The organism is Alicyclobacillus fructus (assembly GCF_017329605.1).
GTDB lineage: Bacteria > Bacillota > Bacilli > Alicyclobacillales > Alicyclobacillaceae > Alicyclobacillus > Alicyclobacillus fructus.
In genome coordinates this window covers 1-57,671 of sequence record NZ_JAFMTY010000017.1, presented here as the reverse complement: position 1 = coordinate 57,671, position 57,671 = coordinate 1, and the positions used below count along the sequence as shown (strand labels likewise).

Genomic DNA, 57,671 nt, shown 5'->3' with positions numbered 1-57,671 from the left:
TCAACGAACTCGCCGCGAAGCGCATCCCCGGTCAGCGCTGGATCAAGCGGTTCATCGCCGAGATGGGCGGCAAGGATGCCATCGTCGTGGACGAGGGCTACGACGTGGAAAGCGCCGCGAAGATTATCGTTCAATCGGCCTTCGGCTTCTCCGGCCAGAAGTGCTCGGCGTGCTCGCGAGTCATCGCGCACGAATCGCTCTACGACCAGCTCGTCGATCGCGTCGCGGTGCTCGCGAAGGCGTTCAAGGTGGGCGACGTGCGCGATGCGAGCGTGGGCACGGGGCCGGTGATCGACCAGAAGGCGTTTGAAAAGATCACGACCTACATCGAGATTGGCCGCGGCGAGGGCCGTCTGGTCGCGGGCGGCACGGCGTCGAACGAGACGGGCTTCTTCGTCCACCCGACGGTGTTTGCGGATGTGAAGCCGGACGCGCGAATCATGCAGGAGGAGATCTTCGGCCCGGTGGTCGCGTTCACGAAGGTGGGATCGTTCGAGGAGGCCATCGACGTGGCCAACAGTACGGAGTTCGGCCTCACCGGATCGGTGCTGTCGACGAACCGCGAGCACCTGGCGTATGCGCGCCACCACTTCCACGTCGGCAACCTGTACTTCAACCGCAAGTGCACAGGGGCCATCGTCGGCGTGCATCCGTTCGGCGGCTTCAACATGTCCGGCACGGATTCGAAGGCAGGCGGCCCGGACTACCTGCTCCTCTTCACGCAGATGAAGAGCGTGTCGGAACTGTTGTGACGGAATTTGGCGGGCGAGATCGCCCGCCTGTTGAGGTGAATCCCATGACGACACAGGTGACGAGCCGCGAGGCGCTTCAGCTTGAGGAACAGTATGGCGCCAAGAACTACCACCCCCTGCCCGTCGTGCTCGTGAAGGGCGAGGGCGTCTGGGTGTGGGACGCGGAGGGCAACCGGTACCTCGACATGCTGAGCGCCTACTCGGCGCTCAACCAGGGGCACCGCCACCCGCGCATCATCCAGGCGCTGAAGGAGCAGGCGGACGCCATCACGCTGACGTCGCGCGCGTTTTACAACGACAAGCTCGGTCAGATGTACGAGCGGATCGCGAAGCTCACCCATAAGGACATGGTGCTGCCGATGAACACGGGCGCCGAAGCGGTGGAGACGGCCATCAAGGCGGTCAGGCGCTACGCGTACGACGTGAAGGGCGTGCCGAACGACCAGGCCGAGATCATCGTGGCCGAGCACAACTTCCACGGCCGCACCACCACCATCATCTCGTTTTCGAGCGATCCGGAGTACCGGCGCGGCTTCGGCCCGCTCACGCCCGGCTTCCGCATCATTCCGTACGGGGACATCGAGGCGCTGAGGCAGGCCATTACGGAGAACACCGCGGCGTTCCTCGTCGAGCCCATCCAGGGTGAGGCGGGCATCATCGTGCCGCCGGAAGGCTACCTGCGCGAGGCGTACGCGTTGTGCCGCGATCGCGGCGTGCTGTTTGTGGCCGACGAGATTCAGACGGGACTCGGCCGCACGGGACAGATGTTCGCCTGCGACTGGGAGGGCGTCGTGCCCGACGTCTACATCCTCGGCAAGGCGCTCGGCGGCGGCGTGTTCCCCGTGTCCGCCGTGGCGGCCAACCGGGACATTCTCGGCGTGTTCGAGCCCGGATCGCACGGCTCGACGTTTGGCGGCAACCCGCTCGGGGCGGCGGTGGCCATCGCGGCGCTCGACGTCATTGTCGAGGAGAAGCTGCCGGAGCGTTCGCGCGAACTCGGGGAGAAGTTCATCGGCTGGCTGCGCGAACTCAAGCACCCGGCCATCAAGGAAGTGCGCGGCAGAGGCCTCTTCATCGGCATGGAGCTCCACGAGAAGGCGCGGCCGTACTGCGAGCGCCTGAAAGATCTCGGGCTTCTGTGCAAGGAAACGCACGAGAACACCATTCGCTTCGCGCCCCCGCTCGTCATCACGGAAGACGAGCTCGCGTGGGCGTTCGACAAGATCCGGAGCGTCTTCGCGGAAGGCGCTCGCTAGAAAGCAGGGAACGGCATGAAGGACATTCACATCATCGGCGTCCCGTCCGACTACGGCCAGAACCGGCGCGGCGTGGACATGGGCCCGAGCGCCATCCGCTACGCGGGGCTGAAGGAGAAGCTCGAGCGGCTCGGCTACGAGGTGGCCGATCTCGGCGACGTGCCGGTGCCGACGCCGGAGACGAGGCGAATTGAGCACCAGAAGCTGAAGTACCTGCGCGAGGTCGTCTCGGTCTGCGAAGCGCTCTGCGAGAAGGTCGAGGGCGTGCTGAAGGGCGGCCACACGCCCGTCATCCTGGGCGGCGATCACTCGATTGCCATTGGGAGCCTTGCCGGCATTGCGCGCGCGGGTCAGCCGTTCGGCGTGATTTGGTTTGACGCGCACGGCGACATGAACACGGATGAGACCACACCTTCGGGCAACATCCACGGCATGCCGCTCGCGGCAAGCCTCGGGCTCGGCCACGACGCGCTCACCGGCATCGGGGGGATTCGCCCGAAAGTGCGGCCCGAAAACGTGGTACTGGTCGGCGCGCGGTCCATCGATCCGGAGGAGCGCGAACTCATTCGCCAGTCAGGCATTCACGTGTTCACCATGCAGGACGTCGATCGGCGCGGCATGGACGCGGTCATGCAGGAGGCCATAAGCATCGCTTCGGCCGGCACGCGCGGCATCCATTTGAGCCTCGATCTCGACGCGCTGGATCCCATGTTCGCCCCGGGCGTCGGCACGCCGGTCAACGGCGGCTTCACCTACCGCGAGGGCCATCTCGCCATGGAGCTGTTGGCGGCGAGCGGAAAGCTCCTCTCGGTCGACGTCGTCGAGGTGAACCCCATTTTGGATCACCGGAATCAGACGGGCCGCATGGCCGTGGAACTGTTGGAATCGCTGTTCGGCAAACGCGTGATGTAAAAGCACAGGGTGCCTCCGCATTCGGGAGGCACCCTGTTTCGTTTCGCCGCGAGCTTCAGCCCTTCGTCTCCACGTAGCGCACATCGCCCAAGCCGGCGACATCCTTCTGCACTTCGATCCGCCCGCGGTCGTTCTCGCCGAGGACAATCCAGCGGCACTCGGGCAGTTCGCGCAGAGGGCGATCGGCGAGATCGCCGAGATCGCGAAGTTGAAAGAGCTCGCGCACCTGTTCGGCCACCTCGCCGAGCGTCGCCTCGGGATGCTGGCGAAGCCAGCGGCGGGCTTTGCGCGCGAGGTCCTTGCCGGATCGCGTCAAATACAAGAGTTCTTGGTCCAAACTGCATTCCACCACCTATCGCTTGTTAAAGATCAATATACAAGAAAAAGACGGCCACAACATCAAAAATTCTCTAAACAAACGGTTGCTGCGCGAGGCGGGTCGTCGGGCGAAAAGCCGGGCGCGCCCGCCGGCGCCTCAGGCGAGGCTGTCCAGGATGTCGCGCAGGGACAGGTCTGCGCCCGCCAGCGACTCGTCGGCGACGCCGTAATACATGTGGATCACGTCGCCTTCAACCCACGCCCCGCAGGAGAACACGACGCCGCGGAAAAAGCCCGCCAGCTCGTACGGCGCCTCGGGCTTCAGGATGGGCTCGGCGGATCGCGCCAGGACGCGGGACGGGTCGGCGAGATCGACCAGACAGGCGCCCATGGCGTACTCGTTCTTCGCGTTGGCGCCGTGGTACAGGATGAGCCATCCCTTCTCGGTGCGGATGGGCACGGCGCCTCCGCCCACGCGCAGGCTGTCCCAGCTGTCCTTGCGCGGCGCGAGCAAAAACCGGTGATTCCCCCAGGCGCGCAGGTTCGGCGACTCCGCAATCCAGATGTCAAGCTCCCCGAGTCCGCGGGGCGCCGGGCGATGGAGAAGGTAGTAATGTGAGCCGATGCGCTCGGGAAACAGCACCACGTCCTTATTCTCCGGCGGAAGAATCAGACCGAGCCGCCAGACGTGGTGAAAATCGCGCGTCGCGGCCAGTCCTACCGCCACGCCGTGATCGGACACCGCCGTGTACGTGATGTAGTGGACGCCGCCGATCTCGGCCACCCGCGGATCCTCCACGCCGAAGGCCTCGTACGGCGTCTCCGGGGCGAGAAACGGCTTCTCGTCCACGGTGAAGTGGCGGCCGTCGCGGCTTCGCGCGAGGCGCAGATGGGACATGGACGTGAGCCACACCGTTTCGCCGGTGTCCTTGCGGCGCACGGCGCGCGGATCGGAGAAATCGTAGTGCGGATCCGAGCGCTTGAACCAGTGGACCTCGACCGTTCGGTGCGCGGGATTGTACACGGGCACGCCGACGGCGTCCTCGTCCGCGCTCGCCTGCTCAGCCACGCGCAGGACGAGCACGGTCTCGCCGCCCACGCGGGCCACGCCCGCGTTGAAGGCACCAATGACCTTCATGTCGGGATGAGATGGGGGCACGTCCTTCGGGGTGATGAGCGGATTCTCGGAATAGCGCCGGACCTCCATGAGCTCTTCCTCCTCACCAATTCGCAATTTGGCCGCCGCGGTGGTTTTGCGCAAACACGCTCGGAGGCGGATCGAAATCCTTGTGCGAGACCGAGACAGGCGGCCCGATGCCCGTGCTCGACGTATAGACGGCATCGAACGTCGGATCGAACACCAGCCAGCGCTGCCCGTCCCAAGCCTCGTCCCACTGGTGACTTCCCCAACCCAAAAGCCCCAGCGCCTGTCCCTGCACCACGAGCGCAGGGATACCCAGGGCGCGAAGCAGCCCGGCCGCTACGCCGGAAATGTCTTGGCACACGCCGTGCCCGAGAGAGAGCGTGGTGGTCATCTGCTGCCAGGGCACCTGGCCCGACTTGTACGCCGGCCAGTTGTACCAGATATGTCGAGATGCCCAGTCGGACACGGCCTCGATCTCGGCATCGACGGCGCTCGGCGATGGATGGGCGGCTGAATCCGGAAGACCTGCGGCGCGCACCACCGACACCGCCAAGTCGCGAATGCCCGCCGATTCGTTGTCGTTGATGAGCCAACTCTGAAGAAGGCCGAGGCGCGTTTGCGGGAGGCTTTGCGCCGCACATTCGATGGCGCGGCTGAAGGCAATGGGCTTGAGCGCGAGTGACGCTTCGTTTTGGACCTCGTCGACTTGGACATCGAGGCGCCCGGAGAACGGAAGCAGAACGGTGGCCTGAAGTCGGCCGTCGTACATGCGGGCGCTGTACTGGTGCACTTCCCCAGGCACATCGTGCGATTTGACTTCGATGAGCACCTCGCCCGAAAACCCGTCCTGCGTCACGAGGCGGATAGGAAGTGCCGGGCTGAGCGGGTTGTACAGCGCGAGCGAGGTCACCCCCGCTTCCCCGTAAAACCAGGGCTCGGGCCAGCTATCGCCCTCGACCTGCACAGCGCTCGACATCACACCGGACGGCGGCAGCGCGACTTGCGGCACCGGATCGCGCACGACAAACGCGGATCCCTGCCATGACGTCTGCACGTGAAACGCCGTCAACAGCGACTGGAACGCATCCATCGCAATCCAGAATTGCCCGTTTCGTTCGACCGCATGCGCATCCACGGGCCCCGCGTACGTCACGGTGTCGCCGTGGGCCGGCTGCCAAAACCAGATGTCGAGCGGCCCCGCGGTCGGCGGCGTCTGGGATCCGTCGGGCAGATCCCCCACCACCCACCCGTCCGGCGTGAAGGACTGCGGGATATGCATGAGGCGAAACGCCTGCACACAGGCGGTCAGCGGCGCGTACACCGCGCCGGATTGCCTCCACCACGAGACGGGCACACGGCCGGCGCCCGAGACGGATATGGAGCCTGACGCGGCCGCCTCGGCCGTGGCGGGAACGCTGCCTGCGCTGGCACAGGCGGAAAGCGCGATCGCGGCACAGAGGGGGCGGAATGAGGACACGAACGGCACCTCCAGCAACTGCATGCTGGAACAATACGCCACAGGTCGACAAATTCCTGCGTTCCACGGCCATATCCCATCGAGATTTCCCGAGAAATATCGGGGCGTGTCGAACGGAAGCACGGACAGGAAATCGGCACCTGATGTCGAAGTGTATGGGCGTAAGGCGGGATGGTCCGCGCTGCCGGGCGATGGGCCCCTGGCGGCCAACACGGGGAGGAACTTACATGTCGAGGATGCGAAAGGTTGGATACGTCCTTTTCGCGCTGGCGGGCAGCCTCTGGGTCGTGACCGGATGCGGCGGCGGGTCGTCCGGTGGCGGCGGCACGGTGCCGTTGAACAACACCACCAACACGTCCACGTCCAACGAGTCGCAGAACGAGACCAACAGCACGCCGACGCAGAACAGCTCAGCGCAGAATGGCACGCAGGCGAACACGAGCTCGAGCAACGGCTCGACGGGATCGTCCTCGGGCGGCGGCTCGCAACCTGCGGGCGCAAGCGCGTTTCCTTCGATTGTGCAGCAGGCCATGACGAGCCTGGGTGAAAACGGGTTCCAGGGCGCCGATGCGCCGACCTTCGTCCCCCAGCCTGCGGGGAACGGAGCCACGTCATACGACGCGCACAACACCCAGCCGACGTCCAATGGCCCGCAGTTTTTGACCGGCTATCACGTGGATTTGCTGACGGGGGGACAGCCGTACGCCTCGTACGAGGTCGACCACTTCGCCTCGTCGAGCCAGGCGGCTACAAGCATGTCTGCCTTTGCGCGCGCCGCGCACGGCGGTTTGACCGCGTCGGGCGGCACGGGCATCGTTCTGCCGAACAACCACGCGGCCCAAATGGCGACGGTGGGCAACTCCACCGTCGTGTACTGGTCGGATTCCGGTTGGAACTTCCAGGTCGTGAACGAGAACACGTCGGTCCCGCCGACCCCGATTGTGGACAAGCTCGTGAACGCACTCTCGAACGCGTCTCTGCCCTCGACGGACGGCGTCGGGCGGGTGATTGTGGACAACCAGGACCCGTCGGGATCGGACGTCACGGTGACCGTCATCTGGAGCCAGAACGGAAACGTGTACGAGGTGCAGACGACGAGCAGCGCGCAGTCGCCCATCTCCTCCGCGCTGCAGATGGCGGGATCGATGCGGCCGTACTGGTCGTGACGGCTGGAGAAGAAGGGCGCACCGCCAAAGCCTGACGGTGCGCCCTTGTCGTCAGTTGTTGTCGATCTGAGCGCGCTGCAGCCTGCCGCTGTAATCGACGTACACGGTTTTCCATTCGGTGAAGACGTCGAGAGCGGCCTGACCGGAGTCGCGGTGTCCGTTGCCGGTGGCCTTGGTGCCGCCGAACGGCAGGTGAATTTCGGCGCCCGTGGTGCCTGCGTTGACGTAGACGATGCCCGTGTCGAGATCGCGCATGGCCCGAAAGACCCGATTCACGTCGCGGGTGAAGACACTGGCGGACAGCCCGTAGCGCACGCCGTTGTTGACCTGGATGGCCTCTTCGAACGAGTCGACGGCGATGACGCTGAGCACCGGGCCAAAGATCTCCTCCTGGGCGATGCGCATGTCGGGTTGGACGCCCGCGAACACGGTGGGCGCGTAGTAGAAGCCTCGGGCGAGAGGTCCTTCCGTCAGCCTGCGCCCGCCGGTGACGAGGCGAGCGCCCTCGTCCACGCCGATGCGGACGTAGCCATCGATCTTGTTCAGCGCCTCCTCGTGGATCACCGGTCCCACGTCGATGGACGGATCCAGTCCGTCGCCGACGCGGAGCGCCTCGACCCGCGGCACGAGGCGCGCGAGCAGTTCCGCCTCCGCCGCACGCTCCACAATCACCCGGCTGGCGGCGGTGCAGCGCTGGCCGCTCGTACCGTAGGCGCTCCAGAGGATGGCGTCCACGGCGAGATCGAGATCGGCGTCGGCGAGCACGGTGATGGCGTTCTTGCCGCCCATCTCGAGCGACACGCGCTTGAGATTCGCGCCGGCCCGGCTGGCGATGTGGCGCCCCGTTTCGGTCGATCCGGTGAAGGAAATCACGTCGATGCCGGGGTGATCGAGCATGGCCTCGCCGACGACGGGGCCGTCGCCGAAGACGACGTTCAACACGCCGGGCGGCAACCCGGCCTCCTGATAGATCTGCGCGAACGCCCGCGCGAGGAGCGGCGTCTCCTCGGCCGGCTTCCACACCACGGCATTGCCCGCGACGATGGCGGGGAGCGACTTCCACGACGCGATGGCGATGGGGAAGTTCCACGGCGTGATGATCCCCACGACGCCCACCGGCGCGCGCACGCTCATGGCGAACTTGTCGGGAAGTTCGGACGGCGTCGTCTGTCCGAAGAGCCTCCTGCCCTCGCCCGCCATGTACTCCGCCATGTCGATGGCCTCCTGCACCTCGCCGCGCGCCTCCGCGATGACCTTGCCCATCTCCATCGTCAGGGTTCGCGCAAGCTCTTCCTTGCGATCCCGCAACAGATCCGCCACGCGCCGGAGCACCTTGGCCCGCTCGGGAGCGGGCACAAGCCGCCACGACGCCTGCGCCTCGCGCGCGGCGCGCACGGCGAGATCGAGATCGCCCGGGCCGGATCGCGCCCAGAGGCCCAGCACCTCGCCATTGGCTGGGTTCACGTTTTGCCCGTACTGCCCCGTGGACGGTTCCCGCCACTCGCCTGCGATGAAGTTCAGACACGGTTCAAAGCGATGCATGCGCCTCACCCTCCGTCACATCGCGGATGACGGCCGCGAAGATTTCGAGCCCTTCGTCCAGCACGTCCCACGGGATGTTGAGCGGGCACAGGAAGCGAATGGCGTTGTTGTACACCCCGCATTTCATGAGCAGAAGCCCACGCTCCATCGCGCGGCGCAGGATTTGCGCCACCATCTCCGGGTACGGTTCCATCGTGTCGCGGCGGCGCACGAACTCGACGGCGAGCATGGCGCCGCGGCCGCGCACGTCGCCGATCTGCGGGCAGTCGCGCATGAGCTCAGTGAGTTTCGCGCGGATGCGCACGCCGACCTCGTCCGCCCGCTGAACCAGCCCCTCCTCCTCCATCACGTCGAGCACGGCGAGCCCCGCGCTCGCCGCCACGGGATTGCCGACGTACGTGCCGCCGAGCGTGTTCTCCGCCGGCGCGTCCATGACTTCGGGCCTCCCGAACACGCCCGAAAGCGGCAGCCCCGCCGCGATGGACTTGCCGCACGTCATGAGATCCGGCACCACGCCCTCGTGCTCCATGGCGAAAAACCGCCCCGTGCGCCCGTATCCCGTCTGGATCTCGTCCGCAATGAGCAGAATCCCGTGTTGGTCGCAGAACTCGCGCAACAGCGCGAAGAAGCCTTCCACCGGCACGATGTAGCCGCCCTCGCCCTGGATGGGCTCCGCGATGACGCACGCGATGTGGGCCGGATCGAACCAGGTGACCGCCGCGCGGTCGAGAAACCGGCGGAACTCGTCGAGCGTCGGCCCGTGCGTCGCGCTTGGGAACGGCAGCCGATACACCTCCGGCGCGTAGGGACCATAGTGCGCCTTGTACGGATGCAGCTTGCTCGTGAGGCTCATGGCCATGTAGGTCCGCCCGTGAAAGGCCCCGTCGAACGCAATCACGCCCGGCCTGCCGGTGGCCCTTCGCGCAATCTTGATGGCATTCTCCACCGCCTCGGCGCCGGAGTTGAAAAAGAGTCCCTTGGCGCCCGGAATGCGGGTTTTCGGCGCCAGGCGCCTGGCCAGATCGATGAGCGGCGTGTACGGGAACATCGTGTAGTCCGTGTGCGTGAACCGCTTGGCCTGCTCGATCACGGCCGCCACCACCTTCGGGTGGCTGTGCCCGACGTTCAGGCAACCGACGCCGCCCACGAAGTCGATGTAGCGGTTGCCGTCGAGATCGTACAGCAGGCTGCCCTCGGCTTTGACGATCATCGCGGGGAGAAAGGGCCTGTACGCGCGCGCCAAGTACGTTTCGGCGTCCTTGAGGTACCCTGCGCTCGCCGCCCCCGGGAGCGTCTTCACGTCCGCCATCGTGCACCGCCTCCTTGAGCGAATCTGCTTCAAGGTATGGAGCAAGCGCCGTGCCAGGTGCCAGGCCGCGCGCTGTCGGTGTATGATGATTCTGACACCGCAAAATCGGCGCGCAAAGCGCAAAAATCCGGAGCACTTGCGCGAGGAGGGCGAGGCCATGGAGCCGAGCGTGGCGGCGGACGTGTGGAAGCTGTATCAGGAGATCCTCGAATTCGCGCCGGTGGGCGTGCACGCGGTCGATCGCGAAGGGCGCACGCGCGTCTACAACCGCGTGATGGGCGAGATCGACGGGTATCGGCCCGACGAGGTGCTGGAGAAAAACGTGTTTGAGCTGTACGAGCTCGACGAAGAGACGAGCACGCTCTGGCGGGCGCTGAAGACGGGGCACCCGGTGCAGATTGACGAGCAGGTGTACGTGGCGCGAAACGGGCGCCGCGTCGTGACGCAGAACCGCACCAAGCCGGTCGTGATCGCAGGCGAAATCATCGGCGCGATGGAGATTGCCGTGCCGCGCGAAACGGGAGGCGCAGAGGAGCCGGCGGGGGCGCGCGGAAGGCGCCGGTTTGCGTTTGCGGATATCCTGGGGGAAAGCCGGGCCATAAGGAGGGCGGTCGATCTCGCCCAGCGCGCGGCGCGAACCGATCTGCCGGTGCTGCTCGTGGGCGAGACGGGCACGGGCAAGGAACTGTTTGCGCAGGCCATTCACGGCGCGAGCGCGCGCAAGCACGGCCCGTATTTGGCGCAAAACTGCGCGGCGTGGCCGGAAGGGCTTGCGGAAAGCGTGCTGTTTGGCACCAGGCGGGGCGGGTTCACGGGCGCCGTGGATCGCGCGGGCGTGTTCGAGCTGGCCTGTGGAGGGACGCTCTTGCTCGACGAGGTGCACGCGATGTCGCCGGGTGTGCAGGCGAAGCTGCTCCGCGCCCTTCAGGACGGAGAAGTCTGGCCGATTGGCGCCAAGCGGTCCATCGCGACCGATGTGCGCGTGATCGCCGCGATGAACATGCCGCCGCGCGTCGCACTGAGCCGCGGCCTGATGCGGCCGGACCTGCTCTACCGCATCGGCGCCGTGGCCATCCACCTGCCCCCGCTTCGCGAACGGCGCGAGGATATCCCCCTGTTGGCGAACGCATTTTTGCGCAGGTACGGAGGCGGACGCGATGTGCGCCTCTCGGCAGACGCCCTGGCCTTTTTGACGAGTCACGACTGGCCGGGCAATGTGCGCGAACTGGAACAGACGATGCGAGCCGCCCTGGCCCTTTGGCCGGAAGCGCCCGAAATCACGTTCGGGATGCTGCGGGCCGCGCACCCGCTCCTCGAGGGGAGCGCACAGGAGAATGAGGCGCATCCGGCTCTGCCCGGTTCGCGGCCCACGCGCCCGTCCGACGACGCGATTCGCGAGGCGTTCGAAGCAGCTTCGGGCAATTTGACACAGGCGGCGCGGGCGCTCGGCATCAGCCGGCAGCGGATGCAGTACCACGCGCGGCGCCTCGGGTTGAAAACCTCGTCGCGGCCGACGTGACAACCGTGCAAACGCGATGAACGGCCGGAAGGCGGCGCGGGCCGCCAAAGCCAAACCACCACCCGAGTGCGAATGTCGCACGGCGCGAGCCGCCGGCACCTTCGATCGCGTCAGCGGAAACCGCGGCCGGCTGTCCGACAGTTGGCGCCTTGGCCGCGTCAGCGGGAGGCGCGCCGGCGCGATCGCCCTCGACCCGACTTCGCCCCGCGCCCCTTGCGCTCCTCGCCCACGATGGCGCGCAAAAGCGCCCAGACGGCAACGGGCACGCCGGAAAACATCAGCCAATCGATGGGCACGTTGTACCGCTCGAACGCGAAGAAGAAGGAGAACACGGCCGTGTAGTAGAGAAGCGTCAGCCAGATGAGCAAGAGCTCGCGCCGCCGCCCGCGGGCAAACACCATCGCGACGAAGTGGCCGACGATGGACGCGTCCACCACCCAGGTCTGCAGCCCGCGAAGCGAAGCCTCCGTGATGCCGAAGATGGGAATGGGCAGGTACGCGCGCAGCCAGAGAATCTGCGGCTTCAGCCAAAGGTACGTCGTCCAGAACGACGACGGGTTCGTCTTCAGCCATTCGCCCATGCGTTTGAAGGCTATCTGCTTCTGCAGGCGAAACCACGTCAGTTCGTGCATCGACTGCGGCCGCAGGCTCGGGTACTCGCGCAGCAGCTGATGCTCGATGGCGCCCTCGTTGGTCGGCGGCGGATACCCATAGCCCTCGAAGGTGCCAAGCAGAAGCGGGTTCCAGCTGTCGTCGGTGAAGAGGATCAAGCGGTGAAACACCATCTCGTTCCGGATCCACCACGGCGCCATGAACAGGAGCCCGACGATCGCGGCCGCCCCAAGGTGGCGCCAAAGAAGCGCTCTCGGATAGCCCTTCATGATGAAATAGAGCAGTGCGAAGACAATCCAGAGCGCGACGTTCGGCCGGACGTAAATCGCAAGCATGAACAGCACGGCAAGCCCAAGCACGTCCCGCAACCGCCTGGACTCCGCGACTTTGAACGTGAAATCGAACATCCAGGCGAAGACCGCCATGAAAAGCGGCTCCGTGAGAAAGAGCGTGTCCACCAGCACTTCCGGGGGATACAGCGCGATGGCCGCGGCGACCACGGCGCCGACCCAGGGCCGGCTGATCCGGCTCAGCGCGCGGTAGATGCCCGCGATGCCGAGCGTCGCGATGAGGGTAAACACGATTTTCCCCGCGTAGAGGCCGACGGTCCCCGTCCCAAACATCCAGATGATCCCGGCCAGCAAGAGCGTGATGCCCGGCATCATGTGCACCGTCGGCGCGTTTGGCGTGTAATACGAGAACGTGCCCTTCTGCAGGAGCCAAAGCGCGCTTCGGTAGTAGCCTTCGTCGTCGCTGTGAATCGTGAGATGCGGCCCGTACACGAAGATGGTCACAAGGCGCGGCGCGAGGGCGAGCAACCACAGCCATACAGGCGCGCCGAGCCATGTCCGTCCGATTCGCATGGTGAAAAACTCCTGTGTCTGGGATTTCCTCATCCGGCCGCCGGTCCGGTCGGCGAGCCTCGAAAGCTAGTCTATCATACCTCCGAATCGATGGGGTGGCGGGCGTCCGCGCGAAGCCTTGCACCGTAGGCATCAGTTCGTGCCGCTCGCCGAGTCCTCTATAATCTCTCCTCGCTCGATGTCGTAGAAGCCCCACCGCGACTCTCCGGGCATCTCGGCCACCAGATGCACGGGCAGTTGAATCTCGCACGACTGGTGCGACGTGTCGTCCGGATACCTGCCGCGATAGTGAAGGCCCGACGGTTTGAAAAACACGGCGTCTACGAGAAACCGGCGGCCCTCCAGTTCCACGTAGCCGAAGCTGCCCGGAAGGATGACCCGCACCCGCGAATCGCCCTCACTCGCCGCGGCGGCCTCAGCCTCGCCGCCCACCGGCGTGAGCGTCTCGCGCAGTGAGGCGACCCATGCCTTGGCGATGGGCCTGAGGTCGGGATCGATCTCGTCCCAGAAGCGCGCGTGCATGAATGCCTCCATCTGCTCGGCCACCCGCGGCAACACACCGGGCTCCAGGATGCGCGCCGCGAGGTGCAGGCTTCCGTAGACGCGATCATAGAGCGTGATGAGGCGGCTGTCTTGCGGCAATGAATGGTTTCGGACGCCGTTCACGCGCGCAGTGCCTACGGCGACGTCCTGGGTGTCGAAGGGCACGACGAAGGCGTACGCCTCCAAAAGGAGGCGCCTCAGGGCGTCGAGATCGGGCAGGTCGGGGTAGAAGAAGGACACGCCGTGGGTCACATACCGGCGCTGGAACATCGGCATGTCGAACTGGACGCCGCGCAGATCAGGGTCATTGTGGATGGGGTAATCGAAACGGCGGGGTGTCCTGCCACGATACTCGAAGAAGCCGGTTACCATCTCGTGCACCAAGAGATCGCTCGCGATGATGAAGCCGGCGCCCGCCTGATACACGGCCGTGCCGGGGCGATCGATCTGAGGTGAAATGCGCGGCGGCATGGTTTTCGGCTTCGTGTGGTACTGTTTCTCGGGCCGCACGACGATTTTGCCCGACGGATGATACACGCGCGTGACGCGGTAGCAGCGGCCCATGTATCGGTAGATGGCGCCGGGGTACGCCTCGCGCATCAATTGGGACACCGACAGATCCCCGAGCTTGTCCAACTCGTTTGCCGTCTGCAGCTCGACCGTGAAGCGCCGCTCCATGTCGCGCAGGAGATACGTGCGGTGCGGGCTGTCGCCTGCCTCAATGCGCATCGTCTCAAACTCGGGAGGGATCTGGCCGGATCGCTCGGCCAAGCACAATTCAGCAAAGCCGTGCGGCCACTCCACCGCTTGGGAGAGCTGAAACGCGTCCGAATCGCCCGGGCGGCGGTTGAGGGCGAGATCGTGCTCGCCGCCGATCCCGGCGAGGCACATCGCGTGGATGTACTGCGCCCGGCGGTGATCGAGGTACAGGACGGCCTCGGTGAGCGGCCGCTGCCATAAAAACGACGGATTTGCGAGCACCGCGTCGTCGAGCGCCGTTTGAGCGTGCAGGATGACGACGTGCCCTGGCCCGTGGCGCCCGACGCGGCCGATGCGCTGCAGGAGGCTCGTCTGCGACTGAGGGACACCGACGAGCAAGGCGACATCAAGGTTCGGGATGTCCATGCCGAGCTCGAGCGCACTCGTGCTCACGACGCCCCGTAGCGTGCCCGATGTCAGCCCGCGCTGGATGGCTTGGCGATCCGCCTCCTCATACCCGGACCGATACGGCAGGATCCCGACCTGCTCGAGTTCCCGCAAGCGCCTGCCCACCGCCTCATCATCGTCGGCCTCTTCCTCGTCCTGGCGCTGCAGAATGGAGCCGATGATCTCGACCCGCTGGCGGCTGTCGAGAAACGCGATGGCGCGGTGTCCTTGGCCCGCGATGTGGCGAAGGAGAAGTGCCACGGCCTGCAGCAAATCGCCGCCCGCAGGAAGGGCCACAAATTCCACATGCGTCGGATGGCGCGGCGACGTGTCGTCTTCCGATCCAACCACGCAAAACCTCCGCCCAAACAATTTCGCGACGTGCTCTTCCGGCTTCGCGATGGTGGCCGAGGCCGCCACGATGCGAAACGCCCCGCCCAGCGCGCGCGTGGGATACATCGCAAGCACGCGCGCCTTGTACCGTTTCGCCATGGTGTCGATCCCGGCCGCGAAAAACAGGGCGCTCTTTCCGGAGGCGGTGCCGGTGGCTAGGCACACGTTCTCCCCTTGGCAGGCCGCGCGGATGGCCTTCACCTGATGCCGATACAACCCGCGAGGATAAGTGGCCTCGAGATACCGGCTCGCCTCCGGGGCCAATTGGGCCGCGAGGGACGAGACCGACTCGTACCCAGCCTCTCGCGGCGGCAGTGTCCACTCGTGCAGTCGCGCAAACCCGTGCTTCTCATAAAAGGCTTGAAGATCCACGTCCATCCCTCCGCCTCGCTCGTCCTCTTCAACATATCAAATTGGGCGAAGTTGTCATGGTAAGTTCGCACAAAAGCTTGTCCAATTGCGTCGACTCAGCAGGAATTTGGGCGAGGAAGAGCGTATTGGTTTGTATCACCAGACGCGCACAGGTCAGCCAGAGGTGCCACAGGGGAGTTTCGGAATGGCGCAGGGATCCGCAACCCACGAGGTTTTGATTGCATTGGGCTTCATCTACGGACTTATCTTCGGATCGTTCGCAAACGTCGTGGGCTATCGGCTGCCGCGCGGGGAGAGCGTGGTCTGGCCGGGATCGCACTGTCCCAACTGCGGCCGCAGGCTCGCGGCGTGGGAACTGGTGCCGGTCTTGTCGTGGGTTGCACTTCGCGGGCGCTGCCGGACGTGCAAAGCGCCCATCTCGTGGCGATACCCGGCCGTCGAGCTCGCCACGGGTGTGGCGTTCGCACTGTCCGCGGCCACCGCGAGCGGCAACTACGCAAAGCTCGCGGTCTGGTGGGCGTTCTGGCTGTACCTCGCGTCGGCCGTCGCGTGCGACCTCACGTCCCTCATCCTGCCGAACGTGCTGACGCTTCCCGCTGGCGCCATTTTCGTGATCGCAAGCGGACTAACCGGTATTCGCACGTGGCTCATGGCCATCGCCGGTGCCGCGGTGGGTTATGTCATCGTGGCGGTCATTCACTTTGTGACGGGTGGCAAGATGGGCATGGGCGACGCGAAGCTGAACCTGGCCATCGGCGCGATGCTCGGGCCGGGCTACATGGTGATGGCCTTCGTGCTGGCCGCCGACTACGGCATGCTGGCCGCATGGCCCCTGCGGCTCGCGGGGCTCATCAAGCCCCGGCAGCCCATCCCGTTTGCGCCGTTTCTGGCGCTCGCCGCAGCCACGTGCGCGTTTGTGGGACCGGACCTGTGGCACCTGTACGCGCATCTGACGGGCCTCGGACCGTGACGCAAGCGAGAGGCGAGCGTCTGGCGGTCGCTTTTTCCGGCACCGCCGCCGCATTGTTGTACCAGAGGGGCATCCGCCGCGGCACGGGACTTGCTGACACCGTCGTCTGTGCCTGCGCGTCGACCGCGGAACGCCATCAGAGGGAGGGTTCAAATCGTGCAGATCGATGAAATCTTGGCTTTGGCGAAAGAGAAAGAAGCTTCAGACGTTCATCTGTCAGCCGGAGCGCCCGTGACGTACCGCGTTCACGGCGATCTCGAGCCGATGGGCGGCAAGCTGATGCCCATGGACCTGGAGGCGTTCGCGCGCCAGATGCTCTCCGACGAGCGCTGGCAGCGGTTCATCGAGGCGGGCGAGATCGACTTCTCATACAGCATCCCTGGGGTGGCGCGCTTCCGCGTCAACGCGTATCGCCAGCGCGGTTCCATCAGCATCGCGGCACGGCTGATTCCGCAGCGCATCCCGACGATGGAGGAGCTGAATTTGCCGTCCGTGTTCAAGGCGCTGATGAATCGCCCGTATGGACTCGTTCTGGTGACCGGCCCGACCGGAAGCGGCAAGAGCACCACGCTCGCGGCGGTGCTCGATGCCATCAACCAGACGCAGCGCCGTCACATCATCACGCTCGAGGATCCGATTGAGTACCTGCATACGCACAAGCTGTCGATCATCGATCAGCGCGAAATTGGCCAGGACACCTCGGGCTTCGCGCCGGCCCTTCGCGCCGCGCTCCGCCAGGATCCGGACATCCTGCTCGTCGGCGAGATGCGCGATCTCGAAACGATTGCGACGGCCATCACGGCGTCGGAAACCGGCCACCTGGTGTTCGCCACGCTGCACACGTCGGACGCGGTGCAGACGGTGGAGCGTATCATCGACGTGTTCCCGCCCGAGCAACAGGGACAGATCCGCATCCAGCTCGCGGGGGTGCTCGCAGGCGTGGTCTCGCAGCGGCTGCACCGCACGCGCGACGGCCGCGGGCGCGTGGCATCGTTTGAAGTGCTCGTCAACACGCCGGCCGTCGCGAACCTCATCCGCAGCGGCAAGACCCACCAAATTCCGGCCATGATGCAGACCGGCCGTCAGTTCGGCATGATCACCATGGAAATGAGCATTCGGGAATTGGTGCAACAGGGGAAGATCTCGCCCGCAGTGTTGCGCCAGTGGCAGCCTGCGCAGCTCACGCAGCCGTCGTGACCAGGCGGGCCGCATCCATACAAAAATTCCCGCTGGACGCGACCAGCGGGGATTTTGTATGGCCGGGCGCGACGGGGACTGAGCAGAGGTCAAAGACGCCGAGCCACGCGGTTCGCACTTGCGGTTTCGCGCGGAGCGGCCGCGGTCATACCGGCCGCGTGAAGCGGCAGCGGGGATAGTTCGAGCACCCGTAAAATTCGCCGCGCTGTCCTTTCCGTATCACCAACTCGCCACCGCAGCGCGGGCAGATGTTGGCGGCCAACTGCCGTTTCATCTCGCGAATGCCCTTGATGTGCTCCTGGCGAGCCTTGTCGCCCTTGATGTGGACGGATTGCAATCGTTCCACGACCAGATTCACCGTCTCTGCGGAGATGAGCAGGTCGCGATGCGCGCGGATGGCCTTGGCCACATCGCGAAAACGGACAACTTCAGCCTTCTGCGATTCGACGTCAAGGCGCGCCTTGTCGTTGAAGGCAACAATCGAGCGAAACGCGCTTCGCGGCACTTCGGGCACCGCATACGCCAAGGCTCGAATGTGTCCCTCGTTTTGGACCACGGGGCTCAGAAAGCGATGCTTGGTACGCCGATTGAGCACCTGCGTCCATTCGTTCCACGCATCTTTTCCCACGATGATGCCTTGGTAGTTTTTTGTCTCTATCACGAAGATCCCGTAGGGCGACACGACGACGTGATCGATCTGTGTCCGCTTTCCGTCCTCACGCGGCACGAGCAGATTGTGCAGCACACGATATTCACCCCGGGGCAAGGACGAGAGCCGCTTCCGAATGATCCTTTCCCCCGCGTAGCCGATGAACTGAGGGTTACGCAGGAGGTAGGCCATCAGGAGAACCAACGTCAAGATGGCAACGACATAGACGGTTTTCAAGGACGCCTCTCCTCTCAAGTTGGGCAACGAGCTTTCAGACGCGATTTCTCGTCAGCCGGTCCGATAATACACAGAGAGCGTAAAGTTGGCCGTGTCGCCGCTCGCGGTCCCGGAGACGCTCTGCAACTGAACCGTCATCAGGCGCGGCGCTGTGACGAGATCGGCAAAGAACGACTCAAGGCTGGCCGTGGTTCCCGTCGCCACGACGCTATATTGAAGGCTCGACAACGCCCCGTTACCCGGCGAAGGGCTGCTTGAGGCCGGTGTCGAGGAGCTTTCGGCTCCGCTGGACGCCCCCGTCGACGGCGTGCCGCTCCTCGCATTGCCGTAGGCCACCGACACAAGCGTCACATCGCTCCGTTGCGCAATTTGATTCAGTAACTCGAGCGCATTGGCCTCGTGCGCGCCAATGGGCACGCGCGACAGAACCGACTTCCCATGCTCTTCCGCCTGCTGCTGACGCGCACGGACCTGACCCAGCGAGGCCAGCGTCTGCTCCAGAGAAGAACGCTCCTGCGCGAGATTGGATAGCTGACTCAACGCGGGAAGCACGCCGATGAGATACACCAGAAGCAGGATGATCACCACGCCAAGCACCAGCAAGATGGTCTTGTCCCGCTGAGTGAGCGATCTCGACATGGTCAACTTCACGGCGCGCCACCCCCCGACTTCAAGACCACGGAAAGCGTGTAATCATAACGGTAGTTCGCTCCACCCGATCCCTCGACGATGGCGTGTCCCAACGGGGCCTGCCCAGCCCCTGGCATAGGAGTCCCACTGGTTTGCAGCGCTGCTGCGGTGAACGACGCGCTCTGCACGAAAGGTTCGCGCAAAAGGTCGGCCTCAAAGTCAGCCACGCTCGCGACGCTATTCGTTCGGCCGGCGACGGTGAGTGTCGATCCCGTCTGCTGAATGGAATCTACGGTCGTCATCTCAGACACATCGTGCTCCAAGGCTCTCAGGATGACATCGTAATGCGTGGCTGATTGCGCCACTTGCTGCGCTGCCGTCTCCTCCTGCGCAGATTGATTCGTCGAGACGGATTGGGTCTGCGCCTCCAAGAGTTGCACCTGCTGCTGCAGCTGATGGAGTGAAGATGCGGACCTCGCCGCCGCGAGATGAGCCGCGACGATGGCGGCCACACAAATGACCGCGACGCCGCCGCCCATGACGATCCACGGCCAGCTCCCGCGGACCGGCGTGCGCATACGGACAGAGCGGCTGACCGGTTTGGGCATGAGATTGATGTCCACAGCGTCACACCCCCCGCAGAGCGAGACCAATGGCCACGGCGTAGTCGGCCAGATCGGGCATGCGGTGCGCTTCGGGCCCAATTTCACAGTTGCGACGAATCATTTCGGCGAGAGGCAGGACCTCACAGGGCAAGCCGATTCGTTCTTCGAGTGCCTGAAGATGCAACGAGGCGTCCACATCTCGCGGCAGCGTGACGAACACGCGTTCAAACCCGGCATCCCGCTGATTGAGTGTGTACATAAAGAAGTTCATGGTGCGCTCGATCTCGACGTCGAACTGGCTGACATAATCAAACGCAGGCACCTCCGCGGATGGGGCAAGTGCCACGGGCACCTGGCGGGTCAGGTACAGAAGACCGTTGTGGAATACGTGCACATCCACCGTGTCCTCGCTGGTTTCGAGTAGCAGGAAGTTGTGTGGAAGATCCGGGCGAAATCGCCGAATCAGTCGATAGAGCGCAAGCGCGTGGATGTCAATCGTCTTTGGGCGCATGCCGACGGATCGGAATCCTTGGATGACATCGTTCACGCGAGACTTGTCCGCGGCAACCAGAAGAATGCTGATCATCCCTTCTTCATCAGCCGGCGGATCGCACAAGACATAGTCGTACGCGGCTTCATCGAACGGAAGGTGAATATTGTGCTGAATCTGGATGTCAATTGCGCTCTGGAGTTCCTTCTCGCCCACAGCGGGCAAGGTCAGCTGACGGATGACCGTAAAACGCGAAGGCAACGCGACGTGCGCGGTCAGCTTCTTGCGCCGATTGGCCTCAAACACGCTCGACAACAGGGGGGCGAGAGCGAACGTCGGATAGGGATCTCGCACGGTCTGAGATAAGTCCCACGGCGCCGTTTCGAGCCGGGAGACGCGAAGAGGCCTTCCAGGCTCCACCTCGGCGATGCGGAGCCCTGCGTCGCAGATTTCCACGCCAACCGAAGCGGAGCGAGATGCAGTGGGTAGACGAAGCGGCATGCCTTTACCCCTTCCATGGTTCAATTTGATGTTCTCTATCTCGCGGGACGAGCCTGGAACTGTTCACCTCGTCAATCCTGCGTAATTTGTAACACCCACTGAAACGTCTGTGGATTGAAGACATACGTCACATTGTAGTACATCGAATAGCCACCCTGAGCGGATTGTACCTGAATCACAGCGTGCGGCTGCATATAATTGGGGGATATATCCAAAACAGCTTGGAGCATGAAGCTTGCAAGCTCAAGCGTGTCCCACGCCGATGACCATGGTTGAACGAGATTGGCATTCGCTAAATTCTGGAGCTGAGTGATTTGGTTTTGCAGCTGTTGGCTCCACGACGTTTGATAGGTATAGACGACCGTGGCCAGCATCTGCTGCTTTTGCAGCGCGGGAAACACCTTCTGAGTCAAGGCGTTCTGCAAATCGCTCATGGTAACGAGTTGCAAGGACTGGCCCGTCAGCCACGAAAGGAAACCGTCGCCCAACACGTTCAGCCAGAAAAGCAACTGAGAGATAGGATTGTTTGATAAGGAAACGGTCGCCTGCTGCGCGGCGGACTGCATGGCTTGGAGCGCTGCCTGATCAAAGGAAGTCTGTGATTGAAACACGTTGCGTTCGTCCCGAATTTGTCCCAGACCGCCCATGCGGAGGGCGTATCGACTCCACACAAGTGCGGTACTCACGAGCGACGCAAGAATCACCACGTAGACCAGGGACCACAGAAGCGAGAATCCGCGCTGGGATCTTACAGCTCTCATGAGAGGCGGCAACAGCTCTCACCCCTAACCTCGCACCAATCACCCTTGATTCATATCGTGGTAACCGGCCGTCAAAGCGTAGGTGGAGATTTGACCGTTTGGTGCCTTGTAGGACGCGGATAACTTTAAAATAAAAGCATGCATGACTTCGCCGCTAGGTACCGTTGCAGTCGCGACCCCCTGTGAAGCCGAGTTACCGTAGAAGAGCGTTGTGAAGACTTGAGACCAAGTGGAGTTCGACGAATTGGTACTATTCGATGAAGCCGTTGCTAAATTCGGCAAATACCACTGGACGTTGACGTTTTGGGCCAGGGGCTGACCCCCGAAGTTCGGCATTACGCCCGGCTGTTTGACGGATCCACCGTAAATATTCCATAGTTGGTTAGGTTGTTGGACGAAATCAAAAACATAAAAACAGGTTGCATTGGCCACGCCAGAGGAAACGCTCCCAGAGGAAATGGTCGTCGTGTTGACGAGCCACGGTTGGCTCGAACTCACGACGTTCCCGACCGTCGTACCACCTCGAAACAACCAAATCGATATATTGCCCTTGGTATACTGGACCTGCATGTAGGACGCCGACTGCGTCATTTCTGTCAGCGCGTGATTCACCGTCAACACGCTCTCTACAGCCTGATTGGCCTGCGTAATACCCTGGGAACGCAGGGCAATCTGCCATATCGTTCCTACCAATGCTGTACCTACAATCGCGGTAATGAGGATCGCCACGAGCGTTTCGAGCAAGGTCAAACCGCGCTCGCGATGAACTTCTTGGCTCCGAAACCATGGCCACATGTTATGCCACCACCGGAACTGTGACGGCCGCCGTGGCACCATGTGGACTCTGAACCGTCACCGTATAATTCCACACACTCGGCGAGGATCCGCTGCTTGACGACACACGTTGAGCATTCACTGTGCATGTGTAGCCATCCATTAATTTGTACGGTTGATTCCATGTCTTACCTCCCCGTGCCAGTGCCAAGACGAATTCCGTGTAGGTCATGGAGCCATTGATACTCCCCGGTGACGATTCGGAGGACAAGCTAACCGGAGAGGGGACGTATAAAACAGCGTCCTGTGCTGGCGGGTTATCGCCCAGCGCATCGCCCGGTACCACGATCTCGAACGGCAACAGCGCTTGCTGGTTTTGAAGGATGTTCTGCTGAATTGTGGTCATCTGCCCCTGCTGCATCCACTGCTGAATCTGCGTTCCCCACTGCGACGTCGGTTGGTTGATCAGGTTCTCGACGAGATTTTGCAAATCCAGGTTGCCCCAAGCACCGGTCTGCAAAATCGTATTGAGAAGGCTTGCGAAGACAATCGAGACGGCACTTTGGAAGATTTGCAGCGATGAGAACAGGGTCGCGATGACACTCCCGCCACTGGTGGAGAGCGATGACGTTTGGGCTATCGGAGCATACACGTTGATCTGCGCATTCGGATCCCGATCCCGAATCTCCTCCGCGATCGTCGTCGCAAGCCCCAGTGACTTTGAATACTCGGCTTCTTTCAACTGCCCCGCCTGAACCGATTCCACCGCAAACAGCGCAGCAGTTCCCGCCATCACAACGATCACGACGCTCGCAAGAACCTCAATGAGCGTGAAAGCTCTGCTTTGCGACTCAGGCCGATTCCGCTTCTTCCTGAGCCAAAGTGTCATCACCCTCGCCTCCAATGATCCCCCTCGCCTCTGGGGTCGTCACCCCTGATCTTCAGGGGCCACATCTACACAGAAAGCCCCCTTGACGGGAGCTCCTGCGGTTCTCAAGTTACAACTGTTCGTTTAATAGAGGTGAGAGTTTATTGAATATCAACGTACCAAGTTTGCATCGTACCGTTCGTGTTGCTTGGATACGTAAAGGTCACAGATGGGCCGCTATAACCCGAAGGTAGATTCGCGACAATAGAGAAGTTTCCTGTCTGAGACTGTGGGTTGGGTATACTCGTAATGTAACCCGTACCATTACCGCTGAAGCTACCATTCAAAAGGTACGAATAGACCGCCGTGGTATTTGTACCGTTGCTGATTTGGGCTGTGTTTCCATTGATGGCACCAGGCGTCGAAATGTACAGACTCCCCTGATTCGTCGAGTTCGACTGATAATCATACTCCGCCCGCTGCAACGCATCCGCGATGAGCTGCTCATTGGACTTGTCCGTGTTGACGCGCGCCTTCTGAATCTGCGCCAGCACAATCGGCACGCCGACGGCCGCGAGAATCGCCAAAATGACGACCACCGCGAGCATTTCAATCAGCGTCACGCCTCGCTGATCCCGCGCTCTCTTTTTCAAATCCGAAATCTTCGTTCGAATCTGACGCATCTGCTACTCCCCTTCCCCTTCATTCGACATCCTGTGTCGAATCTGCGGTGCTATCGACCCTATTATACTGGCAGGATATGCACTTGTACATGCATTCTAGTTAAATTGGCCACATTTTTCGCAGAGACTCTATCAATGCTCAGGAGACGCCGTACGATCCCATGCTGTTGTACAACGAAAACATCGGCAACAGAACGGACAGAGCAATGATGCCGACCACGCCGGACAGGACCGTGGTCAAGATGGGCTCCAACAGTTGTCTCAGCCTCTCCACCATCACCTCCAACTCGGATTCGTAGAACGTGGCGACGCGCGCCAGCATGTCATCCAGATGACCCGTGGTCTCGCCGACGCGCACCATCTGCACCATGAGCGGTGTGAACGCGCCGGTTGCTTGCAGGGCCTCCGAAAGCGTGCCCCCCTCGCCGAGCGCATCGCGCACCCGCCGCAGGCTGACGCGAACAAAACGGTTTGTGACAGCATCCGCAGCAAGCGACATCGCGGTGAGCGCGGGCAGGGCGGCGTGAAACAGCATGGCGAGCGTCCGCGAAGCCTGTGCCATCGCCCGATACCTGAGCAGCCTGCCGAAGATCGGCACGCGAAGCAACAGGCGATCCCGCCAGTACCGGCTCTCTCCATGGCGGCTCACGAAGATCCATCCCGCAATGAGAAGCAGCACGAGGAGAAGCGCCACGTACCAGAACCTTTTGACTGCATCCGCCGCAAACAGCACGATGCGCGTCGGGAGCGGCAGCGTCACATGCATCGAGGCAAAGACCGAGACAAACGTCGGGATGACATTGATCATCAAAAATCCCGCCACGAGAACCGACATGCCCGACACGAGCGCGGGATACATCAGTGCGGATTTGATCTTCGACACCGTCTCCCGCTGTCCTTCTTCAAATCGCGCCGTGGACTCGAGCACCTCTTCCAACGAACCGCTGGCCTCGCCAGCGCGCACCATCTGCACGAACATCGGCGGGAACACCTTGGGGTAGTCGGCGAGACTCTCCCACAACGCCGTGCCGCCCTCCACCTTCGCAGCCACCTCGCCCACCGCCTTCTTCAGCGGCCCCTTCGGCAGTTGCTCCTCGAGCACCTGCAGCGCCGGAACCAGCGGTACACCCGCCCGGACAAGCGTGGCGAACTGGCGGCAGAAAGGCACGAAGTCATCCGCTTTGACGCGCGGCTCCAAAAAGCTCAGCTTCAGCTCGCGGTTCCAGAAGTCCGACTTCTCGTTCAACGGCTTGAGGCCGATCACGTAAAGCCCGCGTTCGCCGAGCGCCCGAATGGCCTCCGACTCCGACTCCGCCTCAATGCGCCCCCGTTCCCTGCGATTCGGACGCGCAATGGCCTCGTACCGGTACACGCTCACCTCATCTCACCTCCCTCACGTGGCCGCCGTCACGCGCAACACTTCCATGACCGTCGTCTTGCCCTGCACGGCCTTGGCGAGCCCGTCCTGGAACATCGTGCGCATCCCCCGCTCCTTCGCGACCTGCAAATAGTCCTCCGTCGATCGCGACGTCAAAACCAGCCGCGCGATTTCGTCGTCGACCTCCAGTACCTCCTGGACAGCCATCCGGCCCTTGTATCCCGTGTTCCCGCACGCGGCGCAGCCCCTGCCCTCAACGAGCTTCTCGGCCCTAAGCCCGTTTTGCTCGAGCAACTCCGCCTCAAGCGGCGTCGCCGGCCGCTCGTGCTTGCAGCGCGAACACACGAGTCGAACCAACCGCTGCGCCACCACGCCCGTCACGCCCGACGCCATCATGTACGCCGGCACCCCCATGTCGATGAGCCGGTTGATGGCGCTCGCCGCGTCGTTGGTGTGCAACGTCGACAGCACTCGGTGACCCGTGAGCGCCGCCCGCATGGCGATCTCGGCCGTCTCGTTGTCCCGGATCTCGCCCACCATGATGATGTCCGGATCCTGGCGCAGGATGGCGCGAAGGCCCCGGGCGAACGTGAGACCGGCCGCGGGATTGACCTGCACCTGGTTCACGCCCTCGAGCTGGTACTCGATGGGATCCTCGATGGTGATCACGTTTACCTCGGGCGTCGCCAAACGTTTCAACGCCGCGTACAAGGTCGACGTCTTGCCCGATCCCGTCGGCCCAGTGATGAGCACCGCTCCGTAAGGCTTCGTGATCATCCGCTGGAACGCGGCGAGATTGGCCTCCGAGAAGCCCAGTTCCTCAAGCGCATATGCGCGCTTGGCGAGATCGAAAATCCGCAGCACGACTTTTTCTCCGTGCGCCGTGGGCATGGTGGACACGCGCACGTCCACCTTGTGGCCGCCTTCCGCAAATTCAAATCGCCCGTCCTGCGGCAGCCGCTGCTCCGCGATGTTGAGGCGAGCCAAGATCTTGACACGCGCCACGAGGCCGCTCTGCAAATTGCGCGGAATCACTCGTTCGGTGCGGAGAAAGCCATCCACGCGAAAGCGGAGGATGACCCCGTCCGCCTGAGGATCGAGGTGGACGTCGGACGCACCGGCGTCCGCCGCTTCAATCAGGATCTGGTTGAGCGCGCGCACCACGGGAGAATCGGCCGCACGCGTCTCCTGCTCAGGCTCTTGCCGCACCTGCGCCGACTCCGCGACGGAGCGGACCGCCGTCTCAAACACCTCGTTGCCCCGGTAGTGGCGGGAAATGGCCGCCTGAATGTCCTGGCGCGTCGCAATGGCGGGCATGATGACGAGATTGGTCGAGCGGCGAAGGTCGTCAATGGCGTAATAATCCAGCGGATCGGCCATCGCCACGTAGAGTCGGTTCCCGCTCTTCCGATATGGAATCAGAACGTACGTCTCTGCGAGGCGCTCGGGGACGAGTTTCAGGACTTCCGGATCAATCTTCATGTTCGCCAGAATGACATGCGGGATGCCGAGCTGGAACTCGAGCACCTCGACCAGTTGCTGCTCGGTGATGTAGCCGTTCTGGATCAGGATGTCGCCGAGGCGCGCGCCCGTCTCGCGCTGCTCGGCCAGCGCCATTTCAAGCTGTTCCGGCGCGAGCATCCCCGACTCAACCAGCAATTCTCCCATTCGCTTGCGCGCCAACGCCTGTCACCTCTCACCGCTCCGGCCCGTCCGCCGCGGCCCTCTGGGCTCACTTCAGAATGTACAAGGTGCTCTGACTTTGCGAAACCAACAGATCATAGCCATTTTGCTGGAAGAACTCGTAGCCCAAAAGCGGGATGCCGGTCCAACTCGGATCCACGATGCAAGGCACGTCGGCGAAGACGTGATCGCCGATTTTGAGCGTGACCTTGCTGAGGTACGCTTCATCCGTGCCGCCGATGCCACCCACCTCGACGCTGCCGAGGTTCGGCAGATGGAGCGCAGAGGCGAGCTGCTGGCCGATGAGCGTCTCAAACGCCCCGGTGTCGAGCTGGAAGGTGATGAGGGTGTCACCGCTCGACGCCTGGAGGAAGACGCCATTCTGGTAGAACGTCAAGGGCGTGCTGACGAGGACCTGTTCCGAGCCGAGCGTGGGGACGGCCGTCTGACTCGGCTTCGCCGGCTGGAACGGGACGGGCAGGGTCTGGCGCACTGTCTCGCCCGCGGGCGTCTTCCAGGAGACGCTGACGTACGCCGTCTCCGCGGAGGAATCGGCAAGACCGCCTTGCCAAGTCCCGGTGCCATCGGTCGTCACCTTGAGGGAGGACGCGCCGTTCGAGGGTTCAAGCTGACTGAATCCCGTGCTGGACACGGTCACCGCCTGACCCGGGACCGGGTTGTCGCCGTCCAGCGTCATGACGGTCAGCACCGCCACGCCGCCCGCAACGACCTGCGATGCCTGAAGCAAAAGCGTATAGGTGTGCTTGACCGGCACGCTGACAAATTCGAAGCCCCCGCCCTTGAGGGGAATGGCGCGGACCGACGGGGCCAGCGAAGACCACGGCACATACGTCTTGCCGCCATAGACCACTCCCTGCACGTCGCGGCCCGTGAGGGCGATGGTGCCGTTGCCGAGATCGAGATACGGCGTGTCAAACGCGTTGAACGCGGCCTCCTCGACGTACGTATCGTTGCCGACGCGGATGGCGTCGTACGACCTTCCGTGGATCAAAACGCGCACGTGGCCGGGGGCGAGTTTCACATGAGGCACGCTCGAGGACGCGCGCGTGGCGGCCTGCGCCAGTGGGGCCGCGGTCAGCGGAGCCCATGCAAACGCGATGGATGCGAGACTTGCAAGCCAGGAACGACGTGAGATCATAGTCCGCCTACCTTCTGGATGAATTCACTCCCCATTTCAATTCGTCCTGGATGCCTGCGTTTCCTGCATGTTGCTCCTCGACCAGCTGCATCACGTCCTCGAGCACCGCGCTCGCCGTGGGCAGCGCTCCGGCGCCAGGACCGGTGAGCGTGAGCGTCCCGACCACGTCGCCCGTGATGGCCAGCGCGTTTTCGACGCCGTCGATCCCGTAGAGCGGGTCGGAGGGCGGGATGGATTCGACGCGGACGAACGCCTCCACCGCCCCGTCGTCGCGCCAGCGAGCGCTGGCGATGTGTTTCAGCTTTTCCCCGCGCGATCGCGCCCGTTCCACGTCCGCGGCGGTCAAGTGCGAGATCCCCTCCCGGGGAGCCGCGAGGTAGGCCTTGGGGCGGGCGCCCGCGGGATGGCAACCGAGTTCGGACGCGAGGACCTCGTGCCGGAGCGGCTCCGTATCCACGCCCAAGACCTGCAAGAGCACCTGGAGTTTGAAGAAGGCGTCGTGGCCCTCCACGTCCGACGTGGGATCGGGTTCGGCATAGCCGAGCGCCTGCGCTTCGGCCAGGGCGTCCGCGAAGCTCGCGCCGTGATCGGCCATGCGGGTGAGGATGTAGTTACTTGTCCCGTTCACGATGCCGCGCAGGGCTGTGACCCGGTTGACGCGAAAATAGGTCTGCAGCGTGTGAATCACCGGAACGCCGCCGAGCACGCTCGCCTCGTAGCGAAGCGGCACGCCGCGATGTCGCGCCAAAGCCCTTAACTCCGGGCCGTGCGCCGCCATGAGGGCCTTGTTCGCCGTCACCACAGGCTTGCCCGCGCCAAGCGCCGTCCGCACCACGTCGTGCGCCACCTCAACGCCGCCCATGACCTCGATCACGATATCGACGTCGTCCGCGAGGCAGACGGATCGCCAGTCGTCCGTGAGCTTGTCAAGCGGCACATACGAGGGCCGCGGGCGGGACAAATGCTTCACGGCGATGCGTGTCGCCTCAAACGCCATGCCGCCAAAGATACCGCCGCGATCGCGCAAAACGCGGAGCACACCGCTCCCCACCACACCGCAACCGATGAGACCCAGTCGAACGCGCTTCAATCTATCTCTCGCCGCCTTTCCATTGTGAAGGGTGTCACAGGGCGCCGCCATCCCCATCGCCCGGGGAACGCACCCCCCGCGATGGGGAGACATGTCGCCATATGTCAAAAGGGCATCCTTTCGGATGCCCTTCCTGAAAACGAAGCAACGTTACACGCGCGCCTGCACGCGCTCGATGCGCTTGTTCTCCTCGGCCTCGGAGGCGAGATGTTCCACTGGCCGGTTGTCTTGATCCACCACGACGACCGTCGGCCGATGGCGCCGAACTTCCTCCTCGCTGTAGGCCGCGTACGAAATGATGATGACCAAATCCCCCGGCTCGGCCAGCCTCGCCGCTGCGCCGTTCAGGCCGATCACGCCCGACCCGCGATCTCCGGGGATGACATACGTCTCAAACCGCGCGCCCGTGTGGATGTTGACCACCTGGACCTTCTCGTTCTCGACGAGATCGGCAGCCTCCATCAGGTCTTCGTCGATGGTGATGCTGCCCACGTAGTTCAGGTTGGTCTGCGTCACCGTGGCGCGGTGAATTTTCGACTTCATCAGCGTGCGATACATCGAAACCCCTCCATTCACCCGGGGCTTCCGCAACACGGCGGAGTCGTGAAACGCCTCCTCCGACATGTTACGCGTTCGCGCGGCGTCAAGCAAGTGAAAGCCGCGCGAAGCTCGTTTTCTATTTGGAAGACTTGGACGACGTTTGCGACCCATTCACCTGGGCGAGCGCCGTCTGAAGCGACTTATACGCGGTATCCGACTTGCTCACGTTTTTCAAGCCTTCTTCCAGCGTCTGCTTGGCAAGGCTTGTCTCCTTCAAGGTGATGTACGCCTGCGCCAGTTGCCAATACGCCCAACCGTAAGACGGATCTTCCTGAATCGACTTCTGGTAATAGGGAATGGCCTGCTTGGGCTGGTTCTCGCGCTCGCGGTACATGTTGCCGAGCGCCGTCCACGCAAGGCCAGATTTCGGATTCGCCTGCGCGGCGCGTTTGAAGTACTGGATGGCGAGCGCCGTGTTGCCGTTCGCCGACGCGCTGTCTGCAGCGTTCAGCTGCGCCTGGTAATTGGACGGCTGCTTGTCCGCAATCTCCATCAGGTGCTTCATGTTGGCGCTGCCGACCACATTCGTCGGCGCCACCACGAGTTGGTTCCCATGTTGGATCACCGTGGTCTTGCCCTTCGAGCTCTTTGTCGCTGAGTTCTGCACAGCCGTGTTCGCCGAATTTGTCGTATTGTTGGCTGCGCCGCACCCCACAACCAGGCCCGCCACCAGTGCGGCACACCCAGCAGATACAACAAGTTTCCGATTCATTGCATCTCCTCCCAGAATCCTCGGCTTCCTGGCCATTGTACCATACCAGCCAGCGCGCCGACAGCTGGTCCAGCTTTCCACCTCGCGCGAGGCACGGGCGCCCGCGAGGCGCGACGCCGGGCGTCACGCCTCCATCTCGAGGGCACAGGGCGCCGCAATGGAAAACGGATCCGGAATCAGGATGCGCTGCGCCTCCGCGTCCGACACACCCGCGTACAGATGCGCCGTTCCATCCGGGTAGCGCACCAAGCCGCCGCTGAACACGACGTCGGTGAGCTCGGGCCGCTTCGCTTCTCCGCCGAGGAAGTCGCTGCGTTCGGCGATGACCCGCACCGGCGTGACGAGCTGTTCGTCCAAGTGCAGAGAAAAACACATGGCTTTGTAATGGAGCGATCCGTCCTCTGACCGGTACGCGATGTGCCCCAACACGCCGATGGTGCTGTCATCCAGGCGCTGCGCTTCGTTCACGCCGCCCCATTCGCCCGGGTGAAACCTGTCCGGCAGAAACTCCGCTTTGAGAATCGAATCCGGCGACAGGTCGTCGAGCGAGGATAGGATGGTCCATCCGATCTGCGCCTGACCGCCGTACCGGCTGCCGTTCGGACGCGTGAACACGCCCACCCGGCCGTCCGGCAGCTCCACCAGCCGGATGTCCTTCATCCACTGCGGCCCCACGGCGAACAGCCGGAGATCCCCGACCGACTTGCCGCGATAGAACACGGTCCGATACTCAATCTCGTAGTTGTGGAACGGGTTCGTCCAGATTTCGACGCCCCCGAACACCAACTCCCCGTGGATCCGCGCGTGGAACGGATCCTGCAGCCCCCGGAACGTCCGGAGACCTTCCACCCGCGACCAGACGCCATCGGGCCCTTCATGGAAAAACATCACTTCGGAAAACTCACTGTCGCGAGGCTCCACGCGAGCCGGGATGATGGACCGACCCTCATCGACCAGTGGCGCCGCGATATTGTACACGTCGCGCCCGTCGACGCCGCGAAAGCGAATCTTCTCAGCTCGGAACACCTGACGATGCTGCCGATACTCCTGGGCAAGCCACTCACATGGCTTCGCGGCACTCATGGATTTCACCGTTGGGCACTCCCTTGATGTAGTACACATTGTATGCAAAGCGACGCCGCCATCGCGCAAAGAACGGAAACGCACACGTGGCAGCTTGTACGGAAAGACGCCCGCGTGCACGCAGAAGTTCCCGATTTGCCCCAAGTTTACGGGCTCGCGCGGCGCGCAGTCTTTTCGGACCGATCAGCCCCAGCATACCGGCTTTGCTTCAGCGATTCAAGCCGTTCTCACCGCTGGCGAGCGCCATTTTCGCCCACGAGAACCATGCGGAGGTCTGACGTCCGGCCGCCGGCAGCGGGCATCTCCGCTCGCCGAACTCATGTCCCCTGAATGGATGAGCGAAATCCCATCCGAACGGCGGGCACGAGCACACGCCTCATCACGCGCGGTTTGGAACGGATGGCGTCCGCCGATGGTCCGAACGAAGCGCCGTTCTGCACCTGAGAAGGCGATGAGGGCGGCGCCGCAGCACTTCCCATGGCGAGGGCCGATGCGATGGCGCTCGCCGGGACGATGGCGTTTGTCTCCGCGCCATAGTCGGAGCCCCCCACCGCAAGCCCCGTGGCCATGGGAATGACCTTGCGCATCGCCTGAACGTCGCTCGCCACCTCCTGAGCCGTGATGGATGGCGTCGGCTGGCTCTCCTGCGTGACCGCCCAGACGCCCACACCTTGGGACGCGAGTTGGTTCAGCACGGCGAGATCGCGCGAAGGGGCATTGTTGGGATATTCGACGGCTGGCTGGCGCGAAGCCATGTACCAATCCTCCGCCACGTACACGTCGCCGAGGCCCAAGCCCACGCCAAGCGCGTCCGCTGGATCCCAGGCGTTCACCGCCGCACGCATGCCCAGAGCATGAACCTGCGCGACGGCCCACGCGCGGAGCACCCGGGTGACGCCGTAGTTGCTGCCTGCGAGGTCCAGAAAGATGCCCCGGACCCCAAGCGCCTTCCACTCCGCAAACTCCTGGGAAAGCGTGGACACGGGTATCGGGTTCGATCCGTCGGACAGGTTGACGTACCCGTAAAAGGCGATCGAGGGACTGGAAGCGATGAGCTGCGTGACCGCCTGTTGATTCGGATAGCCCGAAGATTCGGAATCCGATCCGAGAACAATGGCTTGATACCCTTGGATGTCTGCGCCGGTCTCGGGCGTGACCCAGCCGTAGTAGAACCCCACGGGCACCGGCTGAGGACCGGCAGCAGCCCTTGCGAGGCCTGGTTGCAGAATGAGTGAGGTGACAGCGAGGCCGACCAAACAGGTGCGGGCGCGGTGCAGCATAGTCCTTCCTCCCCATGGCCAGCGCGCCAGTGCGGGCGTGTGGCACAGATGATGGATCACGATGCAGCGGGAAGCGTTCGACCGCGTTCTACCCGATTCGACTTTCGTTGCTGGAATTCGCCGCAGCCGAGGAATCTCCTGCCACACCATGGACCAGGTCCTCCCGATTTCCGCAAACCATGTTGCCGCGCCGAACTCGCCCCATACAAGCGCCCGCGCCGATACTACTTTGTGGATTCCTTCCCCAAAACGTCGACCGGCAAGGTGCTGCGCCGCGAACTGAGGCAGATGGCCGCACAGGCGTGAGGAAGGTTCACCGCACCATCGCCCGCCGATCCCTGTTCAAGCGTCCCGCGCACAAAGGGGCGCCCCTCCGGCGCCCCAGCCGTGACTCGTTCAGGCGGACGCGCCCACGCCTACCCGCGCGCGCCGCAAAAGCAGGCTGTTCGACACCACGCTCACCGAACTCAGGGCCATCGCGGCCCCCGCGATGATGGGGCTCAACACCCCGAGCGCGGCGAGCGGAATCCCGAGCACGTTGTACACGAGTGCCCAGAACAGGTTCTGCCGGATCTTCCGCATCGTCGCCCTGGCCAGGCGCAGGGCCTCGATCACGGCCAGCACCTCGCCGCGCATGAGCGCAATGTCCGCCACTTCCAGCGCCACATCGGCGCCCGTGCCCATCGCCATGCCCACGCCCGCCGCGGCGAGCGCCGGCGCGTCGTTGATCCCGTCGCCAACCATCGCCACCACGCGCCCGGCCTTCCGCAGCGCTTCCACCTTCGCCGCCTTGTCCCCCGGCAACACCTCGGCCATCACGTGTTCAATCCCGAGGCGCGCCGCCACCGCCTGCGCCGTCTCTTCCGCGTCGCCCGTCAGCATCCACACGTCCACGCCCATCGCCCGGAGCGCATCCACCGCCGCGCGCGCATCCGGCTTCACCTCGTCGGCCAGGGCCATCGCACCAAGCAGCTTTTCTTCCCGCGCCACCAGCACCACCGTGTGGCCGGGACCGGCGAGCTTCCGGTGCACCTCTTCCGGCAGGCCCGGCGCGGCAGAGGACACAAAGCTCGGGCTTCCCACGCGCACGCGCGCCCCTTCCACGACGCCCTCGATTCCGCGGCCAGGCACGGCGATCACGTCCGCGGCAGCCGGGATCGCCACACCGCGCGCCTTTGCCGCCTCCATCACGGCGCGGCCGATCGGGTGCTCGCTCTGCACCTCGATGGCCGCCGCCAGCGCCAGCACGTCCGCCTCATCCGCGCCCTCCGCCGCCCAGATGCTCGTCACAGCCGGTCTGCCCAGCGTCAGCGTCCCCGTCTTGTCGAACACGACGGTGTCCACCCGGTGCGCCCTCTCCAGGTGCTCCCCGCCCTTCACGAGGATGCCGCGCTCCGCGCCGAGCCCCGTCCCCACCATGATGGCCGTCGGCGTCGCGAGACCGAGCGAACACGGACACGCAATCACCAGCACCGCAATGGCCGCAAACAGCCCATGCGACGCGTGCCCGAGCGCGCTCCAGACGACGAACGTGACCAGCGCCGCCGCGAGCACGGCCGGGACAAACACCCCGGAGATGCGATCCGCCAGCCGCTGCACCGGCGCCTTCGATCCCTGCGCGCGCTCCACCAGGCGGATGACCTGCGCCAGGGCCGTGTCCCGCCCCACCTTCGTGACCCGCATCACGAACGCACGCGCCTGGTTCACGGACGCGCCCACCACCTCGTCGCCCGGGTGCTTCGGCACAGGCAGCGGTTCGCCCGTCAAAAACGACTCGTCCACGTGGGTCGATCCGTCCACCACCACGCCGTCCGCTGGCACCCGCTCACCCGGCCGGACGCGGACGAGATCGCCCACCGAGAGCGCCTCGACCGGCACGTCCACCTCGCCGCCGTCCCGCAGCACGTGCGCCACCTTGGCGCCGAGCTTCGCCAGCGACGCGATGGCCGCGCTCGATCTCGCCTTCGCCCGCTCCTCCAAGAGCTTGCCCATGTAGATCAGCGTCACGACCGTCGCCGAGGTGTCGAAGTACGCCTCGCGACTGCCTTTGAGCGTCAGGATGGCGCTGTACGCGTATGCGACCGTCGTGCCGAGCGCCACGAGCACGTCCATGTTGGCCGCGCCCCCGCGCAGCGCGTGGTACGCCCCTTTGTAGAAACGCCACCCGACGTAGAACTGGACGGGCGTCGCGAACAGCCAGGCGGCCCAACCTGGAAGAAACGGGCGCCCGCCCGCCAGCATGACAAACATCTGGGCGACAAGTGGCGCGGTGAGGAGGGCGGAGAGGAGAAACGTGGCGACATGGCGCCGGTACGCCCTCCGCTTGCGGATCTCTTCCTCCTCGTCCACCTCGTCTCGCACCGGCTCCGCGCCATACCCCGCCTTCTCGACCTGGCGGACGATGTCGCCCACGTCGATCACGCCCGGCTCATACACGACGCGCGCCCTTTCGGACGCCAGGTTCACCGTCACCTCGCGGACGGCGTCGAGCCGCCCCACCACCTTCTCGATCCGCGCCGCGCACGCGGCACATGTCATCCCGGTGATGCGCAGATCCACCTCACGGGTTTCCGCCATGCGCCTCACCTCCCTGCCCTGTTGCCGTCCGGTATCGAACCACAGCCTTCCTTTCGGCATTAGAATACCCCTATGGGGTATGTATCGTCAAGGCGAAGGGCGATCCCGCCCGCCGGTTCGGGCGCTGCGCGAAGCCGTTTGTGCGGGCGGGGCGGTTGCGCCGCTGATAAACAAGCGTTAACTTTAGGATCGGCCCATTGCGCGGGCCGACACGTCGCACGCAGGAGATCCGAATCATGCGCTCGCACCGTTTCGCCGCATCGTTGCCCAGAGAGACCTACGCGTTTCTCGTCGCGCGCCTCTTCAACGCGATGGGGAGCGCTTTCATCTGGCCGTTGACCACCATCTACGTGCACAATGTGCTCCACGGCAACTACGCCACGGCGGGTTGGGTGCTGTTCGGCCAGTCGCTTGCGGGAGCCGTTGGGCAATTCGCCGGCGGCGCCGCCTACCATCGGCTCGGGCCCACGCGGCTCATCGTCGGATCGCTCGTTTTGACCGCGCTGGCCCAGTGGAGCCTCATGTTCGCGCGCTCGTTTCCGCCCTACGCGGCGGCCATCGCGGCCAACAGCTTTCTCATCTCGGCCACGCAGCCCGCGCTCAACGCCTTCGTGGGCAACCGGTGGAAGTCGGTGAGCCTGCGGCTGTTCAACACCATGTACGTCATGAACAACATCGGCATCGCCATCGGCACGGCGCTCGCCGGCGTGATCGCCTCCGTCTCGTTTTTGCTCACCTTTTTCCTGAACGGGCTGCTCACGCTGTGTTTTGCGGCGTTCATGTGGCGGTTTCTGCGCAAGCTCGGTCCGGAAGCGGAAGATCCAGCGGTGGACGCCATGCCTCAGGTGAACGTGTCCGTACGACAGCTCTTGCGAAACTATCGCGTCTATGCGCTGCTCAGTGCAGGCACGCTGGCCGTAAATGTCGCGCTCGCCGCCTGGAACTCGGGCGTGGCCCCCTATCTCAACCAGACGGGCCACAAGCCGGACGCGTACAGCGTGCTCTGGACCATCAACGGCATCCTGATTCTCGTCGGCCAGCCCATCACCGCCTGGCTCAAGCGCCGCGTGGCGCAATCCCTCACCGCCCAACTCATCGCGAGCAGCATGCTGTACGCCGTCGCGTTTGCGGGCATGTCCATGGCATACCGCGAATATGCGGCGCTCGTCGCGGGCATGGTGGTGGCGACGTTCGGGGAAATGCTCATCGCCCCGACGGTGCCGGAGATGGTGACCCGCATGACAGGACCGCAGGCCGCGTTTTACCTCGGGCTCGTCGGAGCCATCGGCAACGTGGGCAGCCTGGTGGGGCCGGTGCTGTTTGGCCATCTGTTCGATCTCGCCGGCATCTCCCCCATCCTCTGGGTGGCGACAGGCTCCTGCGCCGCCGGCGCCGCAGCCTTTGCCGGACATGCGCGGCTGGCGAGGCAAGGCTCAGGCGCTCGCGAGTCCTCAAGGCGCGCGCCCCATCCGGCGGCGGGGGAAAACCGGCCGTTTTCCAAGTGACTTGAGGCCCCACCCCTCTTCCGATCCCGTCTCCTTCACGCCCGCTCCAGACGCACGCGCGTTCCTCGCCCTCCTGGCTCGGCCGGCTCGACCATCAGCCGCCGGTGCACGCGCTCGCGAAGCTCCGGCACGTGGCTGATGAGCCCAATGGCCATGCGCTCGTGGCGAAGCCGCTCGAGCGAAGACATCACCACGTCGAGCAGGTCGGGATCGAGCGTGCCAAACCCCTCGTCGAGGAAGAAGAACTCGAGCGGATGCTGGCCGCGCAGCTGGATGTGCGCCGAAAGCGCCAGCGCGAGCGAGAGGGAGGTCACAAACGTCTCGCCGCCCGACAGCGTCTCCACCGGGCGCTCCACGCCGCCCAGGTGATCGTCGCGGATCAGGAAGTCGCCCGTCGGCGTCAGCACCAGGCGGTAGCGCCCGTGCGTGAGCGACGCCAGCCGATCCGACGCCTGCCGCGCCACCTCGGCCATCTCCTCCCGGCCCACGAACTGGACAAAGGCGTTGCCCCGGAGGACGTCGTTCAGCGCCTTCAGCCTGCGCGCCGCCTCGCGGGCGTGATCGAGCTTGGCGCTCACCTCGGCGAACCGGGCGCGCCGCGCCTCGAGGTCCTGCAACTGCTGCGTGCACGCCCCGACGCGCTGCTGCGCCTCGCCGTGGGCCGCCTCCGCCGCCTGCCACCGCCTGCGCGCGGCCTCAAGCTCCGCCTCATCCAAGCGCCTGCCCGAGAGCTGCGCGGCGAGATCGGCCAAGCGCCGCTCCACCGCCTGCACCGCTTCGCGGTAGCGGGCGATCTCGTCCTCGTGTGCGGCCGCCTCCCGCTCGTCGAGCAGCGCGTCCCGCACGTCGCCCGGCGTCGCGAAGTCCGAGTCGGCCATCGCGGCCTGAAGCGCGGCGAGCGCGCGCCCTTCGGTCCGCTTTGCCTCGTGAAGCGCCGCATCCGCCTGCGCGGCTTCCGCCCTCGCCCGGTCCCGCCGGGCCTCAGCCTCCTGGCGCACGCCGACCGCTTCCGCCAGCGCGCGGCGCACAGCTTCGAGCGCCGCGTCCACCTCCGCGCGCGCCTCGGCCACCGGCCTGCCGCCCGTCATCTCGTCGAGCCGCGCCTTCTCGGCGTCCGCTTCCGCGCGAAGCTGCGCCACCCGAATCTCCGCGTCGTGCATCTGCCGCTCCACCTGCTGTTTCGCGCGCTCCGCCTCCTGCAGGCGCGCGTCCGCCTGGGCAAGCTCCGCCGCGAGCAGCCTGCGCCGATCCTCCGCCTCCGCCGCCAGCCGATCGTCTTCCTCCAGGCGGCGGAGCGCATCCTGCACCGCCTGTGCGAGCGCCGGAAGCTCAAGCCCCTCGCCCAGCGACACCGCCGCGGCGGCCCGGCGCAGCGCCTCGGCCGCCTCCCGCGCCGTTTCCTCGGCCGCACTCGCGCTCGCGCGCTGCCGATCCCACTCGGCCCTCGCCGCCTTCAGGCGCTCCTCTGCGGCCGTGAACGCCGCGCTCGCGCGCTGCAGCCGTTCGGCGAGCGCCGCCGACTGATCCGCGAGCTCCCTGGCGCGCGCTTCCCATCTCGCCCAAGCCGTTTCGCCGGCCGCGATCTCGTCCGCCGCCCGCCGCACATACGGCTGCCAGTCCGCCGCGGTGCGCGGCCCATCCTCGCCCGCCGCCCCGGGCGCCTCCAGCCAGAGCTCCGCGATGGCCGACCATCGGCGGGCGCGTTCGTCTTCAGCGCGGCCCGCCTCAAGCGCAGCCGCTTCCGCCCTCGCCAGCGCCCCCTGGTACGCCTGCTCCGCGGCCCGCAGCAGGGCTTCCGCCTCGCGCCACGCGGCCTCCGCGTCGGCCAGGGCGAGATCGTCCGCATCCGTCCACGGCTCGCCCGCGTCCGCATCGCTCGACGCAGGGCGAGGATGGTGCGCGGAGCCGCAGACCGGACACGGCTCGCCTTCCACGAGCCCGCGGGCGAGCGCCGCGATCAGCGCGCGCTCCCGCGCCGCCCATCGCCTGTCTCGCTCCGCCCGCAGCCGCTCAAACGCCTCCCGGGCCTCCGCTTCCGCCGCGGCGCGCGCATGGCGCGTCCGCTCCGTCTCAAGCCGCGCGCGCTCCGCCGAATCCCTGCGCCGCTTCGCTTCCGCGGTGTCCTGCTCGGCCTTCTCAAGTTCGTGCAGGCGCTCCTCCGCGCGCAGCCGCCAAGCCTGCAGGCGCGCGAGCGACTCGCGCGACACCGCGGGCAGGGCGCCGTCGTGCTCCGCCTTCGCCCGCTCCAGCGACTGTACCTCAGCTTGAAGCCCCGACATGGCCGACGCCGCGCCGCGGTGGGCTTGCTCGGCGGCCTCCACCTCAGCCCGGCGGGCCTCGAGAAGTTCGGCCTCCCGATGGTGCGCGAGCTCCGCGGTCCGCCACGCGTCGCGGGCTTGGCGGAGGCGGTCCAGGGCGGATCGCGTCTCGGGCGGCACGCGGTGCGCCTGAAAGGCGTCCTCGGCCTCCTGCAGGCCGCGCCGCAGCGCCTGCGCCTGTTCGTCCAACTTCGCACACTCGGCCCGGGCAACTTCAAGCTGCGACGCGATGGTTTGAAGCTCCGCGGCGGCGTCCTGAAGCGCCCGCGCCTTTTCGCGCCACGCGCGCTCCAACGTTTCCGCCTCGTGCAGGCGTGCCTGTTGCGCGAGCAGCGCAGGCTCCTCGGCTTCGCGCCGAGCCGCGGCCTCTCGCTCCCGGCGCGCCGCCTCTTCGGCCAGCGCCTCCGCCTCGCGGAGGGCCGATGTCGCAGCCGCGGCGCGCGCCTCGGCCCGCCGGATGGAGTCCTTTGCCTCTTCCCAGCTCGCGACGAGCGGCATCAAGGCCTCCGACCGGCGGTGGCGCGCAAGCCGCTCCTCCACGCGCGCCATCTCCTCCGCCCTCTCACGGAGCCTATCCGCTTCAGCCTCCGCCCGCCTGCGCTCGGCATCCAGTTCGGCCACGCGCTCGAGTTGGCGCAGGTGCGCCTCCGCCTCGCGCCGCTCAGATTCCGCCGCCTGAAGCGCCGCCGCGGCCTCCGCCAGCTCCGATTGCGCCCGCTCCAGCGCCTCGTCCGACGCGTCGCCCACCTCGGCGAGCGCCGCCTCGAGCTGCGCCACCTGCTGCTGCGCCTCGTTGGATCGCTGCGACACCTTCTCGTACAGCTTCCGGCCGTAGCGCTCGAGGCCAAACAGGCGCTCGAGCATCTTGGCCCGCTCCGATCCTGACAACTTGAGAAACTCGGCGAACTGCCCCTGCGGCAGGACCACCGCGCGGGTGAAGTCGTCGTCCTTGAGCCCGAGAATCCCCTCGATGGCGGCGTTCACCTCCGTCGCGCCCTCCGCCACCATGACGAGCCCGGGGGAATCGCCGTCCGGATTTTCGATCTCGAGCAGCCGGCACGGGCCCGCCGTGACCGAGAACGCGGTCTTCCCCCGCCTGAAGGCGCGCTCCACGCGATACCGCCTGCGCCGCGATCCCGCCCCAATCTCGAACTCCAACACGATCTCCATCTGCTTTTCGAGCGGATGCACGGTCCCCTGCTTGCCGTGATCGGCCCGCGGGGAGGTCCCGAACAGCGCGAGCGTGATGGCGTCGAGCAAGGTCGACTTGCCGCTGCCCGTCGGCCCGAAGATGCCGAAGAGGCCATGTTCGGTCAGCGCCTGAAAGTCGATCTCCTGCCGCTCCCGATAGCTCCGCAGTCCCTGAATGACGAGCCGCACGGGCCTCATGCGCCCACCCCCTCGCCTGCGTCGGCGGATTCGGCCGTGAGGTCTTGGTCCTCGGCCTCCACGTCCCGCACGAGCTCGAGAAACAGTTGTACCATCGCGTCGTCCGGCGGCACGCCGACCTTTTCTTCAAAGAAGCGGCGAAAGAGCGTTTCGGGCGAGATCGATCTCGCCATCTGCACGTCGGCCGGATGGAGGCCCTGCTCCGCGGGCAGGACGGGCCGAATGTGCACGAGGTGCGGGCGCGCCTCGCGCAGCTCCTGGATGTCGCGCAGCGCCATCTCCGTGTCGACGGGCACCTCGAGATCGATCCACGCGTCGGCGTCCCGGCCCTGCTCGAGCCAGGCGTGGACCTCCGCGAGGCTCGACGCCCGCCAGCGCACCAGCGGGCGCCCGCACGAGAGCGGGATCTCCCGCCAGCGCGCCCGCTCGCCCGGCGCGAGTTCCACGAGCGTCACCGACTTTTGCTGCCCGGCCTCCGAGAAGCTGTACGCGATGGGCGATCCGGCATAGCGGATAGGCACGCCGCCAGGGCCCTCCATCTCCTGCGGGCGATGCAGGTGGCCGAGGGCCACGTACTGGGCGCTCGCGGGAAACGCGGACGGATCGACCGCGTATGCGCCGCCCACTTGGATCTGAATCTCGGCGTCCGTTTCGAGGCCGCCCGCGACGTAGACATGGCTCACGAGCAGGTTGACGGTGTCGGGCCGAAAGTGGCGGGCGAGATCGGCGAACCAGGCCGAGAGGCGATGGCTGTAGCTACGCCGCATCTCGTCGTCCTCGAGCGAAGCGGACAGGACCTCGCCGAGCCGCGACTCGGAAGGATACGGCACCGCGGCGATGCGCGCCCTGTGCGGGCACGACGGGACGGCGAGCTCCACGGCGCCCACGCCGCCCCATGGCCGCCAAACGCGATCTCGCCGCGCCGCCGTCGGCCGGATTTCGTCCTTCGGCAGGCCGGCGAGGACAATGCCGAGATCGTCCGCCAGCCAGCGTGGCGCGCGAATGCGGTCGGCGTGATCGTGATTGCCGGCGATGATCACGACGCCGCGCCGCCCGCCCGCGGCCAGCCTGTGCAGCGCCTGGTAGAACATCTCCTCCGCCTCGGCGCTCGGATTGACGGTTTGGTAGACGTCCCCCGCCATGAGGACGAGATCAACCGATTCGGCATCGCAGATGGCGGCGAGCTCGTCGATGAACGCCCACTGCTCGGGGGCGCGATCTCGCCCTTCGAGCGTCTTGCCGAAGTGCCAGTCGGCCGTGTGCAGGATGCGCATGGGGAACCCTTCTTTCTCGAGAAGTCAAAGGGATGCACGTGTGCGGGTACGTCTCGGTGGTTGCCGACGATCATGCGAACACATGATCTATTCGCCATCGATTCGGGAAGTCCTTTGACGCCCAGGATGAGATCGGCCACGCGGATTTGCGCGGCCTCGGGATGGGGCACCGAGGTCCTGCATCCGAAACGGCGATGCGGTCGGCGCCGGGATGCTCCCGTGCCGCGGCGCGAGATGGCGACGGCCGCTACGCAGTGCCAAGCCTGCCCTGACTTTTGATGAAATTTCAATCTATCTGTTCTATGTTCAAGGCGATCACGACCATTGGACAGGTTCACCAACAAGAGGGGGCGATTGTGTGCGGAAAACGCGCATCATGACGGGTTTGGCGGGCGCGCTTGCGTTCGGTCTCGTCGCTTCGGTCGCTGGACCCACGGCACTGGCGGCGGGCCGCGGGGTGTCGACTCATGCAGGAGCGAAATTGAAACACACGCCAGTCCGCGCCATTACGCTTCAGACCGTGGAAGCCAACGCGACGATTGTGAACACGCTCTACCAAAAGTACGAGTCGCTGCTCCCGAGCAGCAGCGGAAGTTCGACGCTTCCGAGCGCCATCACGACCCTCATTTCTCAGCTGCAAGCGGACACCTCGGCGTTGCAGAACGCGACGAGCACAAGCCAGGCGCAGCAGACCCTGCAGCAGATCGAACAGGCCATTCGAAGCGCGGAGGCTCAATTGCGCAGCGAGAATTCGCTGTCGGCGCTGGAGCAACAGATCTCCACGGACTACACAAACTTCACCAACGATCTCAACCAAGTGGAGAATGCTTCGAATCCAGCGGCCGCCACGCTCCGACAGCTGTGGAACCTCGAGAACACGCTGGAATCCAAATTGCGCCAGGCGATTCTCGAACTCAGCGCTTCCAGCGCAACAGCTACGTCGACGACCTCGAACACCACGTCCACGACCACGAATGCAACGTCCCAATCCAACTCCACAGCGTCGTAATAGGAAACCGGGGCCGCCGTCCGTTGCGGTCCCGGTTTTTCTGTCCGCTTGCGCTATTCAAATCGCAGCGCATCAATGGGCTTGAGGCGAGCGGCCTTGCGCGCTGGGTACACCCCGAAAATGAGACCGACCGCTATCGAAAACCCGAGAGATGCGGCGGCCGCAGCCGGGGAGAACAGATTGCCGTCGCCCGTGATCTTCGACATGATGGCCGTCCCGATGCCCGCGAGGATGAGTCCCGCCACGCCCCCCGCCACGCTCAACAGCGTCGCCTCGGTGATGAATTGCGCCGAAATCACCCGGCGCGTCGCGCCAATCGCCTTGCGAATGCCAATCTCCCGCGTCCGCTCCGTGACCGACACCAGCATGATGTTCATAATGCCGATCCCTCCGACGAGCAGCGAGATAGCCGAGATGCCGTCCAAAAGCAACGTCAGGATGCGGGAGACGCCGCTGAGGGCGTTCAGGATGGTCGCCTGATTCACAATCTGAAAGTCGTCCGACTGAGAAGGCGCCAAGCCGTGCATCGCTCGGAGGGTCGACTCGATCTCCAACTGCGCGCGATCCATGACGTCGGGCGATTTTGCGGCAACGAGAATCTCGTTGACCGTGTTCCCGCCGCTAAACAGGTTCATCGCCGTCGTGTACGGGATCGCGATGGCGTCATCCTGGTTCGCAAAGCCGCTGGCGCCTTGGCTTGCAGCCACGCCGACCACGGTGAAGGGGATACCCCCAATCTCAATGGTCTGACCGATCGGATCCGCTGCGACCCCGCTGAAGAGCGTCTGATACGCTTGGCTGCCGAGCACTGCGACGTTGGCCGCGTCCTGTACCTCGGAGGGAAGGAAGTACCGCCCCATTGCCAGGGTCACGTTTCGAATCGCAGGATAATCGGCACCCGTACCCTCAATCGATGTGTTCAGGTTGTTGCCGCCATAGACCACCTGCTCGTTGGCCGTCACCATCGGTGAAACGTACTCCACATCCGGATCCTGTTGCGCAATCGCGTTCGCATCCGCGACCGTCAGCGTTGACACGGCCCCGAAGCCTCGACTGACGCCACCGACCGTCAAGGCCCCAGGCATCACGGTCAGGATATTGGAGCCGAGACTTTCCACCTGTTTTGTCACGCTCGCCTTTGCGCCCAGCCCAATGGCGGAGCTCAAAATGACGGCGATCACGCCGATGATGATGCCGAGCATGGTGAGAAACGATCGCATCTTGTTGGCCCGGATGCTGCGCCATGCTACGCGAAAAATCTCCAGGAACATCAGCGGTCCCCCTCATACGCGCACGCGGTGTCCGACTCCACTCGCCCGTCGCGAAAGTGAACGATCCGTTGCGCATGGCGTCCGACCTCGGCATCGTGCGTGACCAGAATAATGGTGTTGCCTCGGCCTGATCTTTCGAAATGTTCATCTCCACCTGCTGAATGGCGTTTTGGTCCTGATTCACTTTCTCTTGATCTTGCGTCACCGTGTTCTCCGCACTCTGAACTGCTTGATAGGTGTCGTTCAGCGTGTTGTATAATTGCTGGGCATTCTGCATCGGAGTGGTATACGGATTCGTTCCCGCGTACCCGGCCTGTGCCCAGCTGTTGTAGAAGCTCAACTCCTGCTGATACTGCGCGTAAGCCTGCTCAACCTGCTGCTGAGTGATGTTGGGATTCTCCTGCTCGACAACCTGAAGATTGTTTTCGTCCCTTTGCAATTGCTGCTCGTCTTCACTGAGTTGTTGCTCATCCGCTCGCAGCGTCTGCTCGTCGGACTGAAGCGCTTGCTGCGCGAGCGTCTGAGAATCGGCGGCGGATTGCTCATCACCTTGCAACTGTTCCTGGGCGTTCTTGATGGCGGCTTGATCCGCCGCAATCTGCTGCTCGTCCAATTGCACCGCATCGGATGCAGAGTTCAGCTGTTGTTTGGCCTCCACGAGATTAAGTTCGGCACTCTGCACGGCCTGCTCCTGCGATGAGCGTCGTTGTACGCCTGGAGCGCCAATTGGTACGCCTGTTTTGCCTGCCCCACGGCTGTTTCATCGTCGGCAATGGCGTTCTTATCGAGCGCGATGGTTTGCGGAGTTGCACCCGATTCGTCCTGTTGTAACTTCGCCTCTGCGGACATCAGCGAAGCCTTCACTTCGGTCACGCCTGCCTCCGCCTGTTCCAATGTGACCTGCTGCGTGGCGTCATCCAGTTTCGCAAGCACTTGCCCTGCTCGAACCTTCTCCCCCACCTTGACGTAGATGGCGCTTACAGGCGCATTCGAGTGCAGGAAATTCAGACTGTACGTCGAAGGCGACGCCACAGTCCCCGTTGTACTGATGGTCTAGGTGATGTTTCGATAACCCACGGTGTACTCGGCACTGGCGTAGACGGTTTGCCCGCCTCGGAAGGCCGTCAGCCCCACGGGTATGCCGACACCGAGCGCGATCACGACCGCCGCGCCCGCCCAGATCCACCTGCGCCCTCTCGTTCTCTTCCGCACCCCGTTTGAACGTCCGGGCTCCGGCACAATCCCCATTCTCCATCTCTGCTCATTCTTCGGCTAACACATCCAAGAGAGCCATTGCGATGACTCTCGAAACATAATGTAGTGAGGCTGGATTGAATGAGAATTGAAATTTTATCGAGCTACGAGGACCCAAAATGGGTATGAAAAATGACTTGAGTCGGATCGGATCACGCACATGCGAAATGCGGCCCCGCACGAACATCCGCAGGGCCGCCGAAATCGCGGTCTATTCAATTTGTCCCGATACCGGTCCAGATGTGCGAAGATGAACGACAAGTGTTTCTTGTAAAGCTCTTAACGCCCTTTCCAACGACCTGTAATCCGAGTTGTCTCGTGTGCACCGCTGGATGATGAGCGACAGCACTTGCTCTACCCGCGTCAGCTCCATCTGTCCTTGTTCGGTAAGCGCTACATGCACAACTCGCCGATCATTCCGGTCTTCGGTCCTCTGAATCCATCCTCGCTTCTCCATCCGAGATAACATAATCGTCACGGCGCTTGGCGACACACCGAGATGATCCGCGAGATCCATCGTCCGAGTGGCGATCTTCCTTCGGACCAAGTCCATGAGCACATACTGTCCCGGCGTGAGCGAACGAACCGGTTGAAGGAACGCGGAATGCACCAGCAGATACGTGGTCACCGCCAGCGTACGCGCCAGCGGTTCTTCACGCATCTCCCCCGGCTTCGCAGCGCCCCCCTCTATCAGCTCAGTTTTCATCTTCTTGCCCACTTCGTCCAACAAGGAACGCACCCTCGCCGAGAACAATCTTGTCACCCGACTCGAGATTTCCGGACACGACATCCTGGTACCCGTTCACCGGCGTATACGAAACCGGAACAAACTCCACGTACGGCGGCAATCCGCTGCTTTGAGCCGATGAGCGTTTGGCATGAGGATTATACACAAAGACGCCCTCTTGGCCGTTCCACGACTGAATCGCAATGCTAGGAATCACAAATTGGGATTTCAGCTCTCCGAGATTCACGGTCACCTGACCTGTCATGCCGTTCTTGAGATTCGCCGGCGGCTGATTGACAATGGCCTCCACTTCGTAACTGTCTCCATTATTTTGGATGGGCGTTGGGTCAACCCGAAAGATGGTCGCGTGAAGGGTAGACGAAATCCCCGGAACCGTCATGGAGACCTGTTGACCGGCGTGGACTTCGCTCAGCTGATCCACAGAAACCGGGAAGACCACTTCATAGACCTGCGTATCGATGACGAACGCGGTTTGCCCAGGTTGAACGGTGTTCCCGACTTCAATGTTTTTCGCGGCGATCACGCCACTCACCGGCGCACGAAGCGTCATGTAGCTCTCATTGAGCTCGGCTTGTTGCAACTGAGCCTGAGCCGCTTGTTCTTGCGCCGTAGCGGCTTGCAACTGGGCCTGCGCCGCGTCTTGAGATCCGAGCGCTTCTTGCAGGCCACCTTGAGCCGACTGCAACCCTGCAATCTGCGCTTGAAGTTTTGAATTGGCCGCTTGAACACCTGCCTGGGCGTTCTGGACACCTGCATTGGCCGTCTGGATGCCTGCCTGGGCCGACTGCAGCGATCCCTTGTCCGGTGGTTGAACCACTTCTTGATATTGCGCTTTGGCCGTCGCCAGGTTGGCCTTGGCCGCGTTCAATTGTGCAAGCGCCTGGTCCACGGCCGTTTGTTGGGCCGTCCTATCGTTGTACGCCTGCTCGGCCGCCTGTAGCGCGCTCTCCGCAGCATCGTATTGAGCTTGAGCGTTCGAAACCGCCGTTTGCGCCGTTTTCAGCTGTGACTGCGCCTGAGCTAGTTGAGCCTGCGCCGCGTTGTAGGCCTGTTTTGCATTTTGCAACTCCTGATAGCCCTGCTCCAATCCTTCATAAATGGCTTCATAGCTCTGAACCTCTTGTGCGTACGGGTTGTTTGCTGTACCGAACTGTTGTTGATACGAGTTGTAATGCGACAAGGCGTCTTGATAGTTTTGATAGGCTTGCTGCACCTGCTGCTCCGTGATGGAGCCGTCCTTCTGTTCTGCGTTGTTGAGCTGTGTCTGAGCGATCTGCAGGTTTTGCTCAGCGGTTTGCACAGCCTGTTGAGCAGCGGCTATGTTCGACTGTTGATTGGCCTGTGCCGTCTCCAACGCAACCTTGGCTTGATTGTACGCGTTTTGAGCCGCGACCAGCTGCTGATAGGCTTGTGTACGGTCATTGTAAGCCGCGAGCGCGTCCTCATACGCCTTTTGGGCACTTTCCACCGCGACCTCAGCCGCTTGGACGTTTTGCTCCGCCACAGCCTTTTGCGCCGCCGTGGGGCCTTCGGTCACTTTGGTGAGCCCAGCCTTGGCTTGATTCAGTTGCCCTTCTGCTTCGTTGACGCCCGCTTGGGCCTGCTTGATGCCGACTTGCGCCGCATTTACGCCTGCCTTGGCTTGACCCACATTCCCCTGGGCGGAGAGCAGGCTTCCGCCTGCCTCCACGATCGCAGCCTTGGCTTCCGCCACCGCAGCCACCGCTTGCTCGTAAGTCGCCTTCGCCTGGTCAATGGCGAGCCGCGTACTCGAGTCGTCCAGCTGCGCAAGGACCTGCCCGGCCTTCACATGCTGGCCCACCTGTACGTCGACTTGGGACACACGCCCGCCGGGACCTTGAAAGCTCGCCTGAACTTGCGTTTTGCTCTCAATGGTCCCCTGCGTCACGAGGGTCGATGAAGCGCTCGCCGTTCGCAACGTATAGAGATCATTCTCAGGCAGCAGTGTCGCTGCCTCGGAAGAACGCGTGCTGAGAATGCCAATGGTCGTGCCAAGAACGACGACCACTGCGGCTGCCACACCCGCCACAACTTTTCCATTTGGACGCCTTCCACTGGGGATTTCCTCATGAATTGGCGGCTGAGTGCTCATGAAAGAAAACCTCCTTTACGATTCAAGGATTCACTTCAATCCATCACGGCGGAGACCCCTGAATGGGAAGGTCGCCGCTGCGCCGACTTCCCAAATGGGTAGATGAACATCACCGCAATCCACGCGGCGATGGCGAGCAATGTTGAAACCATGAATGTATCGTTCATGCCAAGTACGAAGGCGTTGGCTTGAAGGTTTTGCGCAACTTGCATCACTGCGTGGGCATGAGCCTCGGCTGGCGACATCCCCTGCGCCAAATAGTGCGCCGAGGCTTGAGATAATTCCATCGCCCGCGGACTGCCAGGGTCGTATTGCGACGCGAGTTCCGCTTCGCGAACCGTTTCGCGCTTCGTCATGTACACGGTCATGATGGCGGTGCCGAGCCCCGACGCGACATTCCGAATGGTATTCGTAAGCGCTGCCGCCTGTCCGGCAAACATGGGATTTTTGGCGACCACCGCGGTCGTCCCTGCTGTCATAATGGGCATCATGGCAATTCCCATCGCAACACTGCGGACAATGTAAAGAAACTGAATGTGCGCTCCTGTAGATTCAGGTGTTAAGAATGTGAATGCGTAGGTGGAAATCACCAAAACCCCAATTCCCAAAAGCCCAAGCGGCCGAGCACCAAGCTTGTCAAACAGGCGCCCACTGATGGGCATCACAAGCGCACTCGCCAACGCCCCCGGCGTCACAAACAGTCCGGTTCGAAGCGCACTGTACCCGCGGATATTTTGCAGGTAGAGCGGCATAAGAAAGATGCCGACGAAGAGCGCCACGCTCAGGATGGAAACGACGATCAGGCTCATTGAATAGGTGTACGTCGTTAGCAATCGCAGCTGCAAAAGTGGATTTTTTGTTCTCAGCTCTGTGATCACAAAGAAAAGTATCGCGATGGTGCCAATCGCCAAGGCCACACGCACTTGCGTTGAACCCCATCCGTGATCCGGCACATTGTTAAATCCGTAGAGCAAGCTGAAAAAGCCTATCGTTGAGAACGTCAATCCCCAAACGTCAAGCTTGAAACTTGACGAGGTAGGCAGCTCATCCATGTATGGAACTGCTAAAATCAGCGCGAGAATGCCAATCGGAACGTTGACAAAGAAAATCCATCTCCACGAGGAGTATTCAACAAAGTATCCGCTCAGCAACGGACCGAACGCAGGAGCACCCATGATGGTAATTCCGAACACACCCATGATGGAGCCGATTCGTTGCGGCGGAAAGGTGCGATAAATGACCGTCTGTGCAACGGGCTGAAGTAATCCGCCCCCCACACCTTGGATGATACGGAAGAAAATCATGGAAGGGAGGTTCCACGCCACACCACAGAGTGCTGAGCCCAACGTAAAGACGGCAATCGAGAACAGGAATAACCGCTTCGGCCCCAGTGTATCAATGAGCCATCCTGAGGTCGGTACAATCACGCCCGTGACGAGCATGTAACCCGTGAGGACCCACTGAATATCGCTTGTGTTGGTATTTAACGCGACCTCCATCTTGGGAATCGCAACATTCACGACACTCGTGTCCAACACGGCCATGAATGTGCCCATCAGCACGATGATCAGTTGGAGATAAGGAGATGACCGGTGTTGTGCCTGCGCCGAAGTCACAGCATCCAAGGGCTTCATCTCCCATCACGATTTTTTATCAATATGGACCGTGACGTCCATGCCAGGGACAATCGGCACAACGGGATATGTAGTAAAGTCGATGGTCACCGGGATGACCTGCGTCACCTTCGTGAAATTGGCATTGTCACTGGCAGAAGGAATAGACGACAGAGCACTCGATGTTGAAAGGCCAATCCGAGATACAACGCCTTCGAACGTTTGCCCTGGGTACGCATCGATGTTGATCTTCACCTTTTGTCCCACGTGAACCTGGCGAATGAGGGTTTCTTTCACCTTCGCCGTCACGTAAAGGTTGTGGAGGTCATAGGCATACGCCATTGGCGTGCCTGCCGCCACTTCCTCACCGTCAGCCACGTCGCGTTGCACAATCGAGACGTTCCCCGGCGCTTCAACCGGTACATCGGACATCGCGTTCCCCATCTGCTCTTGAATGTCGCCAATCACCGCTCCCTTGGACAGGGTCGCCCCGACGTATCCCTGCCAATTCACGACCTTTCCGCTGACAGGCGCTTCGATCACGTATTGAAAGCCATCCACATATGCGTCATCAGTGGTCAAGTACTGACTCGCGTTATACCAGTAGACCCCCCCTCCGACCAATGCAGCCAGAAGAACAACTCCAACACCCACCTGAATGGAACGTTTGACAGCCGGCTTCATACGTTCGACTTGTCACCCCTCTTGTGCGGCCTTTGAAGTGAGTTGCCTGGGCTTAATTATTGCGCAGCCCAATTGTTTAGCAATCGTGACACCTGCTCTAGCATACCTCGCCTCTGAAGAACATGTCAACTGAACATACGTAACGGAAACGGGACTAGTTTATGCTACCGCGCTCATTGAGATCGCTTGCTCTACCGTCCATATCCAACTACCTTATACGTTGTCGAGAGCTCACCGTCGAAATCACCTCCACTTTACAACTTGTACATGAATCACCTGTCCGCCGCCTTTGATCTGCGGCCGCCCGATTCGAGCTCCCGGCCCAGAACCGTGTGGCCCAAATGGGCCAGGGGACGGTGTAGTAGAGGAAACCCCACGTCGATCTGGGCTTGTTCACCAGGATCCGACTCAAAGCGCTCCGTGGCCTTGGCAGAGACCACCGGGCGAAGTGGCTTCATGAACTCACGCAGGACGGTGATCCCGCCGGTATAGCCCTGCTCCCGAATCTCTCGCAGAATTCGTTCGGCGTTCAGAACACCGAGTTGCATGCGTTGCTTCACGTAGTCCATGTAGGGCTCCAGCTCGGAACCTCTCTTTCGCTCTCCACGCGACGCTCTTGCGCCCTGCTTCTCCTCCAGCGATGAATTAGTGCGCTGCGAATGATCTTTCCGTCATGGCCGAATCTTCGGGTCAGCACCGAGATACTGGCGCCTGCCTCGTACAGCTGCTTGATCTCCATCCTCTCGTCCTCCCTCATGACGGGCGCCTCCCATGAACGGATGACAGGTGCCACGATTCGACATGGGGGTGGGGAATTCATCCCGATGATTTTGAGGAATGTAGGCCGATGATCTTGGGGAATTCTCATCCGATGCTATTGGGGATTTTACATCCGATGTTGACAGCATCCAGTCCATCCTCGTTTCACGTTCGGTCCTTCCGCGGGTGAGCGCTCACCTGCGTACTATGACCTCTGCTGACTCCTGCTCGTTCAGCGCCGCCTCTCGGCGGCGGTTACCGGCTCTACCGGCGTGCCGAGCAGGCCTCCCCGGGTAAGAACGGTCGCTTTCACCCCATGTACCTGCCCAATTTACTGCTGCATCCCTTGGCTGTATGGGGCTTTGTCTTGTCTAGCAGACTCGCCCGAATGCAGCAGCCTCACCTTGGGTTCGTGGTCCTCAGGTCGGGGCTTTGCCTCCGGCTTCCTTCAGATTCCACCTCACGATGGACACCCTTGCCTTTGGCTAGCGGTTGGTAACAGCCAACCCCCGCAGCGGACTTTCACCGCCTAGCTACCGCCCATGCCGGGCGCACTAAAAAGAGAGAGACCCAGACGATGTCTGAGTCTCCCTCACTCTACACTGCCAACGCACGGTCAGTTGCTCGTCGCACCACTGACAGTAACGGTATCCGTGGTCGGACCAGCATTCTTCTGCGTGATGGTAACCGTGTTGCCGCTCGTAGTTATCGAGTACGAGCCGGTAATGGCCTGGTTTCCAACCAATTGCGCGTACAGGTTAGCCACGACAGTGGACACACTCTCACCCGCAGTGTACGGGACGCTGACCGAACCCGAGCCAACCGAGACTACCAGGGTTCCGTTGCTCGTAATCCCCGATGGCGCGGAGAACGTCAACGTAACCGCCCCCGCCGTAGCCACATTACCCGTAGACGTGTCAGCGGGCACCTCCGTGGCCGTCACATTGGTTGGCGCAGTATAATTATCCGTCACGGTTACGGCCGGAATCGGATTCCCGCTCGGGGTCTTCTCAGTGAAGATGACCTCTGAGCCGTTGGTAGTGACATTGTAGGTCGAGTCATTTGCGAAAGCCTGGGCAATCAACTGCGCAACAGAAGCAGCATTATCCCCAGCAAAGACATTCACCTGCTTATCGTCATTACCAACCGAGACCGTAATTGCCGCAGATGCAGCGGCACTTGTCCCAGTGCTGAATCCGATGCTATAGCCTGCCTTAGAAGCGACAGCTGCCTTGCCGTTCAGAGAACCGGATTGATGATAGTACAACCCAGTTGAGACTGGCGTCGTCGTACCAGTGCCACTACCTGAACCCGTCCAGCCAAGCGCACCAATTTCGATAAAGCCGGACGGCAAGCCACTCGGGCTATTACCGACACCCACGAACAGCGGCACCGTGTTACCGCTCGTGTTCGGATTCGTGAAGAACTCGACCATATTGCTGCTCGTACTCGACGTGGTCGGTACCTGCACGATGTTGTTCGGGTTGGCCGTATCATGGTTAGCGTCAACCTGCGTCGGATAGCTCAAGCCACCTGCTTGCACCGTGAGCTGGACGTTGCCATTTGAGTCGGTGTAGACCTGAATCTCGTTTCCGGTATGCTGCCAGCTGACGACACCCGGAATGCTCACGTCGTAGTTGAGCGCCTTCGGTACCGCACCCAGCGGAATCGGCGTAGGCTCGGTCACATAGCTGGGGTTCTCGGAGCTACCCATGTTCAAGGACTCTTGCAGGGCAACCCCGTTTACCTGAGTGATCCAGAACGGATCATTCGGGCTTTCGTCGGTATCAATGGTGGCCGCCGCATTAGGTACCGGGTTCCCATTGACATCTTGCACCTGGAAGCTGATCTGCTGCTTCTGACCGCCCACCACAGTCGCGATACCAGGCGAGAAGTTGGCAACTTGAGCAGGCGCATACGCATTGAACGTGATGGTCGCTGTAGACTTCACATTACCGGACTGCACCGTCAAAGTGGTCGTGCCCGGATTGGCGTTGGTCACACCCACGCTGAAGTCGCAGATGTCTCCAGTCGTGTTAAGCGCAGGAATGGTTTGGCCATTTGCCGTGAAGTGACCCGCACCGTCATACTGCAGTGTCACCGCACCCGCCGGGCTCGCCAATTGCGTGCCGTTGATCTCATAAATCACGCCGCCGTTATCGACGCTGAGCGTGTATGTGAGCGCCGTGTTGTTAAGCGCACCGCCGGCGTGGTGCCCAGCAGAGTTTTGCGGCTCCACATAGACAGTCGCAATGTTCTCGTCATGCACATACTGCGACGTATACGGAGGCCCACTGTTTGCCACCGCCGTCAAGCCGCTCAGCGAGGTGTCGCTGTTCGCTTGGACGTAGCTGTCAAACGAACCGATCGACAGATACGCCAACGTGGTGGACTGAGCGAAGCTCAGCGTGTTTTGGTCGGCGCTCGCGTTGTTCAGCGGTGTGCTGCTCTGGACCTGCCCGTTGGCGACGGGATAGATGAAGAACTGCACCGTCTCCACGCGCGGGTCGGTTAGAGTAAAGCTGAAGTTGCCGTTGCTGTCGGCCGTCACCACTTCGCCATACGCCGAAGTCGCCGGCGCACCCGCGGATACGCTACTGATCAGCGGGAACGTGGTGGTCGTGCTGCCGTTCACGTAGGCAAGGTGTCCGCTATCGCCGCTCGCCGTCACGTTCGGCGAAGTGACAAGGATCTGGCCATTCGGCACCGGATTGCCCGCCGCATCCTGCAACTGACCCGAAACGGTCACTTGGTCACCGATGCTCGGGTTGTTGCTGCTGACATTCAGGTTGGCAATCTTTGCTGGGATGCCAGCCTGCGCAAAGCTGATCCACGTTGCATCTGGTGCGTTTACACCAACCGGCAAATCCGAAACGGAAACCTTGACTTCTTCACCGTAAGAGTCAGACAAATATGCCTGGGCCACGCCGTTGCTGTTGGTCACAACTTGGATCTGTTGTCCCAGAACCTGACCCGACGAGTTCACAAACTCCGCATGGCAAGGATTGTCCGTGCTGCCCGATGTCACCGTCAATGTCACAGCCACGTTCGCCTGCGGCTGACCAGACGAGTTAGGCGGCAATACGACCGTAATCGGCACTGGGGTTCCCATTGCCGCACGGTATGGATTGCTGCTGTCCGAAGCATATGGTGCAAGGCCTGCCTGGTTGTTCACGACAAACTCTACATAGGCAGGCTGCGTGCTCACCGCAGAACTGCTGGAACCTTGGTACGGCGCGGTAGCAACCACTTGGTACGCGTAGGTCTGGCCGGACGGACCGCTGAGCGTAACCTTCGCCACACCATTGCTGTCCGTGTACACCGTGTACTGCTCCGCATTGGTCTGCTTCGTACCGGACACAACTACGCCACTCGCGTTCTTGACGGTCGGCAGGTATCCGGGATAGTTGCCATAGTTGGACACGTTGAACGTGACCGCCGTGTTCGGAATCGGGTTGCCATTCGCGTCGGTCAGTGTCGTGCTCAGCGTCACGCTGCCGCCATTGAGCACCACAGCCGGCGAGCTCACGCTGCCGCTACCGCTCGTAGCACCGGTCACCGAGATTGCGCTCAGGCTCGAACCGGAGGTGTTCTGCGCGGTGGTAATGTTCAGACCCGTCTGCCCGCTGAACGTGCCCTTAATCCCGAGCGCCGTCAGGATGTTGTTCACGTAGTAGATCGGCATGTAGGTCGTGACCGGGCCACCCGCCGGGTCCTTCGCGGCCTGCGTGTTGAACATCTTAATCGCAGTGCCATTCAGGGTCACCGTCGTGTTGCCGGTGCCCACGCCACCCGCGACCTGGACGTTCGCCGCGTTCACGTTGGAATCGGTCAGCGCCCAGGTGTGCGTTGCACCGTTCCAAGTCGACTGGATACCAATCTTGGCGAGCGCCTGGCTGAAGTAGTAGATCGGGAAGAATCCCGTCTTGTTGCCCGAGTCATACCCCACCATCTCATAGGGGTTCGACAGGACCTGGCCATTCACCACAATCGGGAGCTGGCCAGCCGGCGTGAGGCCGCTTGTGGACGTGGCCGCGAACGCCATCGGGCTAATGGCACCCAGGACAATTGCAGCTGAAGCAATGCCACTCAGTGTGCGTTTCAAGTCCCCTTCTCCTCCTTACAACTACTGTAGAATCACTAGCCTGAAGTTCGGTGACGAAGGTCACCCGTGTTTGGCCATTCGTCACTGCCCCCGCAGATCCGGAGATTTTCTTGAGCGAGTCACCGAATCGCGCTGACGTACTTTCCGCGATGGTTTGAACCTCTCGCCGCTTCCGGACTGCAGGAAGACATCCCTCCCTTCAGTGGCTACCTCGACCTATCCCTCCCCTGGCTTTTGCCGCCAGGATTCGACACCACGAGGGCTTTTCTCAGCAATGTAGGCCACTCTAGCAAGCTATGTATCCCAAATATAGCAGCCTCATTGCCGCATTATACGCTTTCTTCCCTTGCAAGTAAAGACCTCGCAAGGAAGCGTGGCGCAGTTTTCGGCATATTCTCGGCAGAGAGGTCGCATTGCCCTCCAGATGCATTCCTCTCCGTCTTACGCCTACATAGTTCGACTGGCCTCGGACGTTTGTGAGGGTGCCAGCCGAGAGAAGCTTTATTTTTCAAAGCTTCATTTCGCCCCTAGTCGTTGTACCCGCGTCCCCCTTCTGTTACAGTGATGTTCGCTGACCGCATCGCAAATTCGGGGGTTTTGGTATGGATACCTTTCAGACGCTCGCCAGGGCGTGGACGGCCGAGATCGTCGAGAAAAGATCCCGCTTCATCGCCACGGCGATTCCTGTTCGCACTGAGGCGGACGCCGTCTCGGCCCTGGCCGGTGTTCGCGCGGAGCACCCGGACGCGCGGCACCACGTGTACGCGTATCGGATGGGCGTCCAGGTGCCGCACGAGCGGTTTTCGGACGACGGCGAACCGAGTGGTACGGCTGGCAGGCCGGTGCTTGAGGTCATCCGCCGAAAGAACCTCACGAACGTGCTCGTCATGGTGACCCGCTACTTCGGCGGGATTTTGCTCGGTGCAAACGGACTTGTCCGCGCTTATACGGAAGCGGCGGCAGCGGTGCTCGAGCAAGCGCCAAGGCTTCTATGCTCACGGATGTGCGAAGTGCGAGTCACATGCGCGTATGAGCACTACGGAAAGCTGACACATCTTCTCGAGAACGCGGGCCTGCGAATCTACGAGAGTGAATTTGCCGACGTCGTCCGGTTTCAGCTCGTCGTGCGGGAAGCCGAGGTGCCGCGGTCCCTCGAACTGCTGTCCGATGCGACGTCGGGTCAAGCGAAGTGCGAAGTGTCTCCTCCTGCGTATGTAGGGCTGACAGATGGCGGCGAGCTGGTCCGCGACGTCTGGCCCAACCAAGATGCGCCCGGTTGACGCGATCAGAAGCGAGGATACGCCACGCCGCGGGCTTGTTGCAGGATCAGGGCGGATCGGGCAGCGAGAATGCGCTCGACGACCTTCGGGCGCGGCATCCGCACGATGAACTCTATTCCATCCGCCATCTGCACGGCCGTCTCTTCGGCGTTGGCCGCTCGCACACCCCGGATGGCGTCGATGCGAAAGAACCCCTGCGCGCCGTCGTTTCGGCCAATCGGCCTACGCACCCGAACTTGAGCATATGCAACGCCCTCTGTCGGAATGACAACTGGTGCGAATAGGCTGCGGTTCAGATCTTCCTCGCATGCCCGGCGGAGATCGCGCTGAGAGATGGCGAAGTGGCGAAGCAAGGCTTCCCGCACCCATTGTGCGCGGTAGGGCAGATAGAACATGTGGCCACCCGATAAGAGGACGAGCGTCCGATTTCCCTGGCAGTACACGGGCACAAACGCGATGACTTGACGCGCGATTTCGCCCATCCGAGGCGCGTCGGCTTGGGTGTAGAGCGGTACGTCTGCGATTGGATGATGGGCTGGCTCGGGAAGGATAAACATTGAACGAAATCCTCCTTCTTGGGTTTGATGCATGGAAACCTTCCTTTCCTTTGTGATTAGAATCTTTGGAGATTCCTGCATCTTCGCTGTTAGGGTATCCTGAGTCTATGAATTCTGTCAATATGGAATTATACGTTTGTGGACTTGGCTTCGTCCCAAAAGGAGCTTCGTCCCAAAAGGGGCGAGCAGGGCTTCGGCCTTCGGCCTGCAGATCTGCTCGCCCCCTTTGGGTACTTCGCTTCAGAGGGGTGGGGATCGGGGTTTATGCGTGGAAGCGAAAGGAAGAACACATCTGCGATTTGAAAACGAATGGGCCGACTGGGTGCAATGGATGGGGAGCGCACGGGCGAGTAGCATGGTGGGCAGCGTGGTGGATGGCGCGGGGAGATGGGGCCAGAAACGACAAAAGGCCAGGCAGATGGGTGCCTGACCTTTGTCCTCTCGCCTGGCAACGACCTACCTTCCCAGGAGGCTTCCCTCCCAGTATTCTCGGCGCTGGAGGTCTTCACGTCCGTGTTCGGGATGGGTACGGGTGTTGCCC

General features: G+C 62.9%; 48 protein-coding genes and 1 rRNA gene (1 of these 49 running past the window's edge). 12 read left to right on the top strand and 37 right to left on the bottom strand.

From position 1 onward, the window contains the following. The 3 genes in view from pruA to rocF are tightly spaced (at most 44 nt apart) and all read left to right on the top strand, a layout consistent with a single transcriptional unit that may run on beyond the window. Positions 1 to 752, top strand: partial view of an L-glutamate gamma-semialdehyde dehydrogenase gene (gene pruA, locus J3481_RS09830; RefSeq protein WP_206831864.1) — the 3' portion only. Its footprint begins 799 nt before the window's first position; only the last 752 of its 1,551 coding nucleotides appear in the window; its start codon lies beyond the left edge, outside the window; the stop codon is at positions 750 to 752. Between the two features lie 44 nt (positions 753 to 796). After that, positions 797 to 2,008: an ornithine--oxo-acid transaminase gene (locus J3481_RS09825; RefSeq protein WP_206831863.1), complete on the top strand. Its 1,212-nt coding sequence runs from the start codon at positions 797 to 799 to the stop codon at positions 2,006 to 2,008. Positions 2,009 to 2,023: 15 nt separating this feature from the next. Continuing rightward, positions 2,024 to 2,920: an arginase gene (rocF, locus tag J3481_RS09820; RefSeq protein ID WP_206831862.1), complete on the top strand. Its 897-nt coding sequence runs from the start codon at positions 2,024 to 2,026 to the stop codon at positions 2,918 to 2,920. 55 nt (positions 2,921 to 2,975) lie between these two features. Here rocF and J3481_RS09815 read toward each other — a convergent pair whose 3' ends face one another. The 3 genes from J3481_RS09815 to J3481_RS14970 form a co-directional block, all read right to left on the bottom strand. Then, positions 2,976 to 3,257 carry a hypothetical protein gene (locus tag J3481_RS09815; protein WP_206831861.1) on the bottom strand — a complete coding sequence of 94 codons (282 nt, stop codon included), beginning with the start codon at positions 3,255 to 3,257 and terminating at the stop codon, positions 2,976 to 2,978. 138 nt (positions 3,258 to 3,395) lie between these two features. Further along, positions 3,396 to 4,445: a glycoside hydrolase family 130 protein gene (locus J3481_RS09810; RefSeq protein WP_206831860.1), complete on the bottom strand. Its 1,050-nt coding sequence runs from the start codon at positions 4,443 to 4,445 to the stop codon at positions 3,396 to 3,398. A 13-nt stretch (positions 4,446 to 4,458) separates the two neighbouring features. Beyond that, positions 4,459 to 5,859, bottom strand: a complete 1,401-nt coding sequence (locus J3481_RS14970) for a transglutaminase-like domain-containing protein (protein ID WP_328702093.1) — start codon at positions 5,857 to 5,859, stop codon at positions 4,459 to 4,461. A 227-nt stretch (positions 5,860 to 6,086) separates the two neighbouring features. Between J3481_RS14970 and J3481_RS09800 the strand changes: the two genes are divergently transcribed. After that, positions 6,087 to 7,025 carry a hypothetical protein gene (locus J3481_RS09800; RefSeq protein WP_206831858.1) on the top strand — a complete coding sequence of 313 codons (939 nt, stop codon included), beginning with the start codon at positions 6,087 to 6,089 and terminating at the stop codon, positions 7,023 to 7,025. A 51-nt stretch (positions 7,026 to 7,076) separates the two neighbouring features. Here J3481_RS09800 and J3481_RS09795 read toward each other — a convergent pair whose 3' ends face one another. Both J3481_RS09795 and gabT read right to left on the bottom strand, forming a co-directional pair. After that, positions 7,077 to 8,567 carry an aldehyde dehydrogenase family protein gene (locus tag J3481_RS09795; RefSeq protein WP_206831857.1) on the bottom strand — a complete coding sequence of 497 codons (1,491 nt, stop codon included), beginning with the start codon at positions 8,565 to 8,567 and terminating at the stop codon, positions 7,077 to 7,079. Then, complete coding sequence (gene gabT / locus J3481_RS09790; protein WP_206831856.1) at positions 8,554 to 9,876, bottom strand: 4-aminobutyrate--2-oxoglutarate transaminase; 1,323 nt, start codon at positions 9,874 to 9,876, stop codon at positions 8,554 to 8,556. The genes J3481_RS09795 and gabT overlap by 14 nt, the downstream gene beginning before the upstream one ends. 157 nt (positions 9,877 to 10,033) lie before the next feature. Between gabT and J3481_RS09785 the strand changes: the two genes are divergently transcribed. Further along, on the top strand, positions 10,034 to 11,395 hold the full coding sequence (locus J3481_RS09785) for a sigma-54 interaction domain-containing protein (protein ID WP_206831855.1): 1,362 nt from the start codon (positions 10,034 to 10,036) through the stop codon (positions 11,393 to 11,395). A gap of 158 nt (positions 11,396 to 11,553) precedes the next feature. On the opposite strand, the gene J3481_RS09780 is transcribed toward J3481_RS09785, so the two are convergent. Together J3481_RS09780 and J3481_RS09775 are read right to left on the bottom strand one after the other, a co-directional pair. Further along, positions 11,554 to 12,870, bottom strand: a complete 1,317-nt coding sequence (locus J3481_RS09780; protein ID WP_206831854.1) for an ArnT family glycosyltransferase — start codon at positions 12,868 to 12,870, stop codon at positions 11,554 to 11,556. A 132-nt stretch (positions 12,871 to 13,002) separates the two neighbouring features. Beyond that, positions 13,003 to 15,330 (bottom strand): helicase-related protein, encoded by a 2,328-nt coding sequence (locus J3481_RS09775; protein ID WP_206831853.1) that lies wholly within the window; start codon positions 15,328 to 15,330, stop codon positions 13,003 to 13,005. Positions 15,331 to 15,508: 178 nt separating this feature from the next. On the opposite strand from J3481_RS09775, the gene J3481_RS09770 reads away from it, so the two are divergent. Continuing rightward, a complete protein-coding gene (locus J3481_RS09770; RefSeq protein WP_206831852.1) occupies positions 15,509 to 16,294 on the top strand; it encodes a prepilin peptidase in 786 nt (261 codons plus the stop codon). A 153-nt stretch (positions 16,295 to 16,447) separates the two neighbouring features. After that, positions 16,448 to 17,491: a type IV pilus twitching motility protein PilT gene (locus J3481_RS09765; RefSeq protein WP_328702095.1), complete on the top strand. Its 1,044-nt coding sequence runs from the start codon at positions 16,448 to 16,450 to the stop codon at positions 17,489 to 17,491. 145 nt (positions 17,492 to 17,636) lie between these two features. Here J3481_RS09765 and J3481_RS09760 read toward each other — a convergent pair whose 3' ends face one another. The 16 genes from J3481_RS09760 to J3481_RS09685 all read right to left on the bottom strand — a co-directional run bounded on the left by J3481_RS09760 (position 17,637) and on the right by J3481_RS09685 (position 32,674). Beyond that, a complete protein-coding gene (locus tag J3481_RS09760; RefSeq protein WP_206831850.1) occupies positions 17,637 to 18,377 on the bottom strand; it encodes an NERD domain-containing protein in 741 nt (246 codons plus the stop codon). Positions 18,378 to 18,428: 51 nt separating this feature from the next. Beyond that, complete coding sequence (gene gspM / locus J3481_RS09755; RefSeq protein WP_206831849.1) at positions 18,429 to 19,028, bottom strand: type II secretion system protein GspM; 600 nt, start codon at positions 19,026 to 19,028, stop codon at positions 18,429 to 18,431. Continuing rightward, a complete protein-coding gene (locus tag J3481_RS09750) occupies positions 19,025 to 19,630 on the bottom strand; it encodes a PilN domain-containing protein (protein WP_206831848.1) in 606 nt (201 codons plus the stop codon). The genes gspM and J3481_RS09750 overlap by 4 nt, the downstream gene beginning before the upstream one ends. 4 nt (positions 19,631 to 19,634) lie before the next feature. Beyond that, positions 19,635 to 20,603 (bottom strand): type IV pilus biogenesis protein PilM, encoded by a 969-nt coding sequence (gene pilM / locus J3481_RS09745; protein ID WP_206831847.1) that lies wholly within the window; start codon positions 20,601 to 20,603, stop codon positions 19,635 to 19,637. A 71-nt stretch (positions 20,604 to 20,674) separates the two neighbouring features. After that, on the bottom strand, positions 20,675 to 21,214 hold the full coding sequence (locus J3481_RS09740; protein WP_206831846.1) for a hypothetical protein: 540 nt from the start codon (positions 21,212 to 21,214) through the stop codon (positions 20,675 to 20,677). A 189-nt stretch (positions 21,215 to 21,403) separates the two neighbouring features. Then, entirely contained in the window at positions 21,404 to 22,159 is a 756-nt protein-coding gene (locus tag J3481_RS09735; protein WP_206831845.1) for a type II secretion system protein, read from the bottom strand. Between the two features lies 1 nt (position 22,160). Further along, positions 22,161 to 23,027: a type IV pilus modification PilV family protein gene (locus J3481_RS09730; RefSeq protein ID WP_206831844.1), complete on the bottom strand. Its 867-nt coding sequence runs from the start codon at positions 23,025 to 23,027 to the stop codon at positions 22,161 to 22,163. A gap of 140 nt (positions 23,028 to 23,167) precedes the next feature. Then, positions 23,168 to 23,689 (bottom strand): type II secretion system protein, encoded by a 522-nt coding sequence (locus J3481_RS09725; protein WP_206831843.1) that lies wholly within the window; start codon positions 23,687 to 23,689, stop codon positions 23,168 to 23,170. Between the two features lie 139 nt (positions 23,690 to 23,828). Beyond that, positions 23,829 to 25,067, bottom strand: a complete 1,239-nt coding sequence (locus J3481_RS09720; protein WP_206831842.1) for a type II secretion system F family protein — start codon at positions 25,065 to 25,067, stop codon at positions 23,829 to 23,831. Between the two features lie 15 nt (positions 25,068 to 25,082). Beyond that, on the bottom strand, positions 25,083 to 26,750 hold the full coding sequence (locus J3481_RS09715; RefSeq protein WP_206831841.1) for a GspE/PulE family protein: 1,668 nt from the start codon (positions 26,748 to 26,750) through the stop codon (positions 25,083 to 25,085). Between the two features lie 49 nt (positions 26,751 to 26,799). Continuing rightward, entirely contained in the window at positions 26,800 to 27,909 is a 1,110-nt protein-coding gene (locus tag J3481_RS09710) for a retropepsin-like aspartic protease (RefSeq protein ID WP_206831840.1), read from the bottom strand. A gap of 7 nt (positions 27,910 to 27,916) precedes the next feature. Then, entirely contained in the window at positions 27,917 to 28,999 is a 1,083-nt protein-coding gene (locus J3481_RS09705) for a homoserine dehydrogenase (protein ID WP_236011508.1), read from the bottom strand. Positions 29,000 to 29,149: 150 nt separating this feature from the next. Next, positions 29,150 to 29,557, bottom strand: coding sequence for an aspartate 1-decarboxylase (panD, locus tag J3481_RS09700; RefSeq protein WP_206831838.1), 408 nt, complete (start codon positions 29,555 to 29,557; stop codon positions 29,150 to 29,152). A gap of 118 nt (positions 29,558 to 29,675) precedes the next feature. Beyond that, complete coding sequence (locus J3481_RS09695) at positions 29,676 to 30,311, bottom strand: tetratricopeptide repeat protein (RefSeq protein ID WP_206831837.1); 636 nt, start codon at positions 30,309 to 30,311, stop codon at positions 29,676 to 29,678. A gap of 123 nt (positions 30,312 to 30,434) precedes the next feature. Beyond that, positions 30,435 to 31,394, bottom strand: a complete 960-nt coding sequence (locus J3481_RS09690; RefSeq protein WP_236011513.1) for an MTP-1 family protein — start codon at positions 31,392 to 31,394, stop codon at positions 30,435 to 30,437. Positions 31,395 to 31,711: 317 nt separating this feature from the next. Further along, the gene (locus J3481_RS09685; RefSeq protein ID WP_236011507.1) at positions 31,712 to 32,674 is read right to left on the bottom strand and encodes a hypothetical protein; all 963 of its coding nucleotides are present in this window, start codon (positions 32,672 to 32,674) and stop codon (positions 31,712 to 31,714) included. 48 nt (positions 32,675 to 32,722) lie between these two features. Here J3481_RS09685 and J3481_RS14965 point away from each other — a divergent pair, with 48 nt between their 5' ends. Continuing rightward, positions 32,723 to 32,980, top strand: coding sequence for an AMP-binding enzyme (locus J3481_RS14965; protein WP_328702092.1), 258 nt, complete (start codon positions 32,723 to 32,725; stop codon positions 32,978 to 32,980). Positions 32,981 to 33,070: 90 nt separating this feature from the next. On the opposite strand, the gene J3481_RS09680 is transcribed toward J3481_RS14965, so the two are convergent. Then, on the bottom strand, positions 33,071 to 35,251 hold the full coding sequence (locus J3481_RS09680) for a heavy metal translocating P-type ATPase (protein WP_206831835.1): 2,181 nt from the start codon (positions 35,249 to 35,251) through the stop codon (positions 33,071 to 33,073). A gap of 236 nt (positions 35,252 to 35,487) precedes the next feature. Here J3481_RS09680 and J3481_RS09675 point away from each other — a divergent pair, with 236 nt between their 5' ends. Further along, positions 35,488 to 36,756: an MFS transporter gene (locus J3481_RS09675; RefSeq protein WP_206831834.1), complete on the top strand. Its 1,269-nt coding sequence runs from the start codon at positions 35,488 to 35,490 to the stop codon at positions 36,754 to 36,756. A gap of 35 nt (positions 36,757 to 36,791) precedes the next feature. On the opposite strand, the gene J3481_RS09670 is transcribed toward J3481_RS09675, so the two are convergent. Continuing rightward, a complete protein-coding gene (locus J3481_RS09670) occupies positions 36,792 to 40,463 on the bottom strand; it encodes an AAA family ATPase (protein ID WP_206831833.1) in 3,672 nt (1,223 codons plus the stop codon). Continuing rightward, a complete protein-coding gene (locus J3481_RS09665) occupies positions 40,460 to 41,737 on the bottom strand; it encodes an exonuclease SbcCD subunit D (RefSeq protein WP_206831832.1) in 1,278 nt (425 codons plus the stop codon). Before J3481_RS09665 ends, J3481_RS09670 begins: the two co-directional genes overlap by 4 nt. A gap of 358 nt (positions 41,738 to 42,095) precedes the next feature. Here J3481_RS09665 and J3481_RS09660 point away from each other — a divergent pair, with 358 nt between their 5' ends. Then, positions 42,096 to 42,746, top strand: coding sequence for a hypothetical protein (locus J3481_RS09660; protein ID WP_328702091.1), 651 nt, complete (start codon positions 42,096 to 42,098; stop codon positions 42,744 to 42,746). A 53-nt stretch (positions 42,747 to 42,799) separates the two neighbouring features. Here the strand turns inward: J3481_RS09660 and J3481_RS09655 are convergent, their stop codons facing one another. Further along, entirely contained in the window at positions 42,800 to 44,020 is a 1,221-nt protein-coding gene (locus J3481_RS09655; RefSeq protein WP_407929329.1) for an ABC transporter permease, read from the bottom strand. A gap of 256 nt (positions 44,021 to 44,276) precedes the next feature. On the opposite strand from J3481_RS09655, the gene J3481_RS09650 reads away from it, so the two are divergent. Continuing rightward, a complete protein-coding gene (locus J3481_RS09650; protein ID WP_206831830.1) occupies positions 44,277 to 44,717 on the top strand; it encodes a hypothetical protein in 441 nt (146 codons plus the stop codon). Here J3481_RS09650 and J3481_RS09645 read toward each other — a convergent pair. The 8 genes from J3481_RS09645 to J3481_RS09610 form a co-directional block, all read right to left on the bottom strand. Then, entirely contained in the window at positions 44,654 to 45,049 is a 396-nt protein-coding gene (locus J3481_RS09645; RefSeq protein WP_206831829.1) for an efflux RND transporter periplasmic adaptor subunit, read from the bottom strand. The genes J3481_RS09650 and J3481_RS09645 overlap by 64 nt on opposite strands. Positions 45,050 to 45,070: 21 nt before the next feature. Further along, positions 45,071 to 45,256, bottom strand: coding sequence for a hypothetical protein (locus tag J3481_RS09640; protein ID WP_206831828.1), 186 nt, complete (start codon positions 45,254 to 45,256; stop codon positions 45,071 to 45,073). 226 nt (positions 45,257 to 45,482) lie between these two features. Continuing rightward, complete coding sequence (locus J3481_RS09635) at positions 45,483 to 45,989, bottom strand: MarR family winged helix-turn-helix transcriptional regulator (protein WP_328702165.1); 507 nt, start codon at positions 45,987 to 45,989, stop codon at positions 45,483 to 45,485. Beyond that, the gene (locus J3481_RS09630) at positions 45,967 to 48,132 is read right to left on the bottom strand and encodes an efflux RND transporter periplasmic adaptor subunit (RefSeq protein ID WP_206831826.1); all 2,166 of its coding nucleotides are present in this window, start codon (positions 48,130 to 48,132) and stop codon (positions 45,967 to 45,969) included. The genes J3481_RS09635 and J3481_RS09630 overlap by 23 nt, the downstream gene beginning before the upstream one ends. A 35-nt stretch (positions 48,133 to 48,167) precedes the next feature. Continuing rightward, on the bottom strand, positions 48,168 to 49,748 hold the full coding sequence (locus J3481_RS09625) for a DHA2 family efflux MFS transporter permease subunit (protein ID WP_328702094.1): 1,581 nt from the start codon (positions 49,746 to 49,748) through the stop codon (positions 48,168 to 48,170). A 24-nt stretch (positions 49,749 to 49,772) separates the two neighbouring features. Next, the gene (locus J3481_RS09620; protein WP_206831824.1) at positions 49,773 to 50,429 is read right to left on the bottom strand and encodes an HlyD family secretion protein; all 657 of its coding nucleotides are present in this window, start codon (positions 50,427 to 50,429) and stop codon (positions 49,773 to 49,775) included. 272 nt (positions 50,430 to 50,701) lie between these two features. Further along, on the bottom strand, positions 50,702 to 50,998 hold the full coding sequence (locus J3481_RS14695) for a hypothetical protein (RefSeq protein WP_236011506.1): 297 nt from the start codon (positions 50,996 to 50,998) through the stop codon (positions 50,702 to 50,704). A gap of 806 nt (positions 50,999 to 51,804) precedes the next feature. Further along, positions 51,805 to 55,293 carry a beta strand repeat-containing protein gene (locus J3481_RS09610; protein ID WP_206831823.1) on the bottom strand — a complete coding sequence of 1,163 codons (3,489 nt, stop codon included), beginning with the start codon at positions 55,291 to 55,293 and terminating at the stop codon, positions 51,805 to 51,807. A 602-nt stretch (positions 55,294 to 55,895) separates the two neighbouring features. Between J3481_RS09610 and J3481_RS09605 the strand changes: the two genes are divergently transcribed. Next, positions 55,896 to 56,573: an IMPACT family protein gene (locus J3481_RS09605; RefSeq protein WP_206831822.1), complete on the top strand. Its 678-nt coding sequence runs from the start codon at positions 55,896 to 55,898 to the stop codon at positions 56,571 to 56,573. Between the two features lie 5 nt (positions 56,574 to 56,578). Here the strand turns inward: J3481_RS09605 and J3481_RS09600 are convergent, their stop codons facing one another. Next, complete coding sequence (locus J3481_RS09600) at positions 56,579 to 57,130, bottom strand: hypothetical protein (RefSeq protein WP_206831821.1); 552 nt, start codon at positions 57,128 to 57,130, stop codon at positions 56,579 to 56,581. 443 nt (positions 57,131 to 57,573) lie between these two features. Next, a 5S ribosomal RNA gene (gene rrf, locus J3481_RS09595) occupies positions 57,574 to 57,671 on the bottom strand; the annotation flags it as partial.

Excerpts from the sequence above, each read along its gene's own strand:
- J3481_RS09825 (WP_206831863.1), top strand. The coding sequence starts at position 797 with ATGACGACACAGGTGACGAGCCGCGAGGCGCTTCAGCTTGAGGAACAG.
- rocF (WP_206831862.1), top strand. The coding sequence starts at position 2,024 with ATGAAGGACATTCACATCATCGGCGTCCCGTCCGACTACGGCCAGAAC.
- J3481_RS09810 (WP_206831860.1), bottom strand. The coding sequence starts at position 4,445 with ATGGAGGTCCGGCGCTATTCCGAGAATCCGCTCATCACCCCGAAGGAC.
- J3481_RS09800 (WP_206831858.1), top strand. The coding sequence starts at position 6,087 with ATGTCGAGGATGCGAAAGGTTGGATACGTCCTTTTCGCGCTGGCGGGC.
- J3481_RS09795 (WP_206831857.1), bottom strand. The coding sequence starts at position 8,567 with ATGCATCGCTTTGAACCGTGTCTGAACTTCATCGCAGGCGAGTGGCGG.
- gabT (WP_206831856.1), bottom strand. The coding sequence starts at position 9,876 with ATGGCGGACGTGAAGACGCTCCCGGGGGCGGCGAGCGCAGGGTACCTC.
- J3481_RS09785 (WP_206831855.1), top strand. The coding sequence starts at position 10,034 with ATGGAGCCGAGCGTGGCGGCGGACGTGTGGAAGCTGTATCAGGAGATC.
- J3481_RS09780 (WP_206831854.1), bottom strand. The coding sequence starts at position 12,870 with ATGCGAATCGGACGGACATGGCTCGGCGCGCCTGTATGGCTGTGGTTG.
- J3481_RS09775 (WP_206831853.1), bottom strand. The coding sequence starts at position 15,330 with ATGGACGTGGATCTTCAAGCCTTTTATGAGAAGCACGGGTTTGCGCGA.
- J3481_RS09770 (WP_206831852.1), top strand. The coding sequence starts at position 15,509 with ATGGCGCAGGGATCCGCAACCCACGAGGTTTTGATTGCATTGGGCTTC.
- pilM (WP_206831847.1), bottom strand. The coding sequence starts at position 20,603 with ATGCCGCTTCGTCTACCCACTGCATCTCGCTCCGCTTCGGTTGGCGTG.
- J3481_RS09735 (WP_206831845.1), bottom strand. The coding sequence starts at position 22,159 with ATGTGGCCATGGTTTCGGAGCCAAGAAGTTCATCGCGAGCGCGGTTTG.
- J3481_RS09730 (WP_206831844.1), bottom strand. The coding sequence starts at position 23,027 with ATGACACTTTGGCTCAGGAAGAAGCGGAATCGGCCTGAGTCGCAAAGC.
- J3481_RS09725 (WP_206831843.1), bottom strand. The coding sequence starts at position 23,689 with ATGCGTCAGATTCGAACGAAGATTTCGGATTTGAAAAAGAGAGCGCGG.
- J3481_RS09710 (WP_206831840.1), bottom strand. The coding sequence starts at position 27,909 with ATGATCTCACGTCGTTCCTGGCTTGCAAGTCTCGCATCCATCGCGTTT.
- panD (WP_206831838.1), bottom strand. The coding sequence starts at position 29,557 with ATGTATCGCACGCTGATGAAGTCGAAAATTCACCGCGCCACGGTGACG.
- J3481_RS09695 (WP_206831837.1), bottom strand. The coding sequence starts at position 30,311 with ATGAATCGGAAACTTGTTGTATCTGCTGGGTGTGCCGCACTGGTGGCG.
- J3481_RS09690 (WP_236011513.1), bottom strand. The coding sequence starts at position 31,394 with ATGAGTGCCGCGAAGCCATGTGAGTGGCTTGCCCAGGAGTATCGGCAG.
- J3481_RS09685 (WP_236011507.1), bottom strand. The coding sequence starts at position 32,674 with ATGCTGCACCGCGCCCGCACCTGTTTGGTCGGCCTCGCTGTCACCTCA.
- J3481_RS14965 (WP_328702092.1), top strand. The coding sequence starts at position 32,723 with ATGATGGATCACGATGCAGCGGGAAGCGTTCGACCGCGTTCTACCCGA.
- J3481_RS09680 (WP_206831835.1), bottom strand. The coding sequence starts at position 35,251 with ATGGCGGAAACCCGTGAGGTGGATCTGCGCATCACCGGGATGACATGT.
- J3481_RS09675 (WP_206831834.1), top strand. The coding sequence starts at position 35,488 with ATGCGCTCGCACCGTTTCGCCGCATCGTTGCCCAGAGAGACCTACGCG.
- J3481_RS09670 (WP_206831833.1), bottom strand. The coding sequence starts at position 40,463 with ATGAGGCCCGTGCGGCTCGTCATTCAGGGACTGCGGAGCTATCGGGAG.
- J3481_RS09665 (WP_206831832.1), bottom strand. The coding sequence starts at position 41,737 with ATGCGCATCCTGCACACGGCCGACTGGCACTTCGGCAAGACGCTCGAA.
- J3481_RS09630 (WP_206831826.1), bottom strand. The coding sequence starts at position 48,132 with ATGAGCACTCAGCCGCCAATTCATGAGGAAATCCCCAGTGGAAGGCGT.
- J3481_RS09620 (WP_206831824.1), bottom strand. The coding sequence starts at position 50,429 with ATGAAGCCGGCTGTCAAACGTTCCATTCAGGTGGGTGTTGGAGTTGTT.
- J3481_RS14695 (WP_236011506.1), bottom strand. The coding sequence starts at position 50,998 with ATGGACTACGTGAAGCAACGCATGCAACTCGGTGTTCTGAACGCCGAA.
- J3481_RS09605 (WP_206831822.1), top strand. The coding sequence starts at position 55,896 with ATGGATACCTTTCAGACGCTCGCCAGGGCGTGGACGGCCGAGATCGTC.
- J3481_RS09600 (WP_206831821.1), bottom strand. The coding sequence starts at position 57,130 with ATGTTTATCCTTCCCGAGCCAGCCCATCATCCAATCGCAGACGTACCG.